The 57671-nt window shown below is 70.8% G+C and carries 50 protein-coding genes and 1 other RNA gene (1 of these 51 only partly in view); 38 read left to right on the top strand and 13 right to left on the bottom strand.

Annotated features, from left to right (window positions below):
* Positions 1-315 precede the first annotated feature (315 nt).
* Complete coding sequence (locus EDF33_RS12455) at positions 316-1455, bottom strand: glutamate--cysteine ligase (RefSeq protein WP_207906689.1); 1140 nt, start codon at positions 1453-1455, stop codon at positions 316-318.
* A 119-nt stretch (positions 1456-1574) separates the two neighbouring features.
* Here EDF33_RS12455 and aroA point away from each other — a divergent pair, with 119 nt between their 5' ends.
* The 8 genes from aroA (at position 1575) to trmD (ending at position 11231) form a co-directional block, all read left to right on the top strand.
* The gene (aroA, locus tag EDF33_RS12460) at positions 1575-4865 is read left to right on the top strand and encodes a 3-phosphoshikimate 1-carboxyvinyltransferase (protein ID WP_132100203.1); all 3291 of its coding nucleotides are present in this window, start codon (positions 1575-1577) and stop codon (positions 4863-4865) included.
* Positions 4862-6031: an acyl-CoA dehydrogenase family protein gene (locus EDF33_RS12465; RefSeq protein ID WP_132100204.1), complete on the top strand. Its 1170-nt coding sequence runs from the start codon at positions 4862-4864 to the stop codon at positions 6029-6031. Before aroA ends, EDF33_RS12465 begins: the two co-directional genes overlap by 4 nt.
* A 148-nt stretch (positions 6032-6179) precedes the next feature.
* Positions 6180-7025: an SDR family oxidoreductase gene (locus EDF33_RS12470; RefSeq protein ID WP_131879825.1), complete on the top strand. Its 846-nt coding sequence runs from the start codon at positions 6180-6182 to the stop codon at positions 7023-7025.
* Positions 7026-7029: 4 nt separating this feature from the next.
* Entirely contained in the window at positions 7030-9150 is a 2121-nt protein-coding gene (locus tag EDF33_RS12475; RefSeq protein ID WP_207906690.1) for an FAD-dependent oxidoreductase, read from the top strand.
* A gap of 164 nt (positions 9151-9314) precedes the next feature.
* Entirely contained in the window at positions 9315-9728 is a 414-nt protein-coding gene (gene rpsP / locus EDF33_RS12480) for a 30S ribosomal protein S16 (protein ID WP_111086066.1), read from the top strand.
* Positions 9729-9731: 3 nt separating this feature from the next.
* Positions 9732-9968 carry an RNA-binding protein gene (locus EDF33_RS12485; RefSeq protein ID WP_111086067.1) on the top strand — a complete coding sequence of 79 codons (237 nt, stop codon included), beginning with the start codon at positions 9732-9734 and terminating at the stop codon, positions 9966-9968.
* Positions 9969-9987: 19 nt separating this feature from the next.
* On the top strand, positions 9988-10533 hold the full coding sequence (gene rimM / locus EDF33_RS12490) for a ribosome maturation factor RimM (RefSeq protein ID WP_123294799.1): 546 nt from the start codon (positions 9988-9990) through the stop codon (positions 10531-10533).
* A 5-nt stretch (positions 10534-10538) separates the two neighbouring features.
* On the top strand, positions 10539-11231 hold the full coding sequence (gene trmD, locus EDF33_RS12495; RefSeq protein WP_132100206.1) for a tRNA (guanosine(37)-N1)-methyltransferase TrmD: 693 nt from the start codon (positions 10539-10541) through the stop codon (positions 11229-11231).
* 142 nt (positions 11232-11373) lie between these two features.
* On the opposite strand, the gene map is transcribed toward trmD, so the two are convergent.
* Positions 11374-12165, bottom strand: a complete 792-nt coding sequence (gene map, locus EDF33_RS12500; protein WP_132100207.1) for a type I methionyl aminopeptidase — start codon at positions 12163-12165, stop codon at positions 11374-11376.
* Between the two features lie 167 nt (positions 12166-12332).
* On the opposite strand from map, the gene rplS reads away from it, so the two are divergent.
* The 9 genes from rplS (at position 12333) to EDF33_RS12545 (ending at position 19547) form a co-directional block, all read left to right on the top strand.
* Complete coding sequence (rplS, locus tag EDF33_RS12505; protein ID WP_123339832.1) at positions 12333-12689, top strand: 50S ribosomal protein L19; 357 nt, start codon at positions 12333-12335, stop codon at positions 12687-12689.
* Between the two features lie 133 nt (positions 12690-12822).
* On the top strand, positions 12823-13566 hold the full coding sequence (lepB, locus tag EDF33_RS12510) for a signal peptidase I (RefSeq protein ID WP_111086070.1): 744 nt from the start codon (positions 12823-12825) through the stop codon (positions 13564-13566).
* A complete protein-coding gene (locus EDF33_RS12515) occupies positions 13563-14261 on the top strand; it encodes a ribonuclease HII (protein WP_131879817.1) in 699 nt (232 codons plus the stop codon). Before lepB ends, EDF33_RS12515 begins: the two co-directional genes overlap by 4 nt.
* A gap of 239 nt (positions 14262-14500) precedes the next feature.
* Positions 14501-14824, top strand: coding sequence for a DUF2469 family protein (locus EDF33_RS12520; protein WP_111086072.1), 324 nt, complete (start codon positions 14501-14503; stop codon positions 14822-14824).
* A 105-nt stretch (positions 14825-14929) separates the two neighbouring features.
* Positions 14930-15277, top strand: coding sequence for an Lsr2 family protein (locus EDF33_RS12525; protein ID WP_111086073.1), 348 nt, complete (start codon positions 14930-14932; stop codon positions 15275-15277).
* A 152-nt stretch (positions 15278-15429) separates the two neighbouring features.
* The gene (locus tag EDF33_RS12530; RefSeq protein WP_123294793.1) at positions 15430-15819 is read left to right on the top strand and encodes a YraN family protein; all 390 of its coding nucleotides are present in this window, start codon (positions 15430-15432) and stop codon (positions 15817-15819) included.
* Positions 15816-17339 (top strand): YifB family Mg chelatase-like AAA ATPase, encoded by a 1524-nt coding sequence (locus EDF33_RS12535; RefSeq protein WP_132100208.1) that lies wholly within the window; start codon positions 15816-15818, stop codon positions 17337-17339. Before EDF33_RS12530 ends, EDF33_RS12535 begins: the two co-directional genes overlap by 4 nt.
* Entirely contained in the window at positions 17336-18583 is a 1248-nt protein-coding gene (gene dprA, locus EDF33_RS12540; RefSeq protein ID WP_165918814.1) for a DNA-processing protein DprA, read from the top strand. Before EDF33_RS12535 ends, dprA begins: the two co-directional genes overlap by 4 nt.
* A 25-nt stretch (positions 18584-18608) precedes the next feature.
* A complete protein-coding gene (locus tag EDF33_RS12545) occupies positions 18609-19547 on the top strand; it encodes a tyrosine recombinase XerC (protein ID WP_131879810.1) in 939 nt (312 codons plus the stop codon).
* A 197-nt stretch (positions 19548-19744) separates the two neighbouring features.
* Here the strand turns inward: EDF33_RS12545 and EDF33_RS12550 are convergent, their stop codons facing one another.
* Entirely contained in the window at positions 19745-20335 is a 591-nt protein-coding gene (locus EDF33_RS12550; protein WP_132100210.1) for a M23 family metallopeptidase, read from the bottom strand.
* Between the two features lie 343 nt (positions 20336-20678).
* Here EDF33_RS12550 and EDF33_RS12555 point away from each other — a divergent pair, with 343 nt between their 5' ends.
* The 10 genes from EDF33_RS12555 (at position 20679) to EDF33_RS12600 (ending at position 29472) form a co-directional block, all read left to right on the top strand.
* Entirely contained in the window at positions 20679-22121 is a 1443-nt protein-coding gene (locus tag EDF33_RS12555; RefSeq protein WP_243648762.1) for a sugar porter family MFS transporter, read from the top strand.
* 312 nt (positions 22122-22433) lie between these two features.
* On the top strand, positions 22434-23360 hold the full coding sequence (gene rpsB, locus EDF33_RS12560) for a 30S ribosomal protein S2 (protein WP_111086086.1): 927 nt from the start codon (positions 22434-22436) through the stop codon (positions 23358-23360).
* 82 nt (positions 23361-23442) lie between these two features.
* A complete protein-coding gene (gene tsf / locus EDF33_RS12565; RefSeq protein ID WP_111086087.1) occupies positions 23443-24270 on the top strand; it encodes a translation elongation factor Ts in 828 nt (275 codons plus the stop codon).
* A 126-nt stretch (positions 24271-24396) separates the two neighbouring features.
* Positions 24397-25116, top strand: a complete 720-nt coding sequence (gene pyrH / locus EDF33_RS12570; protein WP_111086088.1) for a UMP kinase — start codon at positions 24397-24399, stop codon at positions 25114-25116.
* A gap of 47 nt (positions 25117-25163) precedes the next feature.
* The gene (frr, locus tag EDF33_RS12575) at positions 25164-25718 is read left to right on the top strand and encodes a ribosome recycling factor (RefSeq protein ID WP_111086089.1); all 555 of its coding nucleotides are present in this window, start codon (positions 25164-25166) and stop codon (positions 25716-25718) included.
* A complete protein-coding gene (locus EDF33_RS12580) occupies positions 25718-26728 on the top strand; it encodes a phosphatidate cytidylyltransferase (protein WP_243692446.1) in 1011 nt (336 codons plus the stop codon). The genes frr and EDF33_RS12580 overlap by 1 nt, the downstream gene beginning before the upstream one ends.
* Positions 26729-26818: 90 nt before the next feature.
* Entirely contained in the window at positions 26819-27367 is a 549-nt protein-coding gene (locus EDF33_RS12585; RefSeq protein WP_111086090.1) for a DivIVA domain-containing protein, read from the top strand.
* Positions 27368-27427: 60 nt separating this feature from the next.
* The gene (locus tag EDF33_RS12590) at positions 27428-28426 is read left to right on the top strand and encodes a lytic transglycosylase domain-containing protein (RefSeq protein WP_243692447.1); all 999 of its coding nucleotides are present in this window, start codon (positions 27428-27430) and stop codon (positions 28424-28426) included.
* A gap of 12 nt (positions 28427-28438) precedes the next feature.
* The gene (locus EDF33_RS12595) at positions 28439-28741 is read left to right on the top strand and encodes a hypothetical protein (protein WP_235035894.1); all 303 of its coding nucleotides are present in this window, start codon (positions 28439-28441) and stop codon (positions 28739-28741) included.
* Entirely contained in the window at positions 28738-29472 is a 735-nt protein-coding gene (locus EDF33_RS12600; protein WP_132100212.1) for an alpha/beta family hydrolase, read from the top strand. Before EDF33_RS12595 ends, EDF33_RS12600 begins: the two co-directional genes overlap by 4 nt.
* A 91-nt stretch (positions 29473-29563) precedes the next feature.
* Here EDF33_RS12600 and EDF33_RS12605 read toward each other — a convergent pair whose 3' ends face one another.
* The gene (locus EDF33_RS12605) at positions 29564-31402 is read right to left on the bottom strand and encodes a hypothetical protein (RefSeq protein WP_132100213.1); all 1839 of its coding nucleotides are present in this window, start codon (positions 31400-31402) and stop codon (positions 29564-29566) included.
* A gap of 184 nt (positions 31403-31586) precedes the next feature.
* Here EDF33_RS12605 and EDF33_RS12610 point away from each other — a divergent pair, with 184 nt between their 5' ends.
* Positions 31587-33329 (top strand): hypothetical protein, encoded by a 1743-nt coding sequence (locus tag EDF33_RS12610; protein ID WP_123937699.1) that lies wholly within the window; start codon positions 31587-31589, stop codon positions 33327-33329.
* A complete protein-coding gene (locus EDF33_RS12615; protein WP_132100214.1) occupies positions 33326-34333 on the top strand; it encodes a tetratricopeptide repeat protein in 1008 nt (335 codons plus the stop codon). Before EDF33_RS12610 ends, EDF33_RS12615 begins: the two co-directional genes overlap by 4 nt.
* 89 nt (positions 34334-34422) lie before the next feature.
* Here EDF33_RS12615 and glgB read toward each other — a convergent pair whose 3' ends face one another.
* The 3 genes from glgB to EDF33_RS12630 all read right to left on the bottom strand — a co-directional run bounded on the left by glgB (position 34423) and on the right by EDF33_RS12630 (position 41210).
* Positions 34423-36978 (bottom strand): 1,4-alpha-glucan branching protein GlgB, encoded by a 2556-nt coding sequence (glgB, locus tag EDF33_RS12620; RefSeq protein ID WP_207906691.1) that lies wholly within the window; start codon positions 36976-36978, stop codon positions 34423-34425.
* A complete protein-coding gene (locus tag EDF33_RS12625) occupies positions 36975-38975 on the bottom strand; it encodes an alpha-1,4-glucan--maltose-1-phosphate maltosyltransferase (RefSeq protein ID WP_173168709.1) in 2001 nt (666 codons plus the stop codon). The genes glgB and EDF33_RS12625 overlap by 4 nt, the downstream gene beginning before the upstream one ends.
* 171 nt (positions 38976-39146) lie before the next feature.
* Positions 39147-41210: an alpha-amylase family glycosyl hydrolase gene (locus tag EDF33_RS12630; RefSeq protein WP_132100215.1), complete on the bottom strand. Its 2064-nt coding sequence runs from the start codon at positions 41208-41210 to the stop codon at positions 39147-39149.
* Between the two features lie 59 nt (positions 41211-41269).
* Here EDF33_RS12630 and EDF33_RS12635 point away from each other — a divergent pair, with 59 nt between their 5' ends.
* The 8 genes from EDF33_RS12635 (at position 41270) to EDF33_RS12670 (ending at position 49160) form a co-directional block, all read left to right on the top strand.
* Complete coding sequence (locus EDF33_RS12635) at positions 41270-42451, top strand: cysteine desulfurase family protein (RefSeq protein WP_132100216.1); 1182 nt, start codon at positions 41270-41272, stop codon at positions 42449-42451.
* A gap of 60 nt (positions 42452-42511) precedes the next feature.
* The gene (prfB, locus tag EDF33_RS12640) at positions 42512-43621 is read left to right on the top strand and encodes a peptide chain release factor 2 (RefSeq protein WP_132100217.1); all 1110 of its coding nucleotides are present in this window, start codon (positions 42512-42514) and stop codon (positions 43619-43621) included.
* A 61-nt stretch (positions 43622-43682) separates the two neighbouring features.
* Positions 43683-44438 carry a cell division ATP-binding protein FtsE gene (ftsE, locus tag EDF33_RS12645; protein ID WP_132100218.1) on the top strand — a complete coding sequence of 252 codons (756 nt, stop codon included), beginning with the start codon at positions 43683-43685 and terminating at the stop codon, positions 44436-44438.
* A complete protein-coding gene (gene ftsX, locus EDF33_RS12650) occupies positions 44435-45349 on the top strand; it encodes a permease-like cell division protein FtsX (protein ID WP_111086440.1) in 915 nt (304 codons plus the stop codon). The genes ftsE and ftsX overlap by 4 nt, the downstream gene beginning before the upstream one ends.
* An 89-nt stretch (positions 45350-45438) precedes the next feature.
* Positions 45439-45915, top strand: coding sequence for an SsrA-binding protein SmpB (smpB, locus tag EDF33_RS12655; RefSeq protein WP_123294782.1), 477 nt, complete (start codon positions 45439-45441; stop codon positions 45913-45915).
* 101 nt (positions 45916-46016) lie between these two features.
* Positions 46017-46393, top strand: a transfer-messenger RNA (tmRNA) gene (gene ssrA / locus EDF33_RS12660).
* 160 nt (positions 46394-46553) lie between these two features.
* On the top strand, positions 46554-47363 hold the full coding sequence (locus EDF33_RS12665) for a hypothetical protein (protein WP_132100219.1): 810 nt from the start codon (positions 46554-46556) through the stop codon (positions 47361-47363).
* A 129-nt stretch (positions 47364-47492) separates the two neighbouring features.
* On the top strand, positions 47493-49160 hold the full coding sequence (locus EDF33_RS12670; RefSeq protein ID WP_207906692.1) for an APC family permease: 1668 nt from the start codon (positions 47493-47495) through the stop codon (positions 49158-49160).
* Positions 49161-49196: 36 nt separating this feature from the next.
* Here the strand turns inward: EDF33_RS12670 and EDF33_RS12675 are convergent, their stop codons facing one another.
* Both EDF33_RS12675 and EDF33_RS12680 read right to left on the bottom strand, forming a co-directional pair.
* Positions 49197-50504: an LLM class flavin-dependent oxidoreductase gene (locus tag EDF33_RS12675; RefSeq protein ID WP_132100220.1), complete on the bottom strand. Its 1308-nt coding sequence runs from the start codon at positions 50502-50504 to the stop codon at positions 49197-49199.
* 3 nt (positions 50505-50507) lie between these two features.
* Positions 50508-51905 carry a PLP-dependent transferase gene (locus EDF33_RS12680; RefSeq protein WP_132100221.1) on the bottom strand — a complete coding sequence of 466 codons (1398 nt, stop codon included), beginning with the start codon at positions 51903-51905 and terminating at the stop codon, positions 50508-50510.
* 135 nt (positions 51906-52040) lie between these two features.
* Here EDF33_RS12680 and EDF33_RS12685 point away from each other — a divergent pair, with 135 nt between their 5' ends.
* The gene (locus EDF33_RS12685) at positions 52041-53303 is read left to right on the top strand and encodes an amidohydrolase family protein (RefSeq protein WP_132100222.1); all 1263 of its coding nucleotides are present in this window, start codon (positions 52041-52043) and stop codon (positions 53301-53303) included.
* Positions 53304-53390: 87 nt separating this feature from the next.
* Here EDF33_RS12685 and EDF33_RS12690 read toward each other — a convergent pair whose 3' ends face one another.
* From EDF33_RS12690 to EDF33_RS12700, 4 genes are all read right to left on the bottom strand, one after another.
* Positions 53391-54104 carry a M50 family metallopeptidase gene (locus EDF33_RS12690; protein ID WP_165918815.1) on the bottom strand — a complete coding sequence of 238 codons (714 nt, stop codon included), beginning with the start codon at positions 54102-54104 and terminating at the stop codon, positions 53391-53393.
* A gap of 131 nt (positions 54105-54235) precedes the next feature.
* Complete coding sequence (locus tag EDF33_RS20545) at positions 54236-54349, bottom strand: Rax2 family protein (RefSeq protein ID WP_240347339.1); 114 nt, start codon at positions 54347-54349, stop codon at positions 54236-54238.
* Positions 54349-56163, bottom strand: a complete 1815-nt coding sequence (glmS, locus tag EDF33_RS12695; RefSeq protein ID WP_132100224.1) for a glutamine--fructose-6-phosphate transaminase (isomerizing) — start codon at positions 56161-56163, stop codon at positions 54349-54351. Before glmS ends, EDF33_RS20545 begins: the two co-directional genes overlap by 1 nt.
* Before the next feature lie 476 nt (positions 56164-56639).
* Positions 56640-57671 carry the end of a LuxR family transcriptional regulator gene (locus EDF33_RS12700; RefSeq protein WP_132100225.1) on the bottom strand. 1665 nt of this gene lie beyond the right edge of the window, so 1032 of the gene's 2697 nt are visible here — the last part of the coding sequence; its start codon lies off the right edge, out of view — the gene reads right to left on this strand; it ends in the stop codon at positions 56640-56642.

The following is a 57671-nucleotide window of genomic DNA, read 5'->3' on the forward strand; positions in this document are numbered from 1 at the left end:
TGACGGACGGGAGGCCCGGTGCCAGCTGGCACCGGGCCTCCCGTCCGTCTGCGCGCACGTCGCGACGTTCCTTCCCAGAACGGGCGCGATGGAAAGCCGAATCGGGCGTACCTGGTCGAAAGAAGCGACCAGGTATGCCCGGATCGACCAGGTGTGCCCGGAGCGACCAGGTCGGTGGGCGCGGACGGGACGCGTGGGGCGGTGTCGCGACGTTCCTTCCCAGAACGGGCGCGATGGAAAGCGGAATCGGGCGTAACTGGTCGAAGAAGCGACCTGGTGCGCCCGGATCGACCAGCTACGCGGAACGGCCCGGGGTCACAGCGACTCGCGGAACTCCGTGACCAGGTGGCGGACGACCTCGCGCAGGTCACCGCCGTGCTCCTGCGCGACCCGGAGCTGCCGCTGGTACGAGGCCCCGTTCGCGATCATCGTGTTGAGGTGGTGCAGCTCCTGCTGGCAGCCGAGCCGCTCGGCCACCGGGTGGAGCCGCTGCACCAGGTCGTGCACCTCGTCGGTCACGAGCCGCTCGTCGCCGGCGGCGTTCGTGATGATCTCGGCCTCCATGCCGTAGCGGGCGGCGCGCCACTTGTTCTCGCGGATGAACCACGGCTGCATCGTCGGCAGGGTCTCGCCGGCGTCGAGCCGGTCGGACATCGCGGTGACCAGGCACTGCACCAGGGCGGTGACGGCGCCGACCTCGTGCAGGGTCGAGATGCCGTCGGACACGCGGTTCTCGAGCGTGCCCCACTTCGGCGACGGGCGGATGTCCCAGCGCAGGTCCTTCACGCTGTCGATGACGCCCGTGTGCGTGAGGTCGCTCACCACCTCTTCGAAGTTCGCCCAGGCGCCGAGCGCCGGCGGCAGGCCACCGGTCGGCAGCTGCTGGAACATGAGGGCCCGGTTCGAGGCGTACCCGGTGTCGATGCCGGCCCAGAACGGGCTCGATGCGGTGAAGGCCTGCAGGTGGGGGACGTACGCGAGCATCGCGCCGAGGATCGGCAGGGCCTTGTCGCGGTCGTCGATGCCGACGTGCACGTGGACGCCCCAGATGAGCATCTGCCGACCCCACCAGCGCGTCCGGTCGATCAGGGTCGTGTAGTGCTCGCTGTCCGGGGTGATCTCCTGCTGGTCCCAGACGGCGAACGGATGCGTGCCGGAACACATGACCTGGGCATCGAGCGGCTCGGCGGCGTCGATGACCTCGCCGATGATGCCGGACAGCTCGCTCGTGGCGTCGCGGACCCGTGAGTGCACGCTGGAGACGACCTCGACGGTGTTGGTCAGGAGTTCCTCGGTCACCCGCTCGCGATCGCCGAGTCGTTCGTGCACGGCCGCGATGACGGCAGGGGCACGGGGCGCGAGGTCGCCGGTCGACAGATCGACCAGCGGGAGCTCCCACTCGACGCCGATGGTCGACGGAGGGGACTCGGTGAAGCGGATGTCCATGCTGTACATCCTGCCCGGAAGGTTGTCGGACACGCACAACGACGGCGGCTTCTGGTCGTGCGGATCCGATTCACAGTAGTTCCACACCGGGCGTACCGTTGATATGTACAGAGCAGGAAGAGGTACGCATGCAGTTGGTCGTGCGCGGCACGTCCGCACCCCTCGTCGGGGAACTCGACGTCCCCGTCTCGAAGTACCACGCGCACCGCGCGCTGGTGCTCGCGTCGCTGGCGAAGGGGACGAGCATCGTCTCCGGCATCAGCGCCACCCGCCAGGTCGAGTGGACCGTCGGCACGCTCCGTGCCCTCGGCGTCGACGTGAGGCGTCGCGGGGACGAGTACCACGTCACCGGGCTCGGCGGCCGGTACGAGGCCACCGACGTCGTCGACCACGGGTCCCGTGGCGCCGACGGCATCCTGAACATGGGGTCCTCCGGCACCACGCTCTACTTCATGACGGGTCTGGCGTCGCTCGCCGACAAGCCGATGACGCTCGTGGGCATGAAGTACTTCCAGCGCCGGCCCATCAAGGCACTGCTGACCTCGCTGACCCAGATGGGCATCGAGCTCGAGGCGACGAACGACTGCCCGCCCGTGACCGTCCAGCCGAGGCGCCCCCGCGGCGGCGACGTCACGATCGCCGGGACCCTGTCGCAGTGGGTCTCCGGCCTGCTCCTCGTGGCGCCGTTCGCCGAGCAGGAGACCCGGATCCACATCACCGGCGACCGGCTCAACGAGCAGCCCTACGTCGAACTGACCGTCCGGATGATGCGAGAGTTCGGCCTGACGGTCGAGGTCTCCGACGACTGGCTCGAGTACCGGATCCCGGCGAACCAGCAGGCCACCCCGCACGACTACGTCATCCCGCCGGACATCGGCTCCGCCGCGTTCGGCATCGCCGCGGCCGGCATCCGCGAGTCGAACCTGCTCCTGCGCGGCATGACGGCCTTCACCACCGCTGAAACCGACCACCCGGAGAGCGAGTTCCTCGACCTCGCGACGGCGATGGGCGTCCCGATGCGGATCGACGAGGAGACCGGGTTCGTGCGCATCGAGCACGACGGTTCCCCGCTGCGACCGCTCGACATCGATTGCCAACCGATCCCCGACCTGCTGCCGGTCCTGTCGACCATGGCCACCTTCGCCGAGGGAACCACCCGGCTCTGGAACGTCGCCCACATCCGGTTGAAGGAGTCCGACCGCGTCGCGGCGATGCTGCAGCTCAACCGCATGGGTGGTCGGGCCGAGCAGGGTGCCGACGAACTCCGCGTCACCGGTGTCGGGGCCGAGGGACTCCACGGCGCGCAGATGTCGTCGTTCAACGACCACCGGGTCCTGATGTCACTCGCCGTCGCCGCCTCGAAGGCGCGCGGCACCTCGGGGCTGACCTACCCGCGGGCTTACCGGATCTCGTACCCGACGTTCCTCGAGGCGATGAACTCCGTCGGCCTCGACATGGAGGTCGGCGACGCCCTCGCCGCGCAGATCGCCCGCGACGACCGGGCCGACGCGGCCGAGGCCGCCGCGATCGCCGACGCGCGCACCGACCTCGGCGAGCGCACCGATGGCGAGCGCACCGATGGCGAGCGGGCCGACGGTGAGCGGGCCGACGGCGATCGCGCCGATGGCGAGCGCACCGTCGGTGAGCGCGCCGACGGCGAACAGCGCCCGGTCACGCCCACGACCCCGGAGCCGCTCGCGCTCGCCGGTGTCGACGCGGACCCCCTCGTGCTGAGCGAGAAGGTCCGCACGCTCGCGACGACCGATCCCGACGGCCTCGCGGTCATCGAGGTCGGCGGCGCAGCACCCGTGAACACTACGTGGCGGGAACTTCAGGACGAGGCCGACAAGGTCTCCGCGCTCCTGCTCGAGCTCGGGGTCCGCACGGGCGAGTCGGTCGCCATGCAGCTTCCGAACTGGCGCGAGTTCGTCTCCATCACCCTCGGCGCGATCCAGATCGGGGCGGTCGCGACGCCGATCATGCCGGTGTTCGGTCCGCGAGAGACGACGATGACGCTCGCCCGGTCCCGCGCCCGTGTGGTGTTCCTGCCGAACGTCTTCCGCAAGCGCCGGCCCGCGCTCGAGCTCCTCGACGTGATCGACGAGGCGAAGGCGCAGCAGCGCCGGCTGTCGGTCGAGCACGTGATCGTGCTCCGGTCCGAGGCGCGCGGCCAGGTCGACGCCCCGACGAACCAGCCGCCGCTGCCGGCCGACGCCCTGGACCGGGTGGCCACGAGCGACTGGCACTGGCGCTACTTCGACAACGCCCTCGACGCCGTGCACGTGGACGTCGACGAGATCACCTCGCGCGCGCCGGGCCCCGACGACGTCTGCCAGCTACTGTTCACGAGCGGCACGACGGGGGAGCCGAAGGGCGTGCAGCACCCGCACCGCACCCTCGGTCTGGCCACGGCCATGCACGTCGCGCAGTCGGGCTTGACGAGCGCGGACCGGATCTACATCCCGTCGCCGCTCGCGCACCAGACCGGGTTCCTGTACGGCATGCTGCTGGCGTTCCGGCTCGGTGCGCCGCAGGTCATCCAGCCGGTGTGGGACGGCACCGTCGCGCTCGAGCAGGCGTTCGGCGTCGCGAAGGCGACGTTCGTGCAGTGTGCGACCCCGTTCCTGACCGACCTCGTCGACCTGGTCGAAGCCGGTGCCGCCCAGCCCGAGTCGCTGCGGATCTTCGTGCCGACCGGTGCCGCCGTGCCGCGGGCCCTCGCCCAGCGGGCCGCGACGGTGCTCGGCACGGCCATCCTCGGCGCGTTCGGTACGAGCGAGACCTGCCTCGGCGCCCTGTCCAGCCCGATCGACGACCCGGCGGCAGCGTACGGGCACGACGGTCGTGCGCTGCCGGGCATCCGGATCCGGATCGTCGACGACGAGGGCCACGAGCTCCCCGCCGACACCGAGGGCAACTTCGAGCTGCACTCGCCGACGATGTTCGACGGGTACCTCGACCGCCAGGACCTGACCGACGACGTCTTCACCGAGGACGGCTGGTACAAGACCGGCGACCTGGCGAAGGTCGACGCGAACGGCTTCCTGTCGATCACCGGCCGGATCAAGGACGTCATCAACCGCGGTGGCGAGAAGATCCCGGTCGTCGAGATCGAGAACCTGCTCTACCAGCACCCCCTGGTCACCGACGTGGCGATCGTCGCGATGCCGGACCCCCGACTCGGTGAGCGTGCGTGCGCGTTCGTCGTGCCGGCTGCCGGTGCCGAGCGGCTCGACTTCGCGGCGATGCAGCAGGCGCTCGACAAGGCGGGCGTGAGCAAGTACTACTGGCCAGAGCGGCTCGAGTCCATCGACGAACTGCCGCGCAACGCCGTCGGCAAGGTCCAGAAGAACGTCCTGCGTGAGCAGGCAGCCGCGCTCGTCGCCGCGAGCACCACGAAGGAGAACGAGACACGATGACGCTGGTCATGGAAACCGCCACCGAATCCGCCTTCCAGCAGCTCAAGGCCGAGGTCACCGAGTGGGTCCGCGGCCGCGGTGAGGAGTGGGCGGACGAGATCGAGCGCACCGGCCGGGTCGCCCCGGAGCTGTTCCAGGAGCTCAAGGACAACGGGTGGCTCAGCCTCGCCGCCCCGACCGAGCTCGGCGGACGGGCCATCCCGTTCTCGCGCTACCTCGAGATCATGGAGATCGTCTCGCGTTCGCACGCGTCGATCCGGATGCTCGTGCACGTCATCAACGGCACCTGGCGCGCGATGGCCCCCTACGCGACGCCGGAGCAGATCGAGCAGGTCGTGAAGCCGAGCGTCGCGGGCGACAAGCTCGTCGCGTTCACCCTGACCGAGGCCACGGCCGGCACCGGCGCGGACATCCGCACCACCGTCCGCCGCGAGGGCGACACCTACGTCATGAACGGTGAGAAGCACCTCATCACGTTCGGCGTGCAGGCCGACTACTGGCTCATCGCCGCCCGCCTCGAGGGCACCAGCGGCCAGGACGGCACGGTCGCGTTCCTCATGCCGAACAGTGGGCTGCCGGGTGCCGAGGTGATCGACGACTCCGACACCATGGGCATCCGCGGTACCGACCACGCCATCCTGCGCTTCACCGACGTGCCCGTGCCGGCCAGTGCGCTGCTCGGTGCCGAGGGCCAGGGGCTCGAGGTCGCGCTCGGCGGCTTCCTGCTGCCGAGTCGCGTGTCCGTCGCGATGAGCGCCGTCGGCCTCGCCGAGCGTGCGAACGAGCTCGCCGTCGAGTACGCGAAGAAGCGGGAGACGTTCGGCAAGCAGCTGTCCAGCCGCCAGGCGATCCAGTTCTACCTGGCCGAGAACTACGCCGACATCGCCGCCGCCCGCGCCCTGGTGCTCGAGGCCGCCCGCGCCTACGAGGAGGACCGCCCCGACGCGGGCACGTTGTCCAGCGCCTCGAAGATGGTCGCGGTCGACATGCTCGCCCGCGTCACCGACAAGGCCCTGCAGGTGCACGGCGGCCAGGGCTACTGGAAGCGCAACGCGATCGAGCGCGTCTACCGCGACGCGCGCGCGCAGCGCTTCGAAGAGGGCACCAACGAGATCCAGAAGCTGGTCGTCGGCCGCGCCGTCGTCACCGGCAAGGCCGGGTTCTAGACAGCAACCACCCACCGGACGGGAGGCCCGTGGCGGGCCCGCCACGCGCCTCTCCCCATCGACACGGCCCGGACGCCGCTGGCGCGTCGCCCGGGAACCGGCGATGTGGGCCCAGTCCGTCCCCCACCCACGCACGCAAAGGACCGCAGTGACCGACAACACCAACGCACCCATCGCACTGATCACGGGCGCTTCGCGCGGCATCGGCCGCCTGCTCGCGCAGAAGCTCGGCCAGCGCGGCGTGACCGTCGTGGTCACGTACAAGGGCAACGCCGACCTGGCCGAGGAATCCCTGGCCGACGTCAAGGCCGCCGGCGGCGACGGGATCACCGCGCAGGTCGACATCGAGCAGCCGGAGTCGATCGACGCCCTGTTCGACCTGGTGCGGGACACCTACGGTCGCCTCGACCACTTCGTCGCGAACGCCGCCGCCAGCGCGTTCAAGCCGGTCAAGGAACTGAAGCTGCACCACCTGGACCGCAGCTACGCCACCAACGCCCGCTCGTTCGTGCTCGGGGCGCAGCGTGCCGCCGAGCTGATGGACCGCGGTGGGCGCATCGTCGTCGTGACCTCGTACGGATCGCTCCGCGCGTTCCCGACCTACGCCGCGCTCGGCGCGGCGAAGGCCATGAGCGAGTCGTACATGAAGTACATGGCGGTCGAGTTCGGTCCGCGCCAGATCACGGTGAACGCGGTCAACGGTGGCCTGATCGACACCGACTCGCTCGAGTACTTCTACACGAAGGTCCCCGGCCAGGCGCCGATCGACTCGGTGTTCGAGAAGCTCCCGCTGCAGCGCCCCGGCACCGCCGACGACATGGCCGACGCGGTGGACTTCCTGCTGTCCGACAAGGCCGGCTACATCACCGGCCAGGTGCTGTCGGTCGACGGCGGCCTGACCGTGATCGCACCGCCGTTCTGGGCGGACACGACGTCGCCGCTGCGCGACGCGGTGCTCCCTGCTGACGACGCGGCTGTCGACGCGGCAGAGTAGGGGCATGAGCACCGTCGCCATGCCCGAGCTCGCCGTCGTCTCCTCGCCGTGGACACTCGGCCCCCTGACCCTGCCGAACCGGGTGGTCATGGGGTCGATGCACACCGGACTCGAGGTGCACGACGACGGTGGGGCCGGCATGGCGGCGTTCTACCGCGAACGTGCCGCCGGCGGCGCCGCCTGCATCATCACCGGCGGCATCGCGGTGAACGACGAGGCCCGTGGTGGCCCCGACTTCGCCGTGTTCGGTGTCGGGGGAGCGGACGAGCGGTTCCGCGCCGCGGTCGACGCCGTGCACGAGGAGGGCTCCACGATCCTCGCGCAGCTGTTCCACGCCGGCCGCTACGCGCTCGCCGCGGGGATGGTCGACCGGCACGGGGAGCCCCAGCGCGTGGTGGCACCGTCGGCCCTGCCCTGGGCGGCCGCCCGCGGCGTGGTGCCGACCGAGTTGACGCCGGCCGAGATCGAGCGCACCATCGAGGACTTCGCCGCCGCGGCCCGGTCCGCGCGCGACATCGGGTTCGACGGCGTCGAGATCATGGCGTCCGAGGGCTACCTCATCAACCAGTTCCAGTCGCCGCTGACGAACCTGCGTGACGACGAGTGGGGCGGTTCGCCGGAGCGTCGACGGCGCTTCACGGTGTCGGTCGTCGAGGCCGTCCGTGCAGCGGTGCCCGACCTGGCCGTGACGATCCGGCTCTCCGGCGCCGACCTGATGCCCGGTTCGTCGACCGAGGACGACGTCGACGCCCTGGTGCACGACCTGCTGCCGCTCGGGCTCGACGGCATCTCGGTCGGGATCGGCTGGCACGAGTCCCGCACCCCGACCGTGCAGGCCGCCGTGCCGCACGGTGCTTGGCTCGCCTACGCCGCGCGCATCGCCGGAGTCGTGCGCGCCTCGTCGTACTCCGACGTCCGGGTGATCGCGTCGAACCGGATGACCGACCTGCGCGACGGTGAGACCGTCCTCGCCGACGGAGCCATCGACGCCGTCGCCCTGGCCCGACCGTTCCTCGCCGACCCCGCGCTCGTGAACCGGTCGCTGGCGGGCCGGTTCGCCCTGGTGAACACGTGCATCGGCTGCAACCAGGCCTGCCTCGACCGCTCGATCATCGGCGCGCCGGTGTCCTGCCTGGTGAACCCGCGTGCCGCCCGCGAGGTCGCGTTCCCCGCGCGTCCGACCACCGACCCCAAGCGCGTCGACGTCGTCGGCGGGGGACCGGCCGGACTCGCCGCAGCCGTCGACGCGGCCCGACGCGGCCACCGCGTCACCGTGTGGGAGGCCGCCGACCGGCTCGGCGGCCAGTTCGGCCTCGCCGCGCTCGTGCCCGGCAAGGAGGACTACGCCGCCACCGTGCGGGCTGCCCGCGCCGAACTCGACGAGCGGGGAGCCACGGTGCACCTCGGCCGCCCGGCGACGCCCGCGGACCTCGCCGACAGCGACGCCGTGGTGCTCGCCGCCGGGGTGGTCCCGCGCGACGTCGACGTCCCCGGTGCACACCTGCCGCACGTCCTGTCGTACGAGCGGGCTCTGCGCGATGGCGTGCCGGCCGGCACCGTCGCGATCATCGGCGGCGGTGGCATCGGCATCGACACCGCAGCGTTCCTGACCGAGTCGCCGGACGAGTCGGTCCGCGCCACCGAGTTCGCGGCGCGCTGGGACCTCGACGTCTCCGAGGAGCTCGTCGGCGACGTCCCCCAGCGGCTGCCCGCTGCGTCGCGCACGATCCGGCCGGGCTCCGACGTCACCGTGCTCCGTCGATCGGGCAAGTTCGGGCAGGGCGTCGGGATCACCTCGCGCTGGGTCGCCATCGGTCGCCTCCGTGACGCGGGGGTGCGCATGGTCGGCGGCGTGCAGGAGTACCTGCGCATCGAGCCCGGTGCCCTCTGGATCCGCGACGAGCACGGCGAGGAGCGTGCGATCCCGGCGGACACCGTCGTGGTCTGCGCCGGGCAGGAACGCGCGATCGACACCGAGGGTGACGCTCCTGACGGACTCGTGACGGGCCTCCAGGCCGCCGGTGTGCCGTTCGCCGTCGTCGGCGGCGCACGCGACGCACGGAGCGTGGACGCGGTCCGCGCGACGTCCGAGGCCCTCGAAGCGGTCCGGCGACTCGCGCCGTAGCGCGTCGGCTCGCATCACGGCGCGGAATCTGTAAGAATGAACGGTCGAATCGCCGCAGCTCGACCCTCTATCCAGCTGTGAGCGATCTCTCTCGAGCTTTCACCGTGTGTGCCCCCACGCCCGCGGTTCCAGTTCAACCACAACGTAAGCAAACAGGAGCAATTGTGGCTGTCAAGATCCGTCTGAAGCGTCTCGGTAAGATCCGTGCGCCCTACTACCGCATCGTCGTCGCCGACTCGCGCACCAAGCGCGATGGTCGTGTCCTCGAGGAGATCGGTCAGTACCACCCGACCGAGGAGCCCTCGGTCATCAAGATCGAGTCCGAGCGTGCGCTCTACTGGCTCGGCGTCGGCGCGCAGCCGACCGAGCAGGTCGCGGCCCTCCTCAAGCTGACCGGCGACTGGGCCAAGTTCAAGGGCGAGAAGGACACCGCGTCCAAGGTCAAGGTCGCCGAGCCGAAGCAGGCCTTCCAGGTCGATTCCTCGAAGAAGGCCGTCCTCAAGCCGAAGTCGGAGAAGACGGCTCCCGCCGCCAAGACCGACGACGCCGAGACCGCCGACGAGACGACCGAGGCGTAGTCCTTGCTCGAATCCGCGCTGACGCACCTCGTCAAGGGGATCGTCGATCACCCTGACGACGTGCGCGTCGCCAGCTCCACCTCCCCGCGGGGCGAGGTCCTCGAGGTGCGCGTGCACCCCGAGGACCTCGGCCGCGTGATCGGTCGTGCCGGGCGGACCGCCAAGGCACTCCGCACCCTCGTCTCGGCCCTGGCCGACGGCAAGCGGGTGCGGGTCGACGTGGTCGACACCGATTCCTAGGGAGACGACCCAGCTCCGGGTGGGTCGAATCACGAAGGCACACGGGCTCAAGGGCGGCATCAAGCTGGAGCTCTACACCGACGACCCGGATCGTCGATTCACCCCCGGTGCCACGTTCACGCTCCAGGTCCCCGACGACTCACCGTGGTCGGGCAAGACCCTCGAGCTGGACGAGCTCCGCTGGTACAACGGTCACCCCGTCGCGTTCTTCGCGGGGATCGACGACCGCACCGGCGCCGAGTCGCTCGCCCGGATCATCCTCTGGGTCGAGCAGGACGCCGACGCCGAGACCGGCGAGGACGACGCCTGGTACGACCACCAGCTGGTCGGGCTGAAGGTGCTGCGCGACGGCGTCGAGGTCGGCACCGTCGCCCGGGTCGACCATATGCCGGCGCAGGACCTGCTCGCGATCGACACCCCGTCGCGCGGCGAGGTCCTCGTGCCGTTCGTCGCGGCGATCGTGCCCGCGGTCGACATCGCGTCCGGCACCGTCACGGTCACGCCGCCGCAGGGCCTGTTCGAGGACCCCGAGGACACCTCCCGGCCCGAGACGGTCACGGACTAGCTGCCGTGCGGATCGACATCGTCACGATCTTCCCGGAGTTCTTCTCCGTGCTGGACGTGTCCCTGCTCGGCAAGGCCCGCTCCGGTGGGCTGCTCGACCTGCACGTGCACGACCTGCGCTCCTGGACGACCGACCGGCACCGCACCGTCGACGACACCCCGTACGGCGGTGGCGCCGGCATGGTGATGAAGCCGGAACCGTGGGCGCAGGCGCTGGACGCCCTGCTGCGGCCGGACGGCTCGTCGACCCTCGTGGTCCCGACGCCCGCCGGCACGCCGTTCAAGCAGTCCATCGCGCGCGCGCTCGCGTCGACGTCCGACCACCTCGTGTTCGCCTGCGGGCGGTACGAGGGCATCGACGCCCGCGTCTTCGAGTGGGCGGCGTCACGCTGCTCGGTCGTCGAACTCTCGCTCGGCGACTACGTGCTGAACGGCGGCGAGGTCGCGGCGATGGCCATGATCGAGGCCGTCGGGCGACTCGTCCCCGGCGTCGTCGGCAACCCCGAGTCCCTGGTCGAGGAGTCCCACGAGGACGGCCTGCTCGAGTACCCCTCGTACACGAAGCCCGCCGTGTGGCGTGACCACGACGTGCCCGAGGTGCTGCTCAGCGGCCACCACGGCAAGGTCGCTGCGTGGCGGCACGAGCAGCAGGTGGAGCGGACGCGGCGGGTCCGGCCGGACCTGCTGCCGCCTGCCTGACCGGCTGCGGCCGGCCGGTCGGTTTTCGCGCTGAGCGACAGTTCTTGCGGTGCGTTCCCCGTGAACTGTCGCTTTGGGGCACTGGTCGCTACCAGTGACGGACGGGAGGCGCGGGGCGGGACCGCACCGCGCCTCCCGTCCGTCAGCTGGTCGGTTCGGCGCGCTGGGCGCGACGCAGGGTCAGGACCTCGGGTCCGGCCTCGGTGACCGCCACCGTGTGCTCGACGTGCGCAGCACGTGAGCCGTCGACGCTCCGGAGCGTCCAGCCGTCGTCGTCCTGGTACAGCTCGTCGGTGCCCTGCATGAGCCACGGCTCGATCGCGACCACCAGGCCCGGCCGGAGCTTCAGGCCGCGACCCGGACGTCCGTCGTTCGGCACGTGCGGGTCGCCGTGCATCGTGTGACCGACACCGTGCCCGCCGAACTGCAGGTTGACGCTGTAGCCCGCCTCCTTCGCCACGTGCCCGATCGCGTGCGAGACGTCACCGAGCTTGTTGCCCGGAGCAGCCTGCGCGATGCCGGCTGCGAGGGCGCGCTCGACGGTCGAGATGAGCGTCTGGTCCTCGTCGCGGGGCGTCCCGACCTGCACCGACACGGCGGAGTCCGCCACCCAGCCGTCGACGCTCGCGGCGAAGTCGAGGCTGACGAGGTCGCCGTCCTGCAGCACGTGGTCGAACGGCAGACCGTGCAGCGCCGCGTCGTTCACCGAGGTGCACAGGTTCTTGCCGAACGGCGACTTGCCGAACGAGGGGTGGTAGTCGACGTAGCAGCTCTCGGCGCCCCGGTCGGCGATCATCCGCGCGGCGACGCGGTCGAGCTCGAGCAGGTTCACGCCGACGTCGACCGTGGCGAGCAGTTCGTCGAGGACGTCGGCCACGAACCGACCGGCGACTCGCAGTCCGTCGAGTTCCGTGGGGGTGCGCAGTTCGATCATAGGTCCATCCTCGCTGTTTTGCCCCCGGCGTTCTGTGTGGCAGTATGGATCGCTGTGCCCTGGCTGGACTCTGCCACGGGGGAGTCGCCGACACCGGGCACGCACCACCACTTCATCAGACATCGATCCGCGGCGACCCGTGTGCGTCCGCAGAGAGTAGAACAGCCATGAGCCAGCTCCTCGACAACGTCGACGCAGCATCGCTGCGGACCGACGTCCCGGACTTCCGCGCCGGTGACACCATCAAGGTGCACGTGAACATCGTCGAAGGCACGCGCTCGCGTATCCAGGTCTTCCAGGGTGTCGTCATCGGCCGCCAGGGCCACGGCATCGGCGAGACCTTCAAGGTCCGCAAGGTGAGCTTCCAGGTCGGCGTCGAGCGCTGGTTCCCGGTGCACTCGCCGATCATCGACCACATCGAGATCGTCACCAAGGGTGACGTTCGTCGCGCGAAGCTCTACTACCTGCGCGAACTGCGCGGCAAGGCGGCCCGCCGCAAGATCAAGGAGAAGCGCGACGCCTGATCGCCTTCACAGTGAGCGCCCGCGAGCCGGACGCCGCTGCTGGCCCCTCGCCGATGTACGGTTGTGCATCGACGGGGGGCTTTCCCTTTGCGCCCGCTGAACCCGGGCGGGCACGGTGTGAACGAGAGCGGAAATGACGGACACGACTGAGGAATCCGGGCGCAGGCCCCGGCCCGAGAAGCAGCGCAACGGGATCCTCACATTCCTCCGCGACCTCGTCATCATCTTCATCGCGGCGCTGCTCGTGTCGTTCTTGGTCAAGACGTTCCTGATCCGCTCGTTCTACATCCCGTCGGCGTCGATGGAGAACACGCTGCAGATTAACGACCGCGTGATCGTCAACGAACTCGTCCCGGGTGTCGTGGCACTGAAACGCGGCGACGTCGTCGTGTTCAAGGACCCGGGTGGATGGCTCGCCGGGTCCGAGGTGCCGAGCGTCACGCCGGACACCCAGCCCGCCAAGGCGATCGACTGGGTCCTCACGCAGATCGGCCTCGGGACGGGCGACAGCGACGACCACCTCATCAAGCGCGTGATCGGTCTGCCGGGGGACAAGGTCTCCTGCTGCAACGACCTCGGGCAGATGTCCGTGAACGGCGTCCCGATCAAGGAGCCGTACCTCAAGCTGCCGGCCGGCGCCCCTGCCTCAGCGACCGACTTCTCCGTCACCGTGCCGAAGGGCACCATCTGGGTGATGGGCGACAACCGCAACGACTCCAAGGACTCCCGCTACAACGGGGACACGCCGTCGAAGGGGTTCGTGCCGTTGTCCGACGTGACCGGCCGCGCCTTCGTGATCTCCTGGCCGACGAGCCGCTGGACGTGGCTCGACGACCACCCCGAGGTGTTCGCCGGGGTGGAGGAGCGCGACCAGTGACCCCCGTCCGCCCCTCCCTCCGCGTCGAGAAGCGGCTGCTGGCCGAAGGCCGTGTCACGGTCATCGGGATGGACGAGGTCGGACGCGGTGCGATCGCCGGTCCCGTCGGCGTGGGCGTCGCGGCCGTGACGATCGACGTCGGGCGGGTCCCGCAGGGTCTGGCCGACTCGAAGCTGCTGTCCGCCACCCGCCGGACGGACCTGGTCCCCGTCGTCACCCGGTGGGCGCGCACCGCCGTCGGCATGGCGTCCGCCGAGTACGTCGACAAGCAGGGGATCGTCCCGGCGCTCGGAGCCGCGGGGGCGCAGGCGCTCGAGTCGCTGGTCGCCGGGGGCCTGTCGCTCGACGGTGCCGTCGTCGTGCTGGACGGGTCCTTCGACTGGCTGTCCCGTGCCGTCCCCGCCTCGCTCCGTCCGACGACGGACCCGCTCGAGGTCGTCGTGCAGGTCAAGGCCGACCGGGACTGCGCCTCGGTCGCCGCGGCGTCGATCGTGGCGAAGGTCGCGCGGGATGCCCTGATGATCGCAGCCCACGACGAGGCACCGCACTACGCCTGGGCGTCGAACAAGGGCTACGGCTCGACCGCGCACTACGACGCCATCCGCGCGGTCGGGGCGCACGCACTGCACCGCAAGTCGTGGCTGCACCAGGCGTCGAGCGTGTCACTCGAGGGCTTCGACGCGCTCGTCAGCTGACGCGCCGCCGTCGCGCCCGCCTGCCGTGCCTGTGGCCCGCGAGGTTCCGAAATCTCGGCATCTCGGCCCATGCCCGGTGCCGCCGCGGAACCTCGGCGGAGCGCACACGGCGTGTTGTGGAACCTCGGTGGGCTCGGATCGGGAGCGGACGCCGAGCTTGTTCGCACTTCCGTCTTCGGGTGCATCCCTCGAGCTGCTGTCGCGCACTGGTGCGGCTGCCGCCGTAGACTGTGGGCGCAATGGATGAGGACGAATTCGACGACTACGACCGCGAGGTCGAGCTGGCCCTGTACCGCGAGTACCGCGACGTCGTGTCGCAGTTCCGCTACGTGGTCGAGACCGAGCGGCGTTTCTACCTGGCGAACGAGGTCGAACTCGTGCGCCGGGACACCGAACACGATTTCTACTTCGAACTGACGATGAACGACGTCTGGGTGTGGGACGTCTACCGTTCCGACCGGTTCGTCAAGGGCGTCCGCGTCCTCACGTTCAAGGACGTGAATGTCGAAGAACTGACATCGCGAGAACTCGAACTGCCGAAGGAACTCGCACTCGACGAGTGATCGTCAATTCCGGTGCATTCGGTGAATCGCCGGTGATCGGTGACGTGCCGGAATTCCACGCGCTATTCTGGTCGGGATTTCCCGTCCAATGAACAGGAGCCGCGCATGGCACAGAAGGTCACCGTCCAGCTCGTCGACGACCTCGACGATTCCCCCATCACCACCGGTGAAGGTCGCACGGTCGAATTCGGTTTCGACGGCTCGTCGTACGAGATCGACCTGACGAACGACAACGTCGACAAGTTCCGCGAAGCGATCTCCGACTACATCGCCGCAGCGCGCAAGGTCTCCGGTCGTCGCACCGGCAGCACGGCGCCGAAGTCGGCCCCGAAGCGTGGCAACTCCGAAGAGCTCGGCAAGATCCGCGAGTGGGCGAAGGAGAACGGCTACGAGGTCTCGACCCGTGGTCGTATCTCGACCCAGGTGCAGGAAGCGTACGCAGCCGCACACTGAGCCGCTGTCGACGAAGGACCCGGATGATCGCGATCACCCGGGTCCTTCGTCATTCCTCCCCAAGGGCGATCGTCGTCGTCTGATTCCACAGAGTCTTCGTCGGTGCACATCCTCGCTGCCGTTCCCGCGATCGTTGCCGTGGAGGCAATGACATGGAACAGAAGCTGCACGATCGCCCTGGACGAACACTCCGGAACGGCCGCCTGGGGCGGTTCGGCGAGGACCAGGCCGTGGCGTGGTTGCACGAACGGGGTTTCCGGGTCCTCGAGCGGAATTGGCGGTGCGCCCGGGGCGAGATCGACATCGTCGCGTGGGATTCCTGCACACTCGCGTTCATCGAGGTGAAGACGCGATCCGGTACGACGACGGGGCATCCGTTCGAGGCGATCACGGCGACGAAGCTCACCCGGATGCGACGACTCGTGGCCGAGTGGTTCGACGCCCATCCGGAGGTGTCGGCACGCGCGATCCGCATCGACGTGGTCGCGGTCCACGTCGACGGCCCGCGGACGGCCGTGCAACACGTGGCGGGTGTGCTGTGACGGGCATCGGCCGTGCTGCGGCCGTCGCCCTGCTCGGCGTGACCGGGCGCCGGATCGAGGTCGAGGCCCACCTGACCAGCCAGCTGCCCGCCTTCAGCATCATCGGACTGCCGGACACTTCGCTCGGCGAGGCGCGCGAGCGAGTCCGTGCCGCCGCTGCGAACGCCGGGTGTCCGTTGCCGGCTCGTCGGATCACGGTGAACCTCACGCCCGCGGCGATCCCGAAACGGGGTTCCGGGTTCGACCTGGCGATCGCGATGGCCGTGCTCGCCGGCGCCGGACTCGCACCCGACGTCAGTGAACGGATCGTCTACATCGGGGAGCTCGGTCTGGACGGTCGGGTCCGACCGGTCGCCGGAGTCATCCCGATGTTGCTCGCCGCCCGCGACGCCGGGGCCGACCGAGTCGTGCTGCCGATCGGCAACCTGCCCGAGGCCCGCGTGGTCGACGGCGTGCGCGCCACCGGGGTCGACTCACTCCGTGCGGCTGCGATCGACGCCGGCGCGCTGCTGCCGCCGGTCGAGGTCGACGCGGTGCTGCCGGTGCCGGTGCCCTCGGTCCAACGCCCGGTGGCCGAACTGGCGGATGTCGTCGGGAACCCGATCGGGGTGCGCGCCGTCGTCGCCGCGGCGGCCGGTGGGCACCATGCGCTCCTGCTCGGTCCACCCGGTGCCGGCAAGACGATGCTCGCGGAGCGCCTGCCCGGGCTCCTGCCCGACCTCGACGACGCGACCGCGCTCGAGGTCGCCGCCGTCCGGTCCGTCGCCGGACTCGGGCCGGCGTCGTGGAGCACGAAGCCCCCGTGGGAGGCCCCGCACCACTCCGCGTCGGCGATCTCCCTGATCGGCGGCGGCTCCGGTGTGCTGCGACCCGGAGCAGTGTCGCGGGCGACCGGCGGCATCCTGTTCCTCGACGAAGCACCGGAGTTCCCCCGTGCGGTGCTCGACGCGCTCCGCCAGCCGCTCGAGTCCGGTCGGATCACCATCCACCGGGCTGCGGGCGCCGCCGAGTTCCCCGCGCGGTGCCAGGTCGTGCTCGCTGCCAATCCCTGCCCGTGCGGCAACGCCGGCGGAGCGCACGGCCAACCGTGTGAGTGTCCGCCGAGTGCGGTCCGGCGCTACCTCGGGCGGATGTCCGGACCGCTGCTCGACCGGATGGACATCCGGGTGCTCGTGCCCCGGGTGACGACCGGGAAGATGCGTGGTACCGACGGGAGCACGCCGACGACGGCCGAGGCCCGCGCCGGCGTCGCCGCGGCCCGCGCTCGGATGGCCGAACGCCTCCGGGACACCGGGTGGACGAAGAACGCCGAGGTCACCGGAGCCTGGCTGCGGGCGGACGGTCGGATCGAACCCGGTTCGACCACCGAGCTCGACCGGGCGCTCGACCTCGGCACCCTGACCATGCGGGGATGGGACCGGGTGATGCGGCTCGCGTGGACCCTCGCCGACCTCGAAGCGGTCGACCGTCCGAGCAGAGCACACGTCCGGGGTGCTCTTGCCCTGCGGAGCGCGCTGTGAGCGGCGTGGGGCCCGGCCACGGCAGCGAACTGCTCGCCGCGATCCGGCGGGTCCTCGGGACTGACGGTGCGTCGGACCCGGTCCAGACCGCCGCTCGGGTCGCGTGGTCCGTGATCGTGGAGCCCGGGGACTCCGTCGCCGGTGAGCTCATGGCGGCCCTCGGGTCGGAGCGCGCCCTCGGCTCGGTCCTGCTGGCAGCCGACGGTGCGTTCGAGGATCTGCTCGACGGGTGTGTGGAGGCCGGCGTACCCGGTGCGGAGGATCCCGATGCGTTCGCCGGTGTCCTGCACACGGCCATCGACCGGTGGCGACCGCGCTTGGTCCGGTCCGACGTGGCCGACGTCGTCGCCTCGGCCGAAGCCGTCGGGGCACGACTGCTCGTGCCCGGGTCCGCTGGGTGGCCGACGGCGATCGACGACCTCGGCCCCCACGCACCACTCGTGCTCTGGACTCGCAGCGCCACGGCGGGTGTCGGCGACGGGGCACCCGCCCTGGCCGTGGTCGGGTCGCGGGCGAACACCATCGCCGGGGCCGAAGCAGCCGCCGAGATCACCTCGTCCGCCGCGGACGCCGGCTGCACGATCGTCAGCGGCGGCGCCTACGGGATCGACGCGGTCGCACACCGGGTGGCGATCGCCGCAGGGGTCCCGACGATCGCGGTCCTGGCCGGGGGGATCGATCAGCTCTACCCCGCCGGCAACGTCCAGCTGCTCCACAACGTCGCTCGGCAGGGCGCCCTGGTGGCGGAGTCGGCGCCGGGGACCCGCCCGACCCGGTGGCGCTTCCTGGCCCGGAACCGGTTGATCGCCGCCCTCGCCGATGCTGCGGTCGTCGTGGAGGCCGGTGCGCGGTCCGGTGCGCTCAACACCGCGCACCACGCCGGGCAGCTCGGTCGCCCGGTGTTCGCCGTCCCGGGAGCGTTCGCGTCCTCGGCGTCGGTCGGGTGCCACCGGCTCGTGGCGCAGGGCCGGGCGCAGCTCGTCGTGCACCCGGGGGACCCGGTCGCCGCGATGCGTCCCGTGCCCCCATCCGCTGCGACCGCGGCGGCGGACGAACCCCTCGTGTCGGTCCAGCGCGATCCCGAGGTCGTCCGGGTCCTCGACGCGCTCGGCCGTCGTGCCCTGCCAGAGGCCGAGATCGCTCGACGGTCCGGGCTGTCCGGAGCTGCGGTGGCGGACGCCCTCGCGCTCGCGCAGTTGCAGGGGCTCGTGGCGCACAGCAGCGGCGGGTGGGGCCGCGCATGACGTCGGCCAGCCGTACGCTGACGACGTGGCGGACCGAGCAGAGCAGAAGGAAGAGCGACTCGTGGCAGCGGTCGACTCGTTCCTCGGGCACGCTCGACACGCCAGGGGGCTCAGCGAGCAGACGCTCCGCGCGTACGCGAACGACCTCGAGCAGTTCGTCGAGTTCGCCGCGCGACGCGACGTCGTCGGCATCGACGGGGTCGACCTCGAACTCCTCCGTGACTGGTTGTGGGAAGCCGACCAGCGGGGGCTCGCACGGTCCACGATCGCCCGCCGGTCGTCGTCGGTGCGGGCGTTCACCCGGTGGGCGAGCGAGACCGGGGTGACCGCGACGGACGCCGGCGTGCGGCTCCGTGCACCGAAGGGCGGCTCGCACCTGCCGCGGGTGGTGTCGGCCGACCAGGTCCGTGGGTTGCTCGACGGCCTCGCGGCCCGTGCAGCGACCGACGATCCCGGTGCGCTGCGGGACCTGGCGCTCGTGGAGCTCCTGTACGCCGCGGCGATCCGGGTGAGCGAGCTCGTCGGCATCGACGTCGCCGACGTCGATCGCGGGCGGCTTACGGTCCGCGTGCTCGGGAAGGGCGGGAAGGAGCGGGTCGTGCCGTTCGGTGTCCCGGCCCGTGACGCACTCGAGGCGTGGACGTCGCGGGGGCGTCCGACCCTCGCGGCGCGGGCCGACGTACCGAGCACGGCACTGTTCCTCGGCGACCAGGGTGGCCGGCTCGGGGTGCGGAGTGCGTACCGCGTGGTGGCTCGGCTGCTCGGGGACCTTCCCGGCGAAGGGCCGAGCGGACCGCACACCTTCCGGCACACCGCGGCGACGCACCTGCTCGACGGGGGAGCGGACCTGCGGGCGGTCCAAGAACTGCTCGGGCACGCGAGCCTCGGGACGACGCAGATCTACACGCACGTGTCCTCAGCACGGCTGCGCGAGGTCTACCGGACGGCCCACCCGCGCGCCTGACGGCGCGACCGCCGGACCGGCGCCGTGCCCCGCGAGCGACCGTCGGACCGGCGCCGAGCGACCGTCGGACCGGCGCCGAGCGACCGCCGGACCGGCGCCGCGCACTCGTGCGGTTGCGCGGCGTCGGAACGTTGGAACGGCGCGACCGTTACGTCGCACGTCGAAGTTGCACGTCGCCCACCGCTCGTCGCCGACGCTCACCCCGGCCAGGCGGACTCCGGCAACAGCACGGGCCACTCGGCCACGGGAAGGTACGGCGTCGGGTCCACGTAGCGGCCGTCGATCCGCGCGCCGAGGTGCAGACACGGGGCCGAGGCCGGGCAGTGCCCCACGGACACCAAGCCGACCTGATCACCCTGTCGGACGTCGTCCCCAGTGGCGACGAGCGGCTGCACCGAGTCGAGGGTGCTGACGAGCCCGCCGCCGTGGTCGACCGTCACGACGCTCCTGCCGCCAACGGGTCCGGCGAACGCCACCGTGCCGTCGTCGACCGCCGCCGCACTCGTGCCGAGCGGCGCCGGCACGTCGATCCCGCGGTGACCGGCGGCGTAGTCGTCGGACGGTGGCTCCCACCCGCGCTCGACCACCCGCGTTCCGGTCGGCCAGATCCACGGTTCGGCAGCACGAGTCGCCGCCGTGCCATACCGGTGGTCGCGCAGGTCCTCCGGCGCGGGCACGGGTTCGGGCAACGACGCGGTGGCCGTCCAGAACGCCCCGAGCATCCCGATCACCACCACCATCGCGGCGACCGGAGGGAGCCGAGTGCCGGAGCCGGGGAACAGGAGCATGCCGTCACTCTGTCCGCCACGGACCGGCTACACGACCGAGGTGAGGCGGTCCGTGGAGGGTGGGGCGGGCCTCCCGGCCTGTGGAGGGACGACGCGACCGCAACGAACGACGTCCTCGATGTCGCACGACATCGACGGTGTCGTTCCGAGTCGAGGCGACTCCCGACCCGCCCGCGCCCCGCGCCCCGCCCCGCGCACCGAGCGCACCCGGTTATGACCACATCCACCACGAGGAGTACAGTCGGGGCCGCTCCGGACCACGCAACGCCGCACGGACGGCGAACGAGCCGACCGCCGGGGCACCGTGCCCACAGCAGCACGGCCGGCAGAACCCAGGAGCATCGTGTCCAACACAGCCACCGGGCACGGCGAGGACCGTGCGTTCAAGGGGAAGGTCACCGCGTTCGCCATCGCAGCAGCGGTGGGCGGTTTCCTCTTCGGCTTCGACTCGTCGGTCATCAACGGCGCCGTCGAGGCCATCAAGGGCGAGTTCGGCCTGTCCGAGGCGGCGAGCGGCTTCGCCGTCGCGTCCGCGCTCATCGGCTGTGCGTTCGGCGCCTACTTCGCTGGTCGACTCGCTGACCGCTGGGGTCGCACCCGGGTGATGTTCTGGGCCGCGGTGCTGTTCCTGGTGAGCTCGATCGGCTCGGGCTTCGCGTTCGCCACGTGGGACTTCGTCCTCTGGCGTCTCGTCGGCGGCCTCGGCATCGGTACGGCCTCGGTGATCGCGCCGGCGTACATCTCCGAGGTCTCGCCGAAGGCGATCCGCGGGCGCCTGGCCTCGTTCCAGCAGCTCGCCATCACGCTCGGTATCTTCGCCGCGCTGCTCTCCGACCAGTTCTTCGCCGTCACCGCCGGTGGCGCCTCCGAGGTCGTCCTCGGCCTCCCGGCCTGGCGCTGGATGTTCCTGGTCGGCGTGATCCCGTCGGTGGTCTACGGCATCCTGGCGATCACGCTGCCGGAGTCGCCGCGGTACCTGCTCGCCAAGGGGCGGACGGAGGACGCCCGTGCGGTCATGACGAAGATCGTCCCGCGCGACACGGTGAACACGAGCCTGGAGGAGATCCAGGACGGCATCAAGAAGGAAGCCAACGAGAAGAAGGGCTCCATCCGGGGCAACCGCTTCGGCCTGCAGCCCATCGTCTGGGTCGGCATCATCCTGGCCGTGCTGCAGCAGTTCGTCGGCATCAACGTGATCTTCTACTACTCGACGACGCTCTGGCAGGCCGTCGGGTTCAAGGAGAGCGACTCGTTCCTCATCTCGACGATCACCTCGGTGGTCAACGTCGCCGTGACCTTCATCGCGATCTTCCTGGTCGACAAGATCGGTCGGAAGCCGCTGCTCGTCACCGGTTCCGCCGGCATGTTCGTGTCGCTGGCGATGGTCGCGATCGCGTTCTCGCAGTCGACGATCGTGGACGGCAACCCGAGCCTGCCCGGCGCGTGGGGCGTCATCGCCCTCATCTTCGCGAACCTGTTCGTCGTGTCGTTCGGCGCGACGTGGGGTCCGCTCATGTGGGTGCTGCTCGGCGAGATGTTCCCGAACCGCATCCGCGCCACGGCGCTCGGCATCGGCTCGGCCGCCAACTGGGTGGCGAACTTCATCGTCACGATCACCTTCCCGGTGCTATCCGGCTTCAACCTGACGGTCACGTACGGCATCTACGCGCTGTTCGCGCTGATCTCGTTCTTCTTCGTCATCGCGAAGATCCCGGAGACCAAGGGTCGCTCGCTCGAGGAAATGGGCATCTCCGCCGAGGGCGACACGGTGAACGCGAAGGCGTGATCAGTCGCGTCTGAGACACCCAGAACACCGGACAGGAGGCCCGGATCACGTCAGCCGGTCGGCGCGCGTGATCCGGGCCTCCTGTCTGCTAGCATTTCTCCAGCAGTGCGCTGATGCGCGCTGACTTCGCGTGTCCACAGGGTCGTCAACGGTTCGCCGTCTCCGACCCGGCACCCGACCACCGGTCCCGCTCTCACGAGCGGGCGGTCGCGTGCCAGGACACCAGGGATCACGACCTCCGGTCGTGCTCGACACAACCGCAACAGGGGCACAGCACAGCTGCGCTCCGAGAACACAGAAGGAGGACGGCACATGGCCGTCGTCACCATCCGCCAGCTGCTCGACAGCGGCGTCCACTTCGGACACCAGACCCGTCGGTGGAACCCGAAGGTGAAGCGCTTCATCCTCGCCGAGCGCTCGGGCATCCACATCATCGACCTGCAGCAGTCGCTGGCCTTCATCGACCGCGCGTACGACTTCGTCAAGGAGACGGTCGCGCACGGTGGCACGATCCTCTTCGTGGGCACCAAGAAGCAGGCGCAGGGCTCCATCGCCGAGCAGGCGACCCGCGTCGGCCAGCCGTACGTCAACCAGCGTTGGCTCGGCGGTCTGCTCACGAACTTCCAGACGGTCTCCAAGCGCCTCGCGCGCATGAAGGAGCTCGAGGAGATCGACTTCGACGACACGACGAAGGGCTTCACCAAGAAGGAGCTCCTCATCAAGAAGCGCGAGCTGGACAAGCTCCACAAGACCCTCGGTGGTATCCGCAACCTCACGCGGACCCCGAGCGCGCTCTGGATCGTCGACACCAAGAAGGAGCACCTCGCGGTCGACGAGGCGCAGAAGCTCGGTATCCCGATCATCGGCATCCTCGACACCAACTGCGACCCCGACGAGATCACGTACCCGATCCCGGGCAACGACGACGCGATCCGCTCCGTCGGTCTCCTCACCCGCATCGTCGCCGACGCCGCGGCCGAGGGCCTGAAGACCCGCCACAACGGTGGCGACGACGAAGAGGCCGCAGAGCCCCTCGCCGAGTGGGAGCAGGAGCTCCTCGGTGGCGACGCCGCGACGCCGTCCGCCGACGCCGCTCCCGAGGGTGCGACCGTCGAGGAGAACAACGCTGACGCGCAGGTCGCCGCGAAGGAGATCGGCGAGCCGATCGCCGACGACGCGAAGAACGCGGAGCCGACGGCCGAGGCCGAGGCAGCCGCGGAGACCACCCCCGCCGAGTGACCTGTCGCAGGCGCCGGACCCGATCGGGTCCGGCGCCTGCGTCACCACTCTCCACACACGTACCGTCCAGAAAGGACAGTCAATGGCAAACTTCACCGCTGCTGACGTGAAGAAGCTCCGCGAGGACCTCGGCGCCGGCATGATGGACGCGAAGAACGCGCTCGTCGAGGCCGACGGCGACTACGACAAGGCCGTCGAGCTGCTCCGCATCAAGGGTGCGAAGGCCGTCGCCAAGCGCGACGACCGTGCCACCTCCGAGGGCGTCGTCGTCGCGAGCTCCGAGAACGGCGCCGCCACGGTCGTCGAGCTCGCGAGCGAGACCGACTTCGTCGCGAAGAACGAGAAGTTCACGACGCTGGCCGACAAGGTGCTCGGGGCCGTCGCGGCCGCCGGTGCAGCTGACGTCGCCGCCGCGAACGCCGCCCCCGTCGACGGCAAGACCGTTCTCGAGGTCGTCAACGAGTCGGCCGCCGCACTGGGCGAGAAGCTCGAGGTCCGCACGGTCCGCCGTGTCGAGGGCTCGGCCTTCGAGATCTACCTGCACAAGACCAGCCAGGACCTGCCGCCGCAGATCGCCGTCGTCATCGCGTACGAGGGTGACAACGCTGCCGAGGCCCGCTCGATCGCCCAGCACGTCGCGTTCGCGAACCCGACGTACCTGACCCGCGACGAGGTCCCGGCCGACGAGATCGCCAAGGAGCGTGCGACCGTCGAGGCGATCACGCGCGAGGAGGGCAAGCCCGAGGCTGCGCTCCCGAAGATCGTCGAGGGTCGGGTGAACGCCTACATCAAGCAGGTGTCGCTCCTCGACCAGGACTACGCGAAGGACAACAAGATCTCCGTCGCGAAGGCCGCCGAGAACGCCGGCATCACGATCCAGGGCTTCGCCCGCGTCAAGGTCGGCGCGTAACGAACCCGTGACGGGGTCAGGAACCAACCAGGTTCCTGGCCCCGTTTTTCGCGCCTCCGGGCGCGACACACACGCGACACATCCGCGAGTACATTTCCACGAGACCACGACGAAGGGTGCGATCAGATGACCGACGAGAAGACCGGACGACGCCGCGTACTGCTGAAGCTGTCGGGAGAGGCCTTCGGGGCCGGATCGCTCGGCGTGAACCCCGACGTGATCGGGGCCATCGCCAAGGAGATCGCCGTCGCCGCGCGCGAGGTCGAGATCGCGATCGTCGTCGGCGGGGGCAACTTCTTCCGCGGCGCCGAGCTCTCGCAGCGCGGGATGGACCGCGGCCGTGCCGACTACATGGGCATGCTCGGCACCGTGATGAACGCGCTCGCCCTGCAGGACTTCCTCGAGCAGGCCGGGGCCGCCACGCGCGTGCAGTCGGCCATCGCGATGACCCAGGTCGCCGAGCCGTACATCCCGCGGCGCGCCGAGCGGCACCTCGAGAAGGGCCGCGTCGTCATCTTCGGCGCCGGCGCCGGTCTGCCGTACTTCTCGACCGACACGGTGGCCGCGCAGCGAGCACTCGAGATCAAGGCCGACGAGGTCCTCGTCGCCAAGAACGGTGTCGACGGCGTGTACACGGCGGACCCGAAGAAGGACGCCACGGCCGAGAAGCTGCACCACGTGACCTACCAGGACGCACTCCTGAAGGGCCTGAAGGTCGTCGACGCCACGGCGTTCTCGCTCTGCATGGACAACGGCATGCCGATGCACGTCTTCGGCATGGAGGGCGACGGCAACGTCCAGGCCGCCATCCGTGGCGAGCGCATCGGCACCGTGGTCAGCAACTGACCCGCACCGCTGACTAGACTCGACGCCAGTACCGAAGGAGTAACACCGTGATCAGTGATGTCCTGACCGAAGCCACCGAGAAGATGGCGAAGGCTGTCGAGGTCGCCAAGGACGACTTCTCGACCGTCCGCACCGGCCGCATCAACGCGGCGCTCTTCCAGAAGATCCCGGTCGAGTACTACGGCACGCCGACGCCGCTCGCGCAGCTCGCGTCGCTGCAGACGCCCGAGGCCCGCACGCTCATCGTGACGCCGTACGACAAGACGGCGCTCAAGGAGATCGAGCGCGCCATCGCGACGTTCCCGAACCTCGGCGCCAGCCCGACGAACGACGGCGACATCGTCCGCGTGACGATCCCGGAGCTCACCAAGGACCGCCGCAAGGAGTTCGTCAAGCTCGTGCGGACGAAGGGCGAGGACCACAAGGTCGTCATCCGGAACATCCGCCGCAAGGCCAAGGACGACCTCGACGCGCTCAAGGGTGAGATCTCGGACGACGAGATCTCGCGCGGCGACAAGGACCTCGAGGCCCTGACGAAGAAGCACGTCGACCAGATCGACGAGTCGCTGAAGAAGAAGGAAGCCGAACTCCTCGAGGTCTGATGCGCCGCCCGGACCAGGGCGGTGAACGCCCCACAGCAGAGCACGGACCCGACCACACCGGGCCCGTGAAGAAGGGGCTCCGCCAGGACTTCGATGCGCGTGCCCGAGCGGCCCGCACCGACTTCGAGGCGCAGCTCCGGCAGCGCAAGGCCGACTTCGGTGCGCGCAACGAGGCCCTGACGGCGCGCACCGGGCGCAACCTGCCGGCGGCGATCGGCATCGCGCTCGCGTTCGCCGTCGTCATGCTCGGCACGCTCCTCATCTGGCCACCGTCGTTCATGGTCGTGGCGGCGTTCCTGCTCGGCGTGGGCGTCTACGAGCTCACGAGCGCCATGCGCTTCGCGGGCCGGGACGTCCCGCGGATCCCGAGCGTCGCCGTCGCGATCGCGATCGTGCCGGCGGCGTTCCTGCTCGGGCAGGTCGCGGCACTCTTCACACTGCTCGGTGGCATCGTCCTGATCAGCCTCTGGCGTCTGATCGAGGTCGCGCTCTCGCGGCAGAAGCCGTCGGCCGGCGACGTGTTCCGCGACGTCACGAACGGTCTGTTCGTGCAGGCGTACATCTCGCTGCTCGGCGCCTGTGTCGTCCTGCTCTCCGCGCAGTCGCAGGGCAACCTGTGGGTGATCGGCTTCATCCTGGTCGTCGTCGCTGTCGACACCGGTGCCTACGCCACCGGGTTGAACCTCGGCAAGCACCCGATGGCGCCGCGGATCAGCCCGAAGAAGACGTGGGAGGGCTTCGCCGGATCGGTCGCAGCGAGCATCATCGTCGGCATCCTGGTCGCCTGGCTCATGCTCGGCCTGCCGTGGTGGACCGGCGTCGTGCTCGGCGTGCTGATCTCCGGGTCCGCGACCCTGGGTGACCTCACCGAGTCGATGATCAAGCGCGACCTCGGCATCAAGGACATCTCGTCCTTCCTGCCCGGGCACGGCGGACTGCTCGACCGCATCGACAGCATCCTGCCGTCGGCTGCCGTCGCCTACGTGCTGTACCTGATCGTCAACCACTGACCGACCTCGATCGACCTCGTCGGCCCACCCTGAGCGCCGCCCTCAGCGCGTCCAGGTTGTGCCACGGGTCGGGACTGGCAGAATGACGCCGTGGCCACCACCTTCCCGACCGCAGCCCGCTCCGCCCTCGGATACGACGTCGACGAAGTCGAGCGTTTCCTCGAGGACGCCCGTCGTGCGTACTCCGCCGACGACAGCGCCCCCGGCATCGAGGCTGCGAAGATCCGCGCCACCGCGTTCTCGATGCGCAAGGGCGGCTACTCCACCTCGCACGTCGACGCAGCGCTGGAGCGCCTCGAGGACGCCTTCGCGGCCCGGGAGCGCGAGCGGGAGATCGGCGACGCCGGACAGAAGGCCTGGTACGCCGAGGCCCGCACGAAGGCCTCCGACGTCGTGGCCCGCCTCGAGCGCCCGGACGGACAGCGGTTCAACCGGGTGAGCGTGCTCGGCACCGGCTACCACCCGAAGGACGTCGACGCGTTCGCGGCCCGCCTCGGTGGCTACTTCCGCGAGGGCAAGCCGCTGAGCCTCACCGAGGTGCGGTCGATCGTGTTCCGCCCGAAGCACGGCGGCTACCGCGAGGGCCAGGTGGACGCGCTGCTCGACGCCGTCGTCGAGGTCATGCTCGCCGTCCGCTGACGACGCGCTGCACCCAGGTGCTTCGCTTTCCGTGATCGTTCCGTTACCCTGGTCCTACTCATGGGCAGGCACACGGCAGACCACAGCTCCGACCGCGATCCCCGCGAGCACCTCAGCCTCCAGGCTTCGGGTGAGCGCCGCGCGGCACTGAACCGAACCCGTACGGCGGACACCTCGGTGCTCCAGGCGAACCCGCAGGTCCTGCCGGAGACCGGTCCCGTCGCGACGCCGAAGTCCGTCGCAGCGAACCGCGTGTCCGACGAACGCATCGCCGCGTTCGCGCACGAGGCCCCCGCGGCCCGGGTGGACCCGCGTGCCGCGAAGCAGCAGAACGCGTCGGCGGTCCAGCGCAACGCGACGGCGCAGCAGCCGGGCCGTGGCGCAGCCGCCGCGGTCAACGCCTTCGCACGGAAGCGTTCCTCGGTTCCGGCGTTCTCGTTCGTCGGCGTGTTCCTCTTCGTCGGGGCGTCGCTCTTCAACCCGCTCCAGGCCGACGTCGCGCAGGCCGCGGTCGACACCCCGGTGCTCGTGAAGACGCCGCAGGCCCCGCAGCAGTACACCGCGCACGGCACCTACGGCGACGCTGCTGCCGACCGTGACGGCTACGGCGTGACCGTGCCGGCGCCCAAGGTCGTCAAGCCCGTCGTCGAGGAAGAAGCCGACGACGCCACCTCCGACGAGACGACCGACGCCGCCGCGACCGAGACCGAGAGCGTCTCCGCCGCGAACACGCTGGCCGCCGTCGCCGCGACGCCCGACGCGGGCAGCGCACAGGCCATCGCCCTGCGGCTCGTCACGGCCCGGGGTTGGGGAACCGACCAGTACAACTGCCTCGTCTCGCTGTGGAACAAGGAGTCCGGCTGGCGGGTGAACGCGTACAACCCCAGCGGTGCGTACGGCATCCCGCAGGCCCTGCCGGGCAGCAAGATGTCGTCTGCAGGTGCCGACTGGCAGACCAACCCCGAGACGCAGATCACGTGGGGTCTCAACTACATCTCCGGGGTCTACGGCACGCCCTGCGGCGCCTGGGGCCACAGCCAGGCGAACAACTGGTACTGATCGGCAGTTGGGGTGCCGCGCAGCAACCGGCCGCGGCGTCCCCGTGGTCGCGACGTCGAGCCTGACGAGGACACCGGCCTCGATCGGCTGATGAGCTCGTGGAAGCGCACCGAGGTGCGCCGCGGGCGGGAGTACCTCGTCCAGCCCGTCTCCGCGGCCTCGGCGCAGAAGGAGTACGTCTGCCCCGGGTGCGGCGGTACGGTCCTGCCCGGCACCGCACACGTGGTGGTCTGGCGTTCCGACGGGGTCCTCGGCGACGCTGCCGACCTGGCATCACGCCGACACTGGCACAACCACTGCTGGAGCATCGCATGACCGACGACGGCGAGATCCGCTCCGCCACGCAGCTGCCCGCTCGCCGCACCGACCTCGAGCTCGTCACCGACGACCACCTCACCCTGGTCGGGGAACTCGCCGAACCGGAGTCGCGCCCGGCACGGGGCACCGTCGTGACGCTGCACCCACTGCCGACCGCGCACGGCTTCATGGACTCGCACCTGCTCAAGAAGGCCGCCGCGCGTCTGCCGGCGCTGGCGGACATCGCGGTCCTGCGCTTCAACTTCCGGTCGGTGACGTCACCACGCGGCACGTCCGAGGGTGTGTTCGGCGAGGGTGTCTCCGAGGGCTTCGACCTGCGCGCCGCCGTCGCCGAGGTGGTCGACCGTGGTCTGCCGACGCCGTGGTTGGTCGGGTGGTCCTTCGGCACCGAGGTGATCCTCAAGCACGCGCTGGAACACGTCGAGGCCGGCACCGTGGCGGGCGTGGTCCTGCTCTCGCCGCCACTGCACCGCACCACGGAGGACGAGCTCGCGCGCTGGGCAGCCGTGGACGTCCCAGTGGTGGCCCTGGTGCCCGAGCACGACGACTTCCTGCAGCCCGACGAAGCGATCGCCCGGTTCGCCGTCGCCCCGAACGTCCGGGTCGTCCCGATCGAGGGCGCGAAGCACCTGTGGGTGGGGGAGCGCTACGTCCGGATCGTCCTCGACGCCGTCGCCGACCTCGTCGTGCCGGGCAGCGCGCCGCTGCCGACGCACTGGCCGGTCTGACGGCACTCGCCGGTCCGACGCACGGTACGTACCCACCTCGGTGCGGTGGGCCGACCGGGAGGCGCGACCCGCGCCTCCCGGTCGGGTCGCGTCAGCGTTCGGTCGCGTCCACTGCGTCGTCGGCTGCTCCGGGCGCGGTACCGGGTGCGGTCCCCAGCAGGCCGGTCGCGTGCGTGAGCACGCCGCGCAGGTTCTCCAGGTAGCCAGCCACGGCCTCGCGCTCGGTGCGGATCGCCGACAGTCGGTCCTCGGCCTCGGCGGTGATGGCAGCCGTCCGCTCCTCGGCATCGGAGACCATCCGGTGCACGCGGTCCTGGGCATCGGCGACGATGGTGCGGGCGTGCTCCTGCGCGTCGGCGGTGCTGGTGCGCTCGAGGTCGTCGGCTTCCTGCTGGAGCCGCTCGGCTCGCTCGCGGGCCTCGGTGGCACGGCGCGTGGCCTCGGCGAGCTGCAGGTTCGCCTCGTCGAGGTACTTCTGCGTCTCGGTGACGGTCTCGTGGTGCTTCTGCAGGTAGTCCTGCTCGGCGTCGTCCCGGCGTGAGGCGAGCTCGGACTCGAGCGTCGTGCGGGCCTCGTCACGCTCGCGGGCGACCTCGGCACGGGCCTCGTCACGTTCCTTCGCCAGGTCGGCGCGGGCCGTGTCGATCTCCTGACGGAGGGCGGTGCGCTCGGACTCGAGCGTGTCGAGTTCGGCGGAGCGGCGGTCGGCGATCTCGGTGTCGACCTCGGCGTGCTCGCGCTCGCGGCGGGCGGCGAGCGCGTTCTCGTGCTCGCGGTCCGCGCGTTCGGCGGCGGCGTCGGCCTCGGCGCGCTCCCGCTCGATGCGGGTGTCGTGCTCCTCGAGCTCGCGTGCGATGCGGTCGGCGGTCTCCTGCACGAGCCGCTCGTTCTCGACGCGCGTCTGTTCCTCGTCGACGCGCAGCTGCGCACGCGACGCCTCGGCCTCCTGTGCCAGGGCGGTGCGCGCCGAGGCGAGCTCCCGGTCCCACTCGGCACGGGCTGCGGCGAGTTCCTCGTCCACGACGCGGCGGCGGTCGGCGAACTCGCCGTCGATCTCGGCGCGACGTCGGTCGACCTCGGCCTGCAGCTCGGCGCGGCCGGTCTCGATCGCCAGTGCGTGCGCCTGCTGCTGCTCGTCGCGCTCCCGGTGCCACGCCGCACGCCCCTCGACGACCTCGCGTTCGAGCGCCTGACGGCGGGTGGACTCCTCGTGGTCGAGGTCCTCGACCCGGCGGGCGTGGTCGGCCTCGAACACCGAGCGGCGGTGCTCGGTCTCGCGGTCGAGGTCGGCCGCGGCGGTGCGGGAGTCGGCCGATTCGCGCTGGGCGATCTCGCGCAGCTCGGCGACCTCGTGCTCGACCTGGGCGCGCAGGGCGTTCGTCTCACGGATGGCGACGGAGCGGACCTCGGCGGCCTCGGTCACCGCGGCACCCCGGATGGCGGCGGCCTCGTTGCGGGCGTCCTGGGTCAGCAGGCCGGCTTCGGCACGGGCACGCTCGACGGTGTCGGCGGCCTCGGCACGAGCACGGGTGAGTTCGTTGGTGGAGCGGGTGCGCGCGTCCTCGAGGGTGTCGCGGGCTTCTTCCTGTGCCTCGCGCACGGTGCGGTCGGCCTCGGCCCGGCTCGACGCCCGCAGGCGCTGTGCGTCGATGTCCGCCTGGCTGATGAGACGGGTGGACTGCTCCTCCGCCACGCGCAGGGTCGACTCGAGACGTGTGCCCAGGCCGCTGTAGGTGGGGGTGCCGGCCTCGTCGAGTTCGCCCTGGAGCTCGGAGACGCGGGACTGCAGGAGACGGATCTCCTTCGCGGCGTCGGCACGGTCGGTGTTCGACTTGATGAGCTCACGGCGCAGGTCGTTCAGTGAGCGGTCGACGTCGTCGCGGCGGTACCCGCGCAGCTCGGTCCCGAACTCTGCCTCGTCGTTCGCCACGTGTCGCTCCTGGGTGCTCGGCGGAGGGCCCGATCCGGCCCGCGGTCGATTGTAGTGGTGGCCCGACGGGGTCGTCTGAGTCCGACGACAGCCCGGATGGATGCGCTGCTCAGCCATGCTCGCTATCCTGAGTCGCTGATTCGCGCGCCGACATCCCCACCCCGGCGCGGTAGGGAGAGTGTTCGTGCGATTCGTCCTGGCGATCGTCAGTTTCGTCATCGGCCTGCTGCTCGTCGCGTTGGCGGTCGGACAGCGGACCGTGTTCGCTCCGCCGTCCTCGCTCGTCGCGGACAGCTCGACCAGCAGCTCCGCTCCGGTCACCGTGATCCCCGGGTCGACGCTCAACGCGAACCCCGGCTACCAGCGCATCAACGTGTCCGGCTCCGGCAAGGTCTTCGCGGCGTACGGCAAGACGGCCGACGTCGACGCGTGGGTCGGTGACGCCGAGCACACCACGCTCCGGTTCGACGCCGAGAGCGCGAAGCTGGTGGGCAAGACCACCGGCTCCGAGGCGTCCGTCCCGTCGCCGAAGGGCAGTGACCTCTGGTACCAGGAGTACGACGGCTCCGGGCAGTTCACGGTCCGCCTGCCGCAGGACGTCTCGGTCCTCATCGTCAGCGACGGCACCGCCGCGGCCCCGAGCGACGTCTCGGTCACCTGGCCGAAGGACACCGCGACGCCGTCCGTCGGGCCCCTGCTGGTCGCCGGTGGCGTCTTCGCACTCGGCGGCATCGTGCTGTTGATCCTGGCGTTCCTGCACCAGCGCCGCGGTCGTGGGCCGCGTCGTCGCAGCGGTGGCACCCGACCGCCGCGCGTGCGGGCCTCGCGTCGCGCCGCCGCCGCCGGCGCACAGGTCCCGACCCGGGGCCGCCGCGGATCGCGCGCGTTCATCGCGGTCCCCGTGGTGCTCGTCGGCACGCTCGCCCTGGCCGGCTGCTCCTCCGACTACTGGCCGCAGGGCGGGGACCCCTCGCTCGCGACCCCGACCCCCACGGCCAGCGCGACCGGCGCAGCGGAGACCACCGAGCCCACGGCGGCGACCAAGCAGCAGATCACCCGGGTCGTCGAGCGGATCGCCACGGTGGCGAAGCAGTCCGACGGCGCCCGCGACCGTGACCTGGCGAAGACCCGCTTCACCGGTGCCGCGCTCGACCTGCGCCTGGCGAACTACTCCATCCGCGGCAAGGACTCCGACGCCAAGGCACCGCCGGCGATCTCGGCCGGTCAGGTGTGCGTCGCGTTGCCCCAGCAGACCGATACGTGGCCGCGCACGGTCTTCGTGATCGTCGCCGAGGACTGCGACGCCAAGTCGGCACCGCAGGCCCTGACGCTCGTGCAGGACACCGCGCGCGACCCGTACAAGGTCGCCTACGACGTCTCGCTCGAGGCCGACGCCAAGATCCCGAGCCTCGCCCCGACGTCGATCGGTGCGGCGCTCCTCGCCCCGCAGTCGAAGCTCCTCGCGATCGCCCCGGACCAGGTCGCGACCGCCTACGGCGACATCCTGTCCAAGGACTCGAAGAGCGAGTACGCCGACCTGTTCGCCACCGAGGGTGACGGCCTCCGCACCACCATCGGCAAGGCGTACAAGGACAAGAAGGCGAAGTCCCTGCCGGACACGGCGAAGATCGAGTACTCGTCCGAGGCCCCGGAGGACTCCGCCGTCGCGATCGCGACCGACGACGCCGGCGCGCTCGTCTCCGCCGACCTGAACGAGATCGAGAAGGTGACCCCGACCGCCTCCGGCGCCGAGGTCAACACCGAGGGTGCCGTCAAGGCACTGTCCGGGGTCGACACGAGCAAGAAGGGCATCAGCGCCACGTACGGCGTCCAGCTGCTCTTCTACGTGCCGCCGGTCGCCTCGGATGACAAAGTGGTCCTGCTCGGGTTCACGCAGGGCCTGACCGCAGCGAGTGAGGTGCAATGAGCAACATCCCCCCGACCCCGTCCGGGCTCCGCGGAGCCGTGGACCTGTCGTCCCTCGTCGACCGCGCACAGCGGCCGCCCCAGCCGCCCGCCGGTGCTCCGGCGCAGGCGGGAAGCCCGACCGGTGCAGCAGCGCCGGGCACCGAGACCGGCGGCGACCTGACCGTCCCGTCGCTCGTGCTCGACGTCACCGACGACACGTTCCAGGACGTCCTGGAGCTGTCGTCCGTGGTGCCGGTGATCGTCGACATCTGGGCCGAGTGGTGCGGGCCGTGCAAGCAGCTCTCGCCGATCCTCGAGCAGCTGACCGCCGAGTACGGCGGGCGCGTGCTGCTCGCCAAGGTGGACGCCGACACGAACCCGCAGCTCGTGCAGGCGTTCCAGGCGCAGTCGATCCCGACCGTGGCCGCGCTGATCGGCGGACGCCCGCTCGGGCTCTTCGTCGGCGCGCTGCCCGAGGCGCAGGTCCGCGACGTCTACGAGCAGGTGCTCCAGGCAGCCGAGCAGAACGGCGTCTCCGGTCGCGTCACCGTGGACGGTGCCGCTCCGCCGGACGACACCGCCGAGCAGGGCGAGCCGGAGCCGGAAGCGCTGCCGCCGCACCACCAGGCCGCGTACGACGCGATCGAGCAGGGCGACTACGCCACGGCGATCACCGAGTACAAGACCGCGATCCTGCAGGACCCGCACGACCAGATGGCCGTCGCGGGGCTCGCGCAGGTGTCGCTCCTGGACCGGCTGAACGGCCACACCGCCGACGACATCCGTGCCGCCGCCGGTGCGGGTCCGAAGGACGTCCAGGCGCAGCTCGCGGTCGCCGACCTCGACATCTCAGGTGGCCACGTCGAGGACGCCTTCGGGCGCCTGCTCGACCTGGTGCCGACGGTGTTCGGCGAGGACCGTGAGGCCCTGCGCGTCCGCCTGGTCGAGTACTTCGAGCTCATCGGGACCGACGACCCGCGCGTCGTCGCGGCCCGCCGTCGCTTGGCGAGCGCGCTGTACTAGCGGTCCGCAACCGACGAACGGGAGGCCCGGTGCCAGCTGGCACCGGGCCTCCCGTCCGTCTGCGGCCGCGTCCAGGACGCGGGCCACAGCTAGCGCTCGAGCTTGAGCCAGACGGCCCCGAGCGGCGGCACCACGAGGTGCGCCGATGCGGGGCGGCCGGCCCACGGGGTGTCCTCGGCGGTGACGACTCCGAGGTTGCCGACACCGGAGCCGCCGTACTCCGCGGCGTCGGTGTTGAGCACCTCGTGCCACTCGCCGGCGCTCGGCAGGCCGAACCGACGCTCCACGGGCACGCCCGAGAAGTTCACGAACACCGCCAGCCGGTCGTCGCCGTCCTTGCGCAGGAACCCGAGCGTCGAGTGGGGTGCGTCGCCGCCCTCGATCCACTCGAAGCCGTCGGCCGTGCTGTCGTGCGTCCAGAGCGCGGGCGTGTCCTTGTAGACCCGGTTCAGGGCGGCGACGAGGTCCTGCACGCCGCGGTGCCCGGGCTGGTCGAGGAGCCACCAGTCGAGCCCCTTCGCCTCGGACCACTCTGCGGGCTGGGCGAACTCCTGCCCCATGAAGAGCAGCTGCTTGCCGGGGTGCGCCCACATGAACGCCAGGTAGGCCCGGACGTTCGCGAGCTTCTGCCACTCGTCGCCGGGCATCTTGCCGTAGAGGGAACCCTTGCCGTGCACGACCTCGTCGTGGCTGATCGGCAGGGTGAACTGCTCACTGAAGGCGTAGACGAGCGAGAACGTGATCTCGTCGTGGTGGTAGCTGCGGTACGCGGGGTCGCGCTGCACGTACTCGAGCGAGTCGTGCATCCAGCCCATGTTCCACTTCTGGCCGAACCCGAGACCACCGGCGCTGGTCGGCTGGGTCACGCCGGGCCACGAGGTGCTCTCCTCGGCGATCATGACGATGCCCGGGTAGCGCTTGTAGGCGGTGGCGTTCGTCTCCTGCAGGAACGCGACGGCGTCCAGGTTCTCGCGGCCGCCGTGGATGTTCGGCAGCCAGTCGGTGCGGGAGTAGTCGAGGTACAGGATCGAGGCGACGGCGTCGACGCGCAGGCCGTCGATGTGGAACTCCTCGAGCCAGTACAGGGCGTTGGCGACCAGGAAGTTCCGGACCTGCGGCTGCCCGAAGTCGAACACGTAGGTGCCCCAGTCGAGCTGCTCGCCGCGGCGGGGGTCCGGGTGCTCGAACAGCGCGTGGCCGTCGAAGCGTCCGAGTGCCCACTCGTCCTTCGGGAAGTGTCCGGGGACCCAGTCCATGATCACGCCGATGCCGGCGGAGTGCAGGCGGTCGATCAGGTACCGCAGGTCGTCGGGGGAGCCGTAGCGTGCGGTCGGGGCGTAGTACCCGGTGACCTGGTAGCCCCACGAGCCGCCGAACGGGTGCTCGGCGAGCGGCAGGAACTCCACGTGCGTGAAGCCCGTGTACTGCACGTGCCCGATGAGCTGGTCGGCGACCTCGCGGTACGACAGCCCGGGGCGCCACGAGCCGAGGTGGACCTCGTAGACGCTCATCGGCTGGTCGTGCGTGGTCGTCTCCGCGCGGCGTTCCATCCAGGCACGGTCGCCGTCGGACCACGTGTAGCTCGACTCGGTGATGACCGAGGCGGTGGCCGGGGCGATCTCGGCCTCGCGGGCGAACGGGTCCGCGCGCTCGACCCAGCCGGAGTCGGTGAGGATCTGGAACTTGTACCGCTGCCCCGCGACGGCTCCGGGCCAGAACAGCTCCCAGACACCGAGGTCGCTCAGGCGGCGCATCGCGGTGGTGCGGCCTTCCCAGCCCTCGAAGTCGCCGATGACGCGGACGGCGGTCGCTCGGGGTGCCCACACGGAGAACGCGACGCCGTCGACGCCGTCGATCGTGCGGACGTGCGCGCCGAGGTGGTGCCAGAGCTGCTCGTCGCGGCCCTCACCGAACAGGTGCAGGTCGAGCTCGCCGAGCGTCGGGGCGAACCGGTACGCGTCGTCGGTCGTCCAGGTGGCGTCGTCCTCTTCCGAGGACTCGTCGAAGTCGTAGTCGGCCTCGACCCGGTAGCGCCCGAGCTCCTCGGCGGTGGCACCGGCCCAGAGACCGTCGCCCTCGTGGGTCAGCTCGACGTCGTCGCCGTCGAGCCGGACGAGCCGGACCGCCTGCGCCAGATGGCGCACCACGCGGACGCTCGTGCCACCGTCGACGGCGTGCGGGCCGAGGACGTCGTGGGGCTGGGACCAGCGGCCCTCGGCGACCTGTTGGCGCAGCCACTGCTCGACCGGAGCCGGGCGCGGGCCCGTGCTGTCGGCGGTGGCGGGCTCGGGAGCCGGCGGCGTCGGGAGGGCGGTCGACGGCGCGACGGTGGACGGGCCTCCGGTCGGAGCGCCCGAGGACGCGACGGCGTCGACGGACGGTACCCGCGGGTGCGTCGCGTCGGCGGGGTGCCCCGCCAGCGTGGCGGACTCGGCGACCCCGCGGTCGGGCGCCTCGCGCGGTGCAGCGGGAGCGCCTGGCAGGTCCTCGTCGGGGGCGGAGACCCGCGGCTCGTAGCGCGGCTCCGGCTTCGCGTCGGACGGTGTCCGCGCGGGCACGGGCGGCGGCGGGGGCGGGACCGGCGGTACGGCAGGGCCGCGGCGCGACGGCGGGGTCGGCTGGGGTGCGGTCGGGTCGTTCGTCATCGGTGCAGTCCTTCCACGACGAGCAGGTGCACGGGTTCCTGGAACGCGTCCAGGCGGACGTAGTTCGACGCGCCCCAGACCCAGCGCTGCCCGGTCACGACGTCACGGACGTCGAACCGGCTGTCGGCCGGCAGGCCGAGCGCAGCGAGGTCCAGGTGCACGGTGGTCTCACGCGCCGAGTGCGGGTCGACGTTCGCGACGACGATCACGGTGTCGGCGTGCCCGGAGCGGATGAACTCGCCGGACAGGTGCTTCGAGTACACGACGGTCGCCGGGTCGTCGGCGGCGTGCACGTGCAGGTTCCGCAGCTGGCGGAGCGCGGGGTGCGCGGCACGGAGCCGGTTGAGCATCGTCACGTACGGGGCGAGCGACGCGCCCTCGGCCTCAGCCAGGGCGAAGTCACGCGGCTTGTACTCGTACTTCTCGTTGTCGATGTTCTCTTCCGAGCCGGGTCGGGCGACGTCCTCGAACAGCTCGTACCCGGAGTACATGCCCCACGTCGGGGCGCCCGTCGCAGCGAGCGCGGCACGAACCTTGTAGCCGGCGCGACCGCCGAACTGCAGGTACTCGGTGAGGATGTCCGGTGTGTTCACGAACAGGTTCGGGCGCAGGTAGTCGCTCGTCTCGTGCGACAGCTCCTCGAAGTAGGACTCGATCTCTTCCTTCGTGTTCCGCCACGTGAAGTACGAGTACGACTGCTGGAACCCGACCTCGGCCAGTGCGCGCATCATCGCCGGCCGGGTGAACGCCTCGGCCAGGAACACGGTGTCCGGGTGCTCGTCGCGGACTTCGCGGATGACGCGCTCCCAGAACCAGAGCGGCTTGGTGTGCGGGTTGTCGACCCGGAAGATCCGGATGCCGAAGTCGATCCAGTGCCGCAGGACGCGCAGGACCTCGGCGACCAGGCCCTCGGGGTCGGAGTCGAACTGGATCGGGTAGATGTCCTGGTACCGCTTCGGCGGGTTCTCGGCCGTGGCGATCGAGCCGTCGGCGCGCTGCGTGAACCAGTTCGGGTGCTCGGTGACCCAGGGGTGGTCGGGGGAGCACTGCAGCGCGAAGTCGAGCGCCACTTCCATGCCGGTGTTCTTGGCGGTCTCGACGAAGTCGCGGAAGTCGTCCTCGGACCCGAGGTCGGGGTGGATCGCGTCGTGCCCGCCCTCGGGGGAGCCGATCGCCCAGGGGCTGCCGGGGTCGTGCGGCCCCGGGGTGAGCGTGTTGTTCGGCCCCTTGCGCGCGGTCGTGCCGATCGGGTGGATCGGCGGCAGGTAGACGACATCGAAGCCCATCCGGGCGACGGCGGGCAGACGACGGGCCGAGGTCCGGAAGTCGCCGCTCTTCCACGAGCCGTCCGGGTTCTTCTTCGCGCCTTCGCTGCGGGGGAAGAACTCGTACCAGGCGCCGACCCCGGCACGGGTGCGTTCGACGTCGAGCAGCTGCGTCGGGGAGTGCGTCCGGAGCGAGGTGAGCGGGGCTTCCTCGACCTCGGCCACGATGCGCGGGTCGTCGACGGCGGCCAGGCGCTCGGCCGGGTCGAGGTCGGTGTCGCGCACCTTGGCTGCCGCACGGGTGGCGGCGGGGGAGTCGGTCTCGTCGGCGAGCCGGTCGAGCAGCAGGGCGCCGTCGAGGAGCGTCGCCTCGGTGTCCACCCCGGCCGCGATCTTCAGCCGCGCGGCGTGCAGCCACGTGGCCCAGTCGTCGGAGTAGGACTCGACGTGCCAGGTCCAGACGCCGACGTGGTCGACCTGGACGGTCGCCTCGTACCGGTCGGTCCCGGGCGCGCCGAGGGCCAGGGGGACGGTCCTGGTGCCCCCGTCCGGGCGTTCGAGGACGAGGTCGGCGCCGATGATGCCGTGTCCTTCTCGGAAGACGGTCGCACCGAACGTGATCACCTCGCCGTCGAACGCCTTGCCGGGGAACCCGTTCGGCGTCCTCGGGGCGAGCTCGGTGATCGGGATGCGCCCGATCTTCGGTCGGCGGGGTCGGTCTGCGGTGGCCACGGAGCCGACGCTACCCGGCGAGCGCCTCCGCGTTCCCCGGAATCCGCCCGCTGTGGGCGGTCGGGCGCGCCGTGGACCTGTGGAGGAACCGGACGGGAGGCCCGTGGCGGGGCCGCCACGGGCCTCCCGTCCGCCCGCTGGTCACGTGCCGGGCGCGGGCCGGATCGCGCGCTACGCCGGCTCGAACAGGTGGATGCCGGGGCCGTACGCGGTGAACACCTGACCGGCGGGGCGGAGCCGCTCGTGGTCACGGTGCTTCTCGCTCGACCACGCGAGGCGGTAGCCGAGCACGTCCTCGCGCACCGGCAGCGTCAGGTCACGGGTGCGCCCGCTGCCGTGCACCACGACCAGCACGCGGTCGTACGGCTCGTGCTCGGGCGTCGACTCGGCGAAGTACTGCAGGACGCGGTGCACCGGCTGGTCCCAGCCCTCGATGGTCATCGGGTGCCCGTCCGGCCCGTACCAGGACATCCGCGAGGCACCCGGGGTCTCCTGCCCCTCGACGCCGAAGCGCGTCGGCCGGAGTGCGGGGTGCGCCTGCCGGAACCGGGCGAGCGCGGCGACGGCCTCGGTCATCGACTCGGCGTCCTCGTCGTCGGACCAGTCCACCGGGGTGAGGTCGTCGGACACGACGTACGCGTTGTTGTTGCCGTGCTGCGTGCGGCTCCGCTCGTCACCCGCGGTGAGCATCGGCACGCCGGCGGAGAGCAGCAGCGTCGCCGCGAGGTTCCGCATCGACCGGCCGCGCGCTGCCCGGACGCCGCGGTCGGCGGTGTCGCCCTCGATGCCGTGGTTGAACGAGCGGTTGTCGTTCGAACCGTCGCGGTTCTCCTCGCCGTTCGCCTCGTTGTGCTTGCCGTCGTACGACACCAGGTCGAGCAGCGTGAAGCCGTCGTGGGCGGTGACGAAGTTGACGCTCGCGAGCGGACCGCGGTCGGCACCGAAGACGTGGCGCGAGCCGGTCAGGGCGCCGGCGAGGGCGCCGATGCCGGTGCGGGGCATGCCGTTGCGGCGTTCCTCGGCGATGTCCGTCAGCCAGAACTGGCGGACCGTGTTGCGGAAGCCGTCGTTCCACTCACTGGTCCGGTCGCCGGCCGCCCCGAACGAGCCGGTCTTCCAACCGTCGGGTCCGACGTCCCACGGTTCGGCGATGACCAGGGTGTCCTGCAGGTCGGGGTGGTTCCGGATCCGCTCGAGCAGGGGGTGCTGCGGATCGAAGACGTGGTGGGCGTCGCGGGCGAGCGCGGCCATCAGGTCGAAGCGGAAGCCGTCGACCTGCACCTCGCGCGCCCAGTAGACCAGGCTGTCGACGATCAGGTCCGCCGTGGACTCCACCGAGGTGTCCAGGGTGTTCCCGCAGCCGGTGGTGTCGTAGTAGGTGTCCCGGAACGGCGGCGCGGCCTGGGTCCACCGGTACCGCTCCGCACCGTCGATGCCGCGCAGGCTGGTGGTGGGCCCGCCGAGGCCCTCTTCCGCCGTGTGGTTGTAGACGACGTCGAGCACCACCTGGATGCCCGCTTCGTGCAGCAGCCGGACCATGCCCTTGAACTCGCGCAGGACCGCGGACGCGCCCTCGGCCCGTGCGGGTGCGGAAGCGTGCGCGGCGTGCGGCGCGAAGAACCCGAGGGTGTTGTAGCCCCAGGCGTTCTCGCGGCCGGCGTCCCGCAACCAGTTCTCGGTGTCGAACGCGTGCACCGGCAGGAGCTCGAGCGTCGTGACACCGATCCGGTGCAGGTGCGCGATGGTGCTCTCGTGCGCCACCCCGGCGTACGTGCCGCGCAGGTGCTCCGGCAGGTGCGGGTTCGCGGCGGTCAGGGTGCGGACGTTCGCCTCGTAGACCACGGCGCGGTCGAGCGGGACCGTGGGCTTGACGACGCCGCCCCAGTCGAAGGCGTCGTCCACGACGACGCTCGTCCAGCGGGGCGTGCCGAGTCCGGTCGGGGCGATGCCGCGGGCGTACGGGTCGAGCAGGGGCCGTGTCGGGTCGAACTCGTTCCGCGGTCCGACGGGCCCGTCGACGAGCAGGTGGTACCGGTCACCCGGGGCGGCGCCGGGGGTCTCGGCCGTCCACAGGTCGGTCGCCGGCAGCCGCTCGAGCGGGTACCGGACCGGCTGCCCGTCCGCTCGCTCGACGACCACGACGACGGCCGTGGCGGTGGCGGACCGCAGGGAGAACCGCGGGACGTCGGCCCCGAGGTCGAACCCCGGGGTGTGGTCGATCGCTGTCTCGTGCACCCGACAAGGGTACGAGGACCGGCGCGTATCCTGGACACCGCTCGTTCCAGGGGGTGCAGATGCCGGTCTACCTCGACCACGCCGCGACGACGCCGATCCTGCCGGAGGCGCTCGCCGCGTTCACCGATGCGCTCGGCACCGTCGGCAACCCGTCGTCGATCCACAGCGCCGGGCAGCGCGCCAAGATGCTGCTCGAGGACGGTCGCGCCGCGGTCGCCCGGTCGCTCGACGCCGACACCGTCGAGGTCGTCTTCACCTCCGGCGGCACGGAGAGCATCAACCTCGCCGTGAAGGGCCTGTTCTGGGCCCGGCAACGCGACCGTGCCCGCCCCCGCATCGTCGTGCCGGGTGGCGAGCACCACGCCACCGTCGACACCCTGACCTGGTTGGAGACGCACGAGGGGGCCGTCATCGACGTGGTCCCGTTGGACGCGCAGGGTCGCGTCGACCTCGTCGGACTGGAGGCACGGCTCGCCTCCGCCGACGACGTCGCCCTGGTCACGTTCCTGTGGGCGAACAACGAGGTGGGCACCATCCAGCCCGTGGCACGGATCGTGGAGCTGGCGCACGCCGCTGGCGTGCCCGTGCACAGCGACGCCGTCGCCGCCTACGGCCAGGTGCCGGTGTCGTTCGCCGCGTCCGGCCTCGACGCCCTGAGTGTCTCCGCGCACAAGGTCGGCGGACCGGTCGGCATCGGTGCGCTGGTGCTCGGGCGGAAGGCCACCGTCGAGCCCCTCATCCACGGCGGCGGGCAGCAGCGCCAGGTGCGGAGCGGCACCCAGGACGCCCCCGCTGCGGCCTCGTTCGGCGTCGCGGCCACGATGGTCGCCGCCGAGCCGATGCCGCACCCGTCGCTCGTCGCCCTGCGCGACCGGCTCGTCGCCGGAGTCCGTGCGGCCGTGCCGTCCGCCGTGCTGATGGGGGACCCCGACGACCGGCTGCCCGGCAACGCGCACTTCACGTTCCCGGGCTGCGAGGGCGACTCGCTGCTGTTCCTGCTCGACGCGGCCGGGGTCGCCGTCTCGACCGGATCCGCGTGCCAGGCCGGTGTGCCCGAGGCGTCGCACGTGCTGCTCGCGATGGGCCTGTCGGAGCAGGACGCCCGCGGCGCGCTCCGGATCACGCTCGGACACACCTCGACCGATGCGGACGTCGACGCCTTCCTGGCGGCGCTGCCGGACGCGGTCGCGCGGGCCGGGGCTGCGGGCATGGCGTCACGGGAGCCGTTGCTGGGGCGGTAGCGCGCCCGCCGGCGCGGGTGCGACGCCGACCGGCCTGCCGCGCCGGTAGGATCGGTGACCATGGTCGAACTGGACTTCACCGAGCAGCTCTCCGCCCTCCGAGAGACCTTCGGCAACATCCGCTCGGTGGTCGACGTCGACCGCCTGCAGCGTGAGATCGCCGACCTCAGCGAGCAGGCGGGCGCCCAGGACCTCTGGGACGACGTCGAGCACGCGCAGCAGGTGACGAGCGCGCTCTCGCACCGGCAGTCGGAGCTCAAGAAGATCACCGACACCGAGCGACGCATCGACGACCTCGAGGTGCTGGTCGAGATGGCGAACGAGGGCGATGACCAGGACTCGGCCGACGAAGCCGTCGCCGAGCTCAAGGCGGTCCAGAAGACCATGGGCGACCTCGAGGTGCAGACGCTCCTCGACGGCGAGTACGACGACCGCCCCGCCGTGATCACCATCCGCGCCGGGGCCGGTGGCGTCGACGCCGCGGACTTCGCCGAGATGCTCATGCGCATGTACCTGCGGTACGCCGAACAGCACGGCTTCAAGACCACCGTGATGGAGACGTCCTACGCCGAAGAAGCGGGCATCAAGTCCGCCACGTTCGAGGTCGACGCGCCCCACGCCTTCGGCACCCTGTCGATCGAGGCCGGCACCCACCGACTCGTGCGCATGTCGCCGTTCGGCGCAGCGGGCAAGCGGCAGACCTCGTTCGCCGCGGTCGAGGTCATCCCGCTCATGCCGGAGACGATGGTCATCGACATCCCCGAGAACGACATCCGCGTCGACGTCTTCCGTTCGTCGGGCCCCGGCGGGCAGTCCGTCAACACGACCGACTCCGCGGTGCGCCTGACGCACATCCCGACCGGCACCGTCGTCTCGATGCAGAACGAGAAGTCGCAGATCCAGAACCGTGCGGCCGCCATGCGCGTGCTGCAGTCGCGCCTGCTCCTCCTGAAGAAGGAAGAGGAGAACGCGAAGAAGAAGGAACTCGCCGGCAACATCACGGCGAGCTGGGGCGACCAGATCCGGTCCTACGTGCTGGCGCCGTACCAGATGGTCAAGGACCTGCGGAGCGAGCACGAGGTGAACAACCCCTCAGCCGTGTTCGACGGCGACCTGGACGGCTTCATCAACGCCGGCATCCGCTGGCGCAAGCAATCCGTCGACGCGTAGGGGTTCGTGAGCCGCGCGCCTCGCTTGCTTTCCAAGCGGGGCGACCTACCCTGATCCGGTCATGATCAAATTCGACCAGGTCACCAAGGTCTACTCGGGCAACCCGAGTCCGGCGCTCGACAACCTCACCCTCGAGATCCTCAAGGGCGAGTTCGTGTTCCTCGTGGGCGCCTCGGGTTCCGGCAAGTCCAGCTTCCTGCGCCTCGTGCTCAAGGAGGAGAAGCCCTCCCGCGGCCAGATCCACGTGCTCGGGCAGCGCCTCGGGTCCCTGGCGTCGCGGAAGGTCCCGTACTTCCGGCGCAACCTCGGCGTCGTGTTCCAGGACTTCCGACTCCTGCCCAACAAGAACGTCTTCGACAACGTCGCGTTCTCGCTGCAGGTGATCGGCAAGAGCAAGGGCTTCATCAGCGAGGCCGTCACCGACGTGCTGAAGCTCGTCGGACTCGCGGGCAAGGCGACCCGCATGCCGCACGAGCTCTCCGGTGGTGAGCAGCAGCGCGTGGCGATCGCCCGCGCCGTCGTCAACAAACCGGCGATCCTGCTGGCCGACGAGCCCACCGGCAACCTGGACCCCACCACGTCCGCCGGCATCATGGCGCTCCTCGAACGCATCAACCAGGGAGGCACCACCGTGCTCATGGCGACCCACGACGCCAGCATCGTGAACCAGATGCAGCGTCGGGTCATCGAGCTGTCGAACGGCACGGTCCTCCGTGACGAGCCGTCCGGCGGCTACCAGACCCAGGCGGTCCCGATCCAGCGCGGCACCGTGTCGAACACCACCGGCATCCAGACCATCCCGGGGCTCATCCGATGAGGCTCGGGCTCGTCATGTCCGAGGTCGGCTCGGGCCTGCGGCGCAACGCGTCGATGGTCGTCTCCGTCGTCCTCGTGACCTTCATCTCGCTCACCTTCGTCGGGACAGCGATCCTGCTCCAGATGCAGATCAACCAGATGAAGGGGTACTGGTACGACCGGGCGCAGGTCGCCGTCTACCTGTGCACCGACACCGACACCACCGGCAACTGCACGGGTGCCAAGGCCACCGAGGACCAGCGGAAGCAGGTCCAGGCCCAGCTCGAGTCGTCCACCCTCAAGCCGTACATCGAGAAGACGTACTACGAGGACCAGGACCAGGCGTTCACCCGCTTCAAGGAGCAGTTCAAGGACTCCGCGGCGACCGAGTTCGTCAAGCCCGAGTACCTGAACGAGACGTTCTGGGTGAACCTGAAGAACCCGTCGCAGGCCGACGTCCTCGTCGAGAGCCTGTCGAAGGTCGCCGGTGTGCAGAGCGTCGTCGACCAACGCGGCTACCTGCAACCGATCTTCAACCTGCTCAACGCGTCGTCGTACACGGCGATCGGCATCGCGGCGCTCATGCTCGTCGCGGCCGTGCTCCTCATCGCGACCACGATCCGGTTGTCCGCCTTCAGTCGCAGGCGAGAGCTCGGCATCATGCGGCTGGTCGGTGCGTCGAACCGGTTCATCCAGACGCCGTTCGTGCTCGAGGGGGTGATCGCCGCCGCCATCGGAGCCGTCCTGGCGGGTGGTGCCATCACCGCGGTGGTGTGGTTCTTCGTCCGGAACTTCCTGGCCGAGCGCTTCACCGGCACAGCCTTCATCGGCATGGGGGATGCGGCCATCGTGGTGCCGTCGGTGATCGTCATCGGGGTGTTGCTCGCCGCGGTGTCGGCGTCGATCGCCATCCGCCGCTACCTCAAGGTCTGATCCGCCGCGCCGGGAAGGTGCGTGCGGCGCCTGCTGTTGGGTAGTCTGTAGGGCTGCGCAGCGCAGTGCCCGGTACGAGAGGAGTCGTCATGGCGAAGGAACGCGGTGAGAAGATCGTCGCGACGAACCGTCGCGCCCGACACGACTACCTCATCGAGGACACGTACGAGGCCGGCATGGTCCTGTCCGGCACCGAGGTGAAGTCCCTGCGCATGGGACGCGCCTCGTTGGTCGACGGGTACGCCTACATCGACCGGGGCGAAGCCTGGATCGATGCCGTGCACATCCCCGAGTACACCGAGGGCACGTGGAACAACCACGCACCTCGGCGCAAGCGCAAGCTGCTCCTCCACAAGCAGCAGATCGTGAAGATCTCGCACAAGACGGCCCAGGGCGGCTACACCCTCGTGCCGCTGCAGATCTACTTCCACGACGGTCGCGCCAAGATCGAGATCGCGGTCGCCAAGGGCAAGCGCGAGTTCGACAAGCGTCAGGCCATGCGGGAGAAGACCGACAAGCGTGAGGCCGAGCGGGCCATGCGCACGAAGAACCGCGTCGGCGAGTAGCGGCCTCGCACCTCGGTCAGCTAGACTGAGGGACTGCTCCGATCGGAGTAGTCGCAACACAACTCAACAGCGTGACAGCGGCTCGCACGTCCGGCCCGCATGGGGATGATCGGTTTCGACATTGCCTGTGTGCCGACGGGAAGCGGGCCGAGGACCCACGGTTATCTCGTGAACGATCCGTGGAAAACAACAAGTGCCAATTCCAAGCGCACTGACTTCGCTCTCGCTGCGTAAGCAGCCCAGCACATGAAGTCCGTCGGCCAGGTGACCGTCCCCTAACCTGATCCCGGCGTCATCCAGAGGACTTGCTGCACGGTTGCGCCTCAGGGCCGTGCGGGACTTGCACTGAGACTGGGCCCGTCGTCCTAGAAGCCGGTAGCAAAGGACGGGGCCGAGCAGAACGAACTATCCGGATACGCCCGTAGAAGACGTCGAATTGCAGCGATGGACGGGGGTTCGATTCCCCCCATCTCCACCATTCGCCGGTCGTCGAGCCGCTGTCACCACGTGTTGCACGAACGCCCCGTCACCGTCCCTGGACGATGCCGGGGCGTTCGCTGTCTCGCCACGTCAGGGGACTACGCTCCGGAGGAGGCGCAGGGAAACGCCCGCGCCGACCCCGAACGGAAGGCCCCCACGTGGTGCAGGAGATCGCGATCCGAGTCCGTCTGCGCGAGCAGGAGCGAGTGGTGCTCACCGACTACGAGCGGATCGTGGGGTCCGTCGCCACGGTTGCCGCCCTCGCTGCCTGGCTGCCCACGCCCGACGCCCGCCTGGTCGTCCGCGGCCGGGGTGCCGAGCCCGTCCGCCTCGAGACCGTCACCTACGGTTCGGTCGTCGAGATGCTCGTCGTGCTCGACCAGCGTTCGGCTGCTGTCGAACGGGGTGCAGCAGCGATCGCGGCGCTGATCGAGTCGGTGCGGCACGAGCACGTCGCCGATGACGTGGCCGGGGTCGCCGGTGAGCTGGACCGCCTGGACCGCGCTGCACCGCGTGGACGGTCGGTCGTCGAGCGCACGCCCCGCACGTTCCTCGAGGGTGCGCGCGCCGACGTCCTGGCACGCAAGACCACGACCCGGGTGCGGACCGCGCAGGCGCTGTTGCGGCTCGCCGAGGACGACGCGGTGCTCACCGTGGAGCGGGTGACGGACGCGCTCGCGCCCGTGCTCGAGGAACACGCGGTCGACGTCGCGCTGGACACGGGTTCCGCCGTGGTCGTCGAGCCGATCGACGGGGTCGAGTCGCCGGAGCAGGCACCGGTCCTGCCGTTGCCTTCGGGGGAAGCGAAGCCGAAGAAGTCGGACGAGAAGCCGTCCAAGAAGCAGAGCGACGGCAAGAAGAAGTCCGACAAGAAGAAGTCGGACAAGAAGGACGACGGCAAGAAGAAGTCCGACAAGAAGAAGTCGGACAAGAAGGACGACGGCAAGAAGAAGAAGTCCAAGAAGTAGCAGCCTGAGTGCTTATACAGCACAATTGTTTCCGGCATGTTAAAGAATCCGGCCAAGCCGCTGTCCCGGTGCCAGAGTCGATGAGCGCGACCCCCGTTCGTGGGGCCCGCTCACTCGACGGGAGCAGCAGTGGCTACAACGACGACGCCGGCGTTGCCGGACTCCGGCCTCAAGCGGAACGTGGGCTTCATCGGGCTCATCTGGGCCTCGACGGGGTCGATCATCGGCTCCGGTTGGCTCTTCGGGTCGCAGGAGGCCCTGAAGACCGCCGGCCCGGCCGCGATCATCTCGTGGCTCATCGGTGGTGTGGCGATCCTCGTCCTCGCCCTCGTACACGCCGAACTCGGCGGCATGTTCCCGATCGCGGGCGGGACGGCACGGTTCCCGCACATCGCGTTCGGTGGCATCGCCGGCGCGTCGTTCGGCTGGTTCTCCTGGTTGCAGTCCGTGACCGTCGCCCCGATCGAGGTCGAGGCGATGATCAAGTACGCGCAGCACTGGCAGTTCGCGCACCCGTGGCTGCACACGACGACGGTGGACGGGGAGACGCAGCAGCTGCTCACCGGCGCGGGCATCGCGGTCGCCGTCGTCCTCATGGCGGTGGTCACCGTGATCAACCTGCTCAGCGTCCGGATCCTCGCGAACACGAACTCGGCGGCGACGTGGTGGAAGGTCGCCATCCCGCTGCTGGTCATCATCGTGCTGGCGTTCAGCGGGTTCCACGGCTCGAACTTCACGGCGGCTGACGGCTTCATGCCCGAGGGTGCCAAGGGGGTCCTGGCGGCGGTGTCCACCTCCGGCATCATCTTCGCCTTCCTGGGCTTCGAGCAGGCCGACCAGCTCGCGGGTGAAGCGAAGAACCCGCGGCGGGACATCCCGCGCGCCGTCATCGGCTCGGTGCTCATCGGGCTGGTGATCTACCTGCTGCTGCAGGTCGTGTTCCTCGGGGTGCTCCGGTCGGATGCGATCCAGGGGTCCTGGGCCACCGCCGACTTCACGAAGTACACGGGGCCGTTCGCCGACATCGCGATGGCCGCGGGCATCACGTGGCTGGCGGTGGTCATCTTCATCGACGCGATCATCTCGCCCGCGGGGACCGGGCTGATCTACGTGACGGCGACGAGCCGCATCTCCTACGGACTCAGTCGCAACGGGTACTTCCCGAAGGCGTTCGAGTGGACGACGAAGCAGGGCGTGCCGTGGGTCGGGCTCGTCGCGGCGTTCGTCGTCGGTTGCGCGTGCTTCGCACCGTTCCCCTCGTGGCAGGGGCTGGTGAGCCTCATCACGAGCGCGTCGGTCCTGATGTACGCCGGTGCCCCGTTGGCGCTCGGTGCGTTCCGGAAGCGGATCCCGGAGATCGAGCGCCCCTACCGGATGCCCGCCGCAGCGGTGCTGTCACCGATCGCGTTCATCGTCGCGAACCTCATCATCCTGTGGACCGGGTGGGACACCGACTGGAAGCTCGGCGTCGCGATCCTCATCGGTGCCGTGGTGATCATCCTGAACAACGTGTTCCGCGGTGCCTCGAGCGTCCGGCCGCGCTGGGACTGGAAGGCGGCGCAGTGGCTGCTGCCGTACCTGATCGGCATGGGGCTCATCGTGTTCCTCAGCGACTTCGGTCCGCTGACGCACCCGGTGTTCCCGCTGTGGATCGACATCGTCGTCGTCGCGGTGTTCTCGCTGGTGATCTACTACTGGGCGATCAACTCCGCCTCGGACCGTGCGGAGATCCTCCGCACGGCCGACGACGTCCGTGACGTCGAGGAATCAGGCGTGGTCGAGCCGGTCCACCACTAGTCGAGCCGGTCCACCATTAGTCGAGCCGGTCCACCACTAGAAGTCGAACAGGTTCGCCCGGATGCCCCCGGCGCCGTACTCCCGCCGCAGGAGCCCACGGCGCCGGAGCACCGGCACCAGGTCGCCGAACATCCGGTGGATCTGCGCCGGGTGCAGGTCGCCCGAGAAGATGATGCCGTCGTTGTCGGCGTCCGACCCGAGCTCCTCGATGAAGTCGGCGAACTCGTCGGCGGTGCCGACGAAGCCCTCGCGCGAGGACACCCGCCCCTTGCGGGCCTTGCGTTCCAGGAGCGCGCGCAGCGGGGCGTCCGGGGTGTCGCCGAGCAGCCCGCGGATCGTGCCGGCGGAGACGTGGTCGCCGAAGGTCCCGTCCGGCACGGGCGCGTCGAGGTCGAGCGCGAGCAGGTCCGTCTCGGAGTCGCTCGACCACGCGATCGCCGCGGTCCGCAGGTCGTCGTCGGACGGGTGCCGGGACGCCTCGACGATCCGGTCGGCCTCGTCGGACGACGAGACGATCTCGGGCTTGAGGACGAACAGGATGCGCAGGTCGGCGGCCGTGCGTCCGGCGGCCTGCGCTGCGGCGATCACGCGACCGCGGTAGTCCGCCACCGCGGCGGCCGACAGGGGCGCGAGCGCGAGTTGCACGTCCGAGTGGGTGCCGGCGAACGCGAGGCCCCGACCGGAGCCACCGGGGGAGACGACCACCGGGTCCGAGTCGAGGGGCAGCGCGTTGAGCGGGCCGTCGGCGGTGAAGTACGCGCCCTCGTGGTGGAACGCGTCGAGGGCGTCGCCGTCAGCGAAGTGCCAGTCGGAGGGGTCCCCGACGTACCCGGACGACTCCCACGACCCCCAGAGCCGGCGGAGCAGCGTGATCCACTCCTCGGCACGGTCGTACGCCTGGTCGTGCGGCAGCGGCGGCAGACCGGCGTGCCGGGCACTGCCGACGTCGGTCACGACGTTGATGCCGAGCCGCTCGGAGGACAGGTGCGCCAGTGTGGCGAACTGTCGTGCGGCCAGGTACGGCGGCGTGAAGCCGGCGTTCACGGTCGGCGCGATGCCGATGTGCGAGGTCGCCGCGAACAGGTACGGCGCGAGCAGCAGCGGGTCGTGCTTCGGGCCGCCGTACGCCTGGCGGATGCGCAGGTCGAGCGTCGACGGGTTACCGAGCGAGATGGCGTCCTCGGCGATGACCAGGTCCATGCCGGCGTGCTCGAGCGTGCGGACGGACTGCTGGTACAGGTCGGGCTTGGTCCAGTCGTGGCCCCAGTCCCAGTCCGAGCGCCCCCACGCCTGCGGGCCGAACCCGCGCGAGAAGAAGTACCCGAAGTGTTGCGGTCGTGCCATCGTCTAGAGCTCCTCCGAGATCACGTGCGTGCCTGGGACCGAGTGTTCCAGGGACGCACGCTCCGCGTCGGACGCGCCACGGGCCTCCAGGCTCTCCCCGTCGATCCCGGAACGCAACGCGGCGAACCCGCGTTCCAGGTCGCGGAGCAGGTCCGCGACGTCCTCGATGCCGACCGACAGTCGGATCAGGCCGCCGTCGATGCCCTGGTCGGCGCGCTCCGCGGCGGTCTTGCCGGCGTGCGTCGTCGTCGCGGGGTGCAGGATCAGCGAGCGGACGTCGCCCAGGTGGGTCATGCGGCTGAACAGCTGGACGCTGTCGATGAAGGTGTGCGCGGCGGCTTCGCCGCCCGCCAGCGTGAACGCGAAGACGGAGCCGGCACCGCGCGGCAGGTAGCGCTGGGCGAGGTCGTGGAACGGACTGGAGGCCAGACCCGCGTGGTCGACGCTCGTCACCTCCGGCTGTGCTTCCAACCACTGCGCCACCGCCAGCGCGTTCGCGCTGTGGCGTTCCACGCGCAGGCTCAGCGTCTCGATGCCCTGGCGGATCAGGAACGCGTTGAACGGCGACGGGGTGGGGCCGATGCGCGAGGCGACGACGTCACGCGCGAAGACGACGAACGCCCGGTTGCCGTAACGCTCGACGTAGCTGTCGCCGCCGAGTGACCGCTCCGGGCTGGTGAGGTGCTGCCAGCGCTCCGGGGAGGCGGACCAGTCGAACGTGCCGCCGTCGACGACCACGCCGCCGAGGCCCGCGCCGTGGCCGGACAGGAACTTCGATGCCGAGTGGATGACGATGTCGGCACCGTGCTCGACCGGCCGGACCAGGTACGGCGTCGCCAGGGTGTTGTCGACGATCAGGGGGACGCCGGCACGGTGCGCGGTGTCGGCGACGCCGGTGATGTCGAGGACGTCGTTCTTCGGGTTCGGGATCGTCTCGGCGAAGAACGCCTTCGTGTTCGGGCGGACGAGCCGTGCCCACTCGTCGAGGTCGCGCTGGTCGGCGACGAAGTCGACCTCGATGCCGAGGCGGCCGAGGTTCTGCACGAGCAGCCCCTTGGTGCCCTCGTAGATGCTGCGGGCGGCGACGACGTGGTCGCCCGCCTGCAGGAGCCCGAGGAACGCGATGGTGGCCGCCGCCTGGCCGCTGCCGACGAGGATCGCCTCGACGCCCCGCTCGAGCAGGGCGACGCGGCGCTCGACGTCGGCGTTCGTCGGGTTGCCGAGGCGGGTGTAGGTGTAGCCGTCCTCGGTGCCGGCGAAGCGGTCGCGCGCCTGGTCGAAGTCGTCGAAGAGGAAGCCGGAGGACATGTGGATGGCCGGGATCCGTGCGCCGTGCCCTGCGTCGGGCACGAAGCCGCCGTGCACCTGTTCGGTCGAGAAACCGTGATCGTCGTTCGCCATGGGACACCTCCGGGAGTCGTCTGGCGGTAGCCTCGCAGCCTTCGCTGCGTGGACAGGCGATTGCGGCGTTCCGTTACGCGGAACCGGGGTGCGGTGGGGTCGCGGCGGGGCCCTGGCGGCTGCCACGATGGGGGCATGGCGACCGACGAAGCGACCCTGATCATCCGCGATGTCCGTCCGTGGGGTGGTGCACGGTCGGACATCCGGGTGGCGGACGGCCGCATCGTCTCGGTCACCGCGACCGGAGCGGGCGACGGCGTCGCGGGCGGTGCCAGTGCCAGTGGCGGTGCCGGTGCCGGTGCCGGTGCTGGTGCTCGGGTCGTCGACGGGCGCGGCCAGCTCGCGCTGCCGGGGCTCGTCAACACGCACGCCCACGTCGACAAGAGCTGGTGGGGGCACGAGTGGGAGTCGTACGGCGGCGAGCCCGGCACGCAGGGGCGCATCGCGCACGAACGGGCTCGGCGTGACGCCCTCGGGATCCCGAGCGAACCCGTCGCCACGCGGGTGCTGCGCGAGGGGCTGCGCACCGGCACCACCCGGGTCCGCACGCACGTCGACGTCGACCTCGGCGTCGGGCTGCGGGGGATCGAGGCCGTGCGTGCGGCGGCCGACGCGCTCGACGGTGCGGTCGAGGTGTCGATCGTCGCCTTCCCGCAGGACGGCGTGCTGCGGCGGCCCGGTGTGCTCGACCTGCTGCGGCAGGCGGCGACGGCCGGAGCCGACCACATCGGTGGGCTCGACCCGTCGCTCATCGACCGCGACCCGGTCGGGCAGCTCGACGGCCTGTTCGCCATCGCCGCCGACACCGGGTGCGGCATCGACATCCACCTGCACGAGCCCGCCGAGCTCGGTGCGTTCGCGTTCGACCTGGTGCTCGACCGGGTGGAGCGGCTCGGCATCGCACCGGGCAGGGTCAACATCGCCCACGGGTTCGCGATCGTCGACGTCGATCCCGTGCGTCGCCGCGACCTGCTCGCCCGGATGGCGTCGCTCGGCGTCACGATGACCACCGTCGCCCCGGTGCGGATGCGACAGCTTCCCCTGTACGAGTTCGACGAGGCCGGCGTGCGGTTCGGCTTCGGCACCGACGGCATCCGTGACCTGTGGAGCCCCTACGGCGACGGCGACCTGCTCGGCATCGCGTGGCAGTACGCGCGGGCCGGCGGTGTGGTGCGGGACGAGGACCTGACCCGCGTGGTGGAGCTCGCCACGCGCGACGGTGCCCGGTTCGTCACCGACGAGGCGCACGACCTCGTGGCGGGGGCGCGTGCCGACGTGGTGCTGCTCGACGCCGAGAACCCGATGGACGCCCTGGTGCGACGGGTGCCGCGGTCGCTCGTGGTCGCCGGCGGCCGGGTGTTCGACCCCGCCGAGCTCGCGCAGCGCCCCTGGGAGTAAGCGCGGGGCTGCGCACCCGTTCTGCGTCATTGCACCAGTCGATCACCGCGTGGATCGTCGCGGACGTGGTGCGACCACGGCACCCCGTCAGAAGAGCGCGCGCACGCCCGCCACCACGGTGTCCCAGACCTCGAGCAACGGGACCCGTGCGAGCCACACCGCCAGGCCGTTCACCAGCACGAACAGCACGAACCAGACCCCGGCCGGCACCCGCATCTCGGCTGCGGCGATGTGGAAGTCCGTCTGCACGCGGGCGCCGGTGAGCAGCCACCGTGCGACCTGCACGACGGACCGCAGTCCGTCGACGACGAAGAACGCCCCGACGGCGGCGACCACGAGCACCGTGGTCTCGGACGGACGCAGTGCCACCCACAGCGCCAGGACGTCGAACCCGAGGACGACGAGCAGCCCGAACCAGTTCCGCACGAACACCAGCGCCACGAGCCCGATGACCCCGAGCACGGCGACGGGCAGCCACCGCGAGCCGTGCAGCACCCCGGTCACCAGGAGCACCCCGGCCCAGAGCGGCGCGCTGTACCCGGCGTAGAGGTTGAGGATCCGGACGAGCCAGCGGATGCCGCCGGGGACCCGACCGAGCTGGACCCAGGCCTCGCCGGAGCCGTCCCGGTGCAGGTCGATGCGCTGGATGCGGCCGCCGAACGGGACGACGACGATGCAGTGCCCGACCTCGTGCGCGATGGTCGCGGCGATCCGTGCGACGCGTCCGACGAGCGGCAGGAACGGCAGGAGCGCGCCGACGACGAGCGCGACGAACACGAGGGGCGGGGCTGCGGTGGTCAAGGGACCAGCATCGCAGCCGTGTCCCGCGAACTGCCCGAGACCCGGCGTCGAGGACGATGTGGAACGACACCCTCGACGTCGTACGACATCGAGAACGTCGATCCGAGTCGGCGCCCGCCCACCCGCCCGGCTCAGCCCAGGACGGTCGGCCCGGCCACCACGACGACGAGCACCGTCGTCATGGCGATCGCGAACGCCGTGAGCACGACCAGGAACGTCGTCAGGTGGTTCATCCGACCGCGCATCACTCGACCGTCACCGACTTCGCCAGGTTGCGCGGCTTGTCGACGTCGCAGCCGAGCTGCAGTGCGAGTTCGCGGGCGAGCATCTGCAGCGGCACGACGGCCTCGAGCGGACCCCACGGCGCCGCCATGGCGCCCCAGGCGAGTCCGCCGGTGCCGCGGCTGCCGAGCGCCGGGATGTCGGAGCCTTCGCCGCCGATGGTGATGACGAACCCGCCGCGGGCCCGGACCTCGGCGATCGCCGACTGGATCTTCGGCTCGCCGTGGTCGATCACGACGACGGGGGTGCCCTCGTCGACGAGGGCGAGCGGGCCGTGCTTCAGCTCGCCCGCGGGGTACGCCTCGGCCCAGCGGTAGCTGAGCTCCTTGAGCTTGAGTGCGCCCTCGGCGGCGTACGGCAGGCCGGCACCGCGGCCGAGGAACAGGAAGCCGGTGGCCTCCTTCACGCTCGACACCAGGAGCGGCATCCGGTCGGCGGACACCTGCGTGGCGTGCTCGATGCGTGCCGGCAGGTCGAGGAGCTCGTCGACGAGCGCGTGGGCACGTGCGATCTCGATGCGGCCGGACGCCACGAGTGCGGAGATCACCGCGGCGACACCGACGACGACCTGCGCGGTGAACGTCTTCGTCGCGGCGACACCGATCTCCGGACCCGCGTGGCAGTCGAGCACGGCGTCGGCGCGACGGGCCAGCGAGGAGTGCACGTTGTTCGTCAGCGCGAGCACCGGGTGGCGGTCCTCGAAGCGGTCGAGTGCGCGGAGGACGTCGGCGGTCTCGCCGGACTGGCTGATCGCGACGACCAGGGTGTCGGGGCCGAGCACGGCCTGGTCGGCCTCGCTGGCGACGACGATGTCGGTGGGGACGCCGCCGATGCCACGCAGCGCGGTGGCGATCACCTGGCCGGCGTTGAGCGAGGTGCCGCAGGCGACGATCGCCAGGCGCTGGAAGGCGGGCAGGCCGAGGCCGACCCACATACTTCCGTCAGCGGTGCGGCGGGCGATGCGGTCCAGGATCGTGCTGACGACGTCGGCCTGCTCGCCGATCTCCTTCGCCATGTGGTCGGGGTGGTCGCCGAGGTCCAGCGCGGTGGCGGCGAACGGCGACGGGGTGGGGAACGGCACGGGGACGGTGATCCCGTTCGACGACCAGGTCCAGGCCTCGCCGAGCTCGACGACGTCACCGTCGCGGAGCGCGACGAAGGTCTCGCACCACTCGGCGATCGCGCCGATGTCGCTCGCCACGAAGTCGCCGCGGGCGGACCGGGCGACGACGAGCGGGGAACGGTCCGCGGCCACGACCATCCGGCCGTCGCGGGCGTCGAGGACGACGATCGCCCACGACCCCTCGAGCTGCGCGGTCGCGATCTGCACGGCGAGCATCAGGTCCGGGTCGACGGCCAGGGCGCGCTCGACGAGGTGCGCGATGACCTCGGAGTCGACCTCGGAGCGGAACCGGTGGCCCTGCGCCGTGAGCATGTCGCGCAGGCGGTCGGCGTTCTCGATGATGCCGTTGTGCACGATGCTGATCCGGCGCGAGCAGTCGGCGTGCGGGTGGGCGTTCGCCTCGCGCACGGCACCGTGCGTGGCCCAGCGGGTGTGGCCGATGCCGACGCCGGTCAGGGCGTCGCCGGACCGGGCGGCGACGAGCGTGCGCAGGTCCCCGACACGGGAGACCGAGCGGATCGTCTCGGTGCGTCCGGCGGCGGTCCGGACGGCGATGCCGGCGGAGTCGTAGCCGCGGTACTCGAGTCGTTCGAGTCCGTCGAGCAGGTAGGGCGTCGCGTCGTCAGACACGCGGGCCGCGATGATGCCGCACATCGGCTGTCCCTTCGGGGGAACGGGGTGGGGGAGTGGAGCGGGGTTCGGCACCGACCGCCGTCGGGTCTGCCGCGCGTCCGGGCCCTCGCGGTCCTGACCGGCGCCCGTCCTCGGATCAGGCGAGGACGGACGACGGAGTGGGTGGGCCACGAGGTTCGGGTACCGGACGGGGTACCGCGGTCTGGCCCCTCGGGAGGCGCACGGCGGTCGGTGCATGAGAAGCCTCACCCGGCGACGCCGCCACGGCAACAGTCGTCGACTGCTCTTGCGGTTCCCCGCGTGCGGGGGGCGCCGCGGTGCGGTCGCGTGCGGACTCCCGCAACGCGCGCGCTCCGCATGAAGCGACGCGCCAGCGGCGCGCGGCGCCAGCGCCGACCGAGCCTGCGAGGCCGGTTGCGTGAAAACAGCGAAAAGGCGGACGGGAGGCCCGGTACCAGCTGGTACCGGGCCTCCCGTCCGCCTTGTGCTCGCGTCGACTACGTGAGCAGCGCGACCAGGTGGGAGCGCGACCGCGCGCCCACCTTGCGGTAGATCTGCGTGAGCCGCAGCTCCACCGTGCGCTGCGACATGAACAGCGACGACGCGATCTCGCGGTTGCGGTAGCCCTCCGTCACCTTCTGCACCACGGCGCGCTCCTCGGCCGTGAGCGAGGTGAGCACCGCCGAGGCGTCCGGAGCGCTCCGGGGCGTCCCCGGCATCGACGCGGACAGCACCGGTGCGGACCGGAGCGACGGCCCCGTGCCGAACGGCGGCATGGCCGCTGCCGGTGCGGGGGTGACGAGGGGACGGCGCATGCCGGCCGCCTCGTACGCCGCCGCTGCTGCCGCACCGAGACGCGGACGCTCGGCGGGGTTGCCGACCGTCGCGAGGGCCGCGAACGTCCGTGCCCGCTCGAACTGCGAGTCGTGCGGCTGGAACAGCTCCAACGCGCGGCGACGGGCGGTGTCCCTGGTGGTGTCGTCGGCGACGAGCGCGAGGCTCCTCGCCAGCACGAGCGCACCCCAGCGACCCGGTCGGGCGTGGTGGTCCGCAGCGAGCCGCGCGGTGATGGTGCGGGCGTCGTCGATCCGTCCGAGGCGTGCGTACGCCTCGACCAGGTCGCCGAGGTGCCGGAGCACCGCGGGGTTCCGCAGGGACCTGCCGATGGCGTCCGCCGCTTCGAGTGCGGCGGCTGCCTCCTCCAGTCGGCCGTCGAGCAGCAGGACCCGACCGCGGAGCGCGTGCAGCTTCGCCGTCGCACCCCACAGGCGGCTCGTCGAACGGTGCTCGAGGCACCGGTCCACGACCGCGAGGGCATCGGCGGAGCGCCCCTCGGCGAAGTGCCGCCAGGCGATCGCGATGGCCCGCGACGGCTCACGGAGCCGTTCGACCACCGAGGAACCGGCCTCCCACACGTCGATCGCGCGGAGCGCCTGCCGGAAGTTCCCGGAGCGCACCTCGTTCTCGGCGGTCAGGTAGCGGGCTGCCTCGGTCCACACCGGCGCCGTCTGCGGGCCACGGGCGAGGAC

Source organism: Curtobacterium sp. PhB146 (assembly GCF_004342995.1).
Lineage (GTDB): Bacteria > Actinomycetota > Actinomycetes > Actinomycetales > Microbacteriaceae > Curtobacterium.

Excerpts from the sequence above, each read along its gene's own strand:
- EDF33_RS12455 (WP_207906689.1), bottom strand. The coding sequence starts at position 1,455 with ATGTACAGCATGGACATCCGCTTCACCGAGTCCCCTCCGTCGACCATC.
- aroA (WP_132100203.1), top strand. The coding sequence starts at position 1,575 with ATGCAGTTGGTCGTGCGCGGCACGTCCGCACCCCTCGTCGGGGAACTC.
- EDF33_RS12465 (WP_132100204.1), top strand. The coding sequence starts at position 4,862 with ATGACGCTGGTCATGGAAACCGCCACCGAATCCGCCTTCCAGCAGCTC.
- EDF33_RS12475 (WP_207906690.1), top strand. The coding sequence starts at position 7,030 with ATGAGCACCGTCGCCATGCCCGAGCTCGCCGTCGTCTCCTCGCCGTGG.
- map (WP_132100207.1), bottom strand. The coding sequence starts at position 12,165 with ATGATCGAACTGCGCACCCCCACGGAACTCGACGGACTGCGAGTCGCC.
- rplS (WP_123339832.1), top strand. The coding sequence starts at position 12,333 with ATGAGCCAGCTCCTCGACAACGTCGACGCAGCATCGCTGCGGACCGAC.
- lepB (WP_111086070.1), top strand. The coding sequence starts at position 12,823 with ATGACGGACACGACTGAGGAATCCGGGCGCAGGCCCCGGCCCGAGAAG.
- EDF33_RS12520 (WP_111086072.1), top strand. The coding sequence starts at position 14,501 with ATGGATGAGGACGAATTCGACGACTACGACCGCGAGGTCGAGCTGGCC.
- EDF33_RS12525 (WP_111086073.1), top strand. The coding sequence starts at position 14,930 with ATGGCACAGAAGGTCACCGTCCAGCTCGTCGACGACCTCGACGATTCC.
- EDF33_RS12530 (WP_123294793.1), top strand. The coding sequence starts at position 15,430 with ATGGAACAGAAGCTGCACGATCGCCCTGGACGAACACTCCGGAACGGC.
- EDF33_RS12550 (WP_132100210.1), bottom strand. The coding sequence starts at position 20,335 with ATGCTCCTGTTCCCCGGCTCCGGCACTCGGCTCCCTCCGGTCGCCGCG.
- rpsB (WP_111086086.1), top strand. The coding sequence starts at position 22,434 with ATGGCCGTCGTCACCATCCGCCAGCTGCTCGACAGCGGCGTCCACTTC.
- tsf (WP_111086087.1), top strand. The coding sequence starts at position 23,443 with ATGGCAAACTTCACCGCTGCTGACGTGAAGAAGCTCCGCGAGGACCTC.
- pyrH (WP_111086088.1), top strand. The coding sequence starts at position 24,397 with ATGACCGACGAGAAGACCGGACGACGCCGCGTACTGCTGAAGCTGTCG.
- EDF33_RS12580 (WP_243692446.1), top strand. The coding sequence starts at position 25,718 with ATGCGCCGCCCGGACCAGGGCGGTGAACGCCCCACAGCAGAGCACGGA.
- EDF33_RS12590 (WP_243692447.1), top strand. The coding sequence starts at position 27,428 with ATGGGCAGGCACACGGCAGACCACAGCTCCGACCGCGATCCCCGCGAG.
- EDF33_RS12600 (WP_132100212.1), top strand. The coding sequence starts at position 28,738 with ATGACCGACGACGGCGAGATCCGCTCCGCCACGCAGCTGCCCGCTCGC.
- EDF33_RS12615 (WP_132100214.1), top strand. The coding sequence starts at position 33,326 with ATGAGCAACATCCCCCCGACCCCGTCCGGGCTCCGCGGAGCCGTGGAC.
- glgB (WP_207906691.1), bottom strand. The coding sequence starts at position 36,978 with ATGACGAACGACCCGACCGCACCCCAGCCGACCCCGCCGTCGCGCCGC.
- EDF33_RS12635 (WP_132100216.1), top strand. The coding sequence starts at position 41,270 with ATGCCGGTCTACCTCGACCACGCCGCGACGACGCCGATCCTGCCGGAG.
- prfB (WP_132100217.1), top strand. The coding sequence starts at position 42,512 with ATGGTCGAACTGGACTTCACCGAGCAGCTCTCCGCCCTCCGAGAGACC.
- ftsE (WP_132100218.1), top strand. The coding sequence starts at position 43,683 with ATGATCAAATTCGACCAGGTCACCAAGGTCTACTCGGGCAACCCGAGT.
- ftsX (WP_111086440.1), top strand. The coding sequence starts at position 44,435 with ATGAGGCTCGGGCTCGTCATGTCCGAGGTCGGCTCGGGCCTGCGGCGC.
- smpB (WP_123294782.1), top strand. The coding sequence starts at position 45,439 with ATGGCGAAGGAACGCGGTGAGAAGATCGTCGCGACGAACCGTCGCGCC.
- EDF33_RS12675 (WP_132100220.1), bottom strand. The coding sequence starts at position 50,504 with ATGGCACGACCGCAACACTTCGGGTACTTCTTCTCGCGCGGGTTCGGC.
- EDF33_RS12680 (WP_132100221.1), bottom strand. The coding sequence starts at position 51,905 with ATGGCGAACGACGATCACGGTTTCTCGACCGAACAGGTGCACGGCGGC.
- EDF33_RS12685 (WP_132100222.1), top strand. The coding sequence starts at position 52,041 with ATGGCGACCGACGAAGCGACCCTGATCATCCGCGATGTCCGTCCGTGG.
- EDF33_RS20545 (WP_240347339.1), bottom strand. The coding sequence starts at position 54,349 with ATGCGCGGTCGGATGAACCACCTGACGACGTTCCTGGTCGTGCTCACG.
- glmS (WP_132100224.1), bottom strand. The coding sequence starts at position 56,163 with ATGTGCGGCATCATCGCGGCCCGCGTGTCTGACGACGCGACGCCCTAC.